The organism is Gilliamella sp. X-60, assembly GCF_057063585.1.
In genome coordinates this window covers 54,105-111,775 of the sequence record NZ_JBXSQJ010000005.1, presented here as the reverse complement: position 1 = coordinate 111,775, position 57,671 = coordinate 54,105, and the positions used below count along the sequence as shown (strand labels likewise).

The window sequence follows — 57,671 nt, the reverse complement described above, 5'->3', positions numbered from 1 at the left end:
AGATTGGAAAAAAGACGTCAGTGGGCTTAGTTTTTATAAAGCACAAGCGAATTTTAAAATCGATGAGTTATTGTGGCTGAAAGCAGGTTATATTCAACCTTCGGGACAAACGTTACTGGCACCACACTGGAGCTTATTACCGGGCACTTATCGTGGATTTGAATTGGGTTCCACACTTGATTTTGATACAGCCGGTGCATTATCAATGTCTTACATGTGGACAGATAAATATAAAGCGCCATGGTATAAAAGGCTCTATGAATTCAAACAATGGGGCGCGGGTAAAAAAATTGATTATTTACATTCTGCTGGCTTGAAGTATGACTTCAAAAATAATTTAGTACTAGAAAGTGCATTTGGCCAAGCGCACAATTATATGAACCAATTTTTTGGTAAAGTGTCTTATAAAATGAACGTGTTTGATAGCCCTCTAACCATGAGTTATCAATTTTATGGTGCTAAAGATCAGTCTCATAAAGGCAAAGATGTTTATGATGGTTTAGCATGGCTACAAGCAGCGACATTAGGTTATCAAGTTGGTCCTGTTGGTCTGCGACTTGAAGGGGTTTGTGTTAAAGCTGAAGGTGAGCAAGGATTCTTTTTACAACGTATGACACCTGATTATGCTTCATCAAATGGCCGTTTAGATGTATGGTGGAATTCACGTTCCGACTTTAATGCCAATGGTGAAAAAGCCCTGTTTGCTGAAATAACTTATGATTTAAGTAACCTATCTTACTCTTTAGCAGGTTGGAAAACAGGGGCTTCTTATGCTTATGGTTGGAACGCAAAACCAAGCACTAATCGACAATTCAATCAAAAACAACGTTTGATTGAATCAGCATATAACTTTGATTTAGGGTATACCGTGCAAGAAAGTTGGGCAAAAGATACGACTTTCCAATTGCACTACACCAAATATAACAATCACTCAAATAGTATACCAAGCTGGGGCGGTGGATATGGCAATATCTTTCAAGATGAGCGAGATATCAAATTCATTGTCACAATTCCATTCACTGTGTTTAGCGCTCAACCAAAATAGGTAAAAATGATGAAAAAGATAAAAACCGCAATATTAGCCACTTCAATTGCTTCTTTGTTAAGTATGGGAGCAAGCCAATCTGTTTTTGCTTCTCAACAAATTGTTGACTCAATGAGTTCACAACTCAATGTTAAATATGAGGTAATAGACAATCAAGCTGGGGAACATGGTGTAAATTGTTCAGCTTTAGGTGCTGATTGGGCTGCTTGTAATAAGGTGCAGATTTCGCTAAAGAATAATGGTCCAGCAATCAAGGATAAGGATTGGGTTATTTATTTTAATAATATCCGGATGATTTTAGCGGTAAATAATGAACAGTTCAAAATAACTCACATTACTGGTGATCTTCATAAAATCGAGCCAACAGAAAAATTTACTTCGATTCCAGCTAATGCCACAGTAAATATTCCGGTTATTGCTGAATATTGGATGGTAAGTGAAAGTGATTTAATGCCTCGTTGGTATATCACATCAAGTAATGCTAAACCCAAAATCATTGCTAATACTAACACGGGGACTGACAATTTATCGGCTTTTGTTGCACCGATTCAACAAAACTGGAAAAGGACAACCGATGATCACAATACACTAATGACACCTAATACTCGTTTCCAATATAATTCGGATATTAAGAAATTATCGGCAGAATCACTCCGCGGGCAAATTTTGCCAACACCTGCAAAAATGACATTAAAAAAAGAAGATATAACAATTGGTCAGCAAGGGGTGAATCTAATACTTAATGACTTAAATCAAGAAAGCTTAACAATTTTAAACACGGCGTTTAATGCGTTAAATATTCCCGTTACTCAAAATGGTTATAAAATAAAAGCGGCAATTGCTCCTGAACAATTCAAACAAGGACAATCAGGGGGATATCAATTAGATATTAAAAAAGATGAGGCTTTAATAACAGCTTACGACGAAAGCGGTATTTTTTATGCTGTACAATCCATTTTATCATTGATTCCCGTAAACGAACTTAAAACAATTCCAACACTAAATGTGTTTGATTCCCCACGTTTTGCTTATCGCGGTATTATGCTCGATATTGGTCGTAATTTTAAATCTAAAGCATCCATTATGCGCTTATTGGACCAAATGGCAAAATATAAACTAAATAAGTTTCATTTCCACTTAAGTGATGATGAAGGTTGGCGAATTGAAATTCCAGACTTACCTGAACTAACCGATATTGGCAGCAAACGTTGCCATGATCTTACTGAGCAACATTGTTTATTACCACAATTAGGTTCGGGTCCTGAAAGTGATACGAATGGATCAGGTTTTTTAACTCGTCGAGATTATATAGAAATTGTAAAATATGCGAAAGCACGCTTTATCGAGGTGATTCCTGAAATTGATATGCCCGCTCATGCCAGAGCCGCAATTGTGTCAATGGAAGCACGTTATAAACGTTTAATAGCAGATGGCAAAGAAGCACAAGCTAATGAGTTTCGACTAGTTGATCCAACCGATACATCTAATACCACAACAGTACAATTTTATAATCGTTTAAGTTATTTAAATCCTTGTCTTGATTCATCTAAACGTTTTGTCAATAAAATCATAGATGAAATAGCAAAAATGCATATTGAAGCTGGCCAACCACTTCACACTTGGCATTTTGGTGGTGATGAGGCTAAAAATATTCGTTTAGGTGCAGGTTATCAAGATCTACAAGCAAAAGATAAAACTGATGCTAAAGGAACGATAGATCAAAGCATAGAAGATCATTCATGGGCAAAATCTCAAGCTTGCCAAACCTTTGTGTCAAAAGGAAAGGTAAAAGATATTGAACATTTACCTAGTTATTTTGCACAACAAGTCAGTACGATAATAAAATCTCATGGCATTAACCATATGCAAGCATGGCAAGATGGCATGAAATATGCTGAGAATGCAAAATCTTTTGCGGTTGATAAAGTGACGGTTAACTTTTGGGATACATTATATTGGGGAGGATTTGATTCTGTAAATGAGTGGTCTAATAAAGGTTATCAAGTGATCATTTCTAATCCTGATTACGTCTATTTAGATATGCCATATGAAGTCAATCCAAAAGAGAGTGGTTATTATTGGGCAACGCGCTTTAATGATGAACGTAAAATATTTAGTTTCGCACCAAATAATTTGCCACAAAATGCAGAAACCTCAGTTGATCGCGATGGTAATCCATTTACGGCTAAGGGCACAATGAATTGGTCAGGCGCTTATGGCATATCTGCTCAGATTTGGACTGAAGATATTCGGACAGATAAAAAAATGGAATACATGACGTTTCCACGTTTGTTAGCAGTCGCCGAAAGAGCTTGGCATCAAGCCGATTGGGAAATTGACTACCAAAAAGATCGTCAATTTGCTCAGGGAACAACGCATTATGTTGATCAACAACAATTACTTAATGATTGGATTCGCTTTGCTAATTTAGTTGGGCAGCGTGAACTGCAAAAACTGGATTTAGCTAGTATAGATTATCGCTTGCCTGTTCCAGGTGCTAAAATTGAAAACGGTCAATTAGTAGCCAATATTGTATTTCCTGGTTTAACCATTGAATACTCAACCAATCAAGGTAAAAACTGGCATCGCTACACTGAACCAGTAGGCATTAGAAAAGGCGAAACAGTCTCTATTCGTAGCGTATCGCCAAATCACAAAAGAACGAGCCGTATAGAAGAATTGAAATAGATTAAATTAACCCAATATTCTTATCCGTTGTTTAACGGATAAGAATAGTCAATAACAAAATAGATTAATAACACATTAATGAAGTGTGTCCATAAGTTCACTATCATCGAAATCGTCATCACTTCCATCTTCAAAATAAGTGCCCCAACCGTCATAATTGACGCCAAATTGGGCGGTAAGAGTAATGATTTCGGCAATTTGCGCATTGATTAATTCAGCATTAAGCGGAATTTCGGCAATGATATCAAAACCGATAACAACGTTGCCCGCATCGTCAACATCTTCATCGGGATCGGTTGCTTCATAGCCTAACTTATAAGCTTCTACTGCTATTTTTTCTAGTTTATCAAAATCTTGCGATGAAACATGATGTTCAATAATATAAAGCGCATGAGGATCGCTACCATCGTCTAACAATTCTTGAATAATAGCGTTAGTATCTTGCTGAGCAAGAATAATTTGATCTTTCATAATATACCTTTTAGTGGTCATGCAAATTGTGTGGTATATTACACGTTTCAAAATAATTTTCGAGAAAAAAGTGATCGTTGATTTACATTCTCATACTACAGCATCAGATGGTGTTTTAACGCCCAGCGATCTTGTCAAAAGAGCGGTGGATAACCAAATCGATATTTTGGCTATTACCGATCATGACACCGTTAAAGGCTTACCTGAAGCTCAACAAACAATTGCTAATGAAAATTTGCCTGTTAAATTAGTTTGTGGTGTTGAAATATCAACGGCTTGGAAAAATAACGAAATCCATATTGTGGGACTCAATATTGATATTGAGCATCCTCAATTATTGACACTATTATCATCACAAGAGCAAGGACGAATTAATCGAGCGTTGGCAATAAGCCAAAAATTGGCAAAGGTTAGTATTGAAAATGCTTATCAGCAAGCACAACAATTTGCGAAAGGAGACATTGTTTCGCGCGCCCATTTTGCAAGATTTTTAGTCGCTAATGGCTATGTTAAGGACATCAAACGCGCATTTAAAAAGTACCTAGGTAAAGGTGGGTATGCTTATGTGCCTGCAACATGGTGCAGCATTGCTGATGCGGTTAATGCCATTCACATGGCCGGAGGGGAAGCGGTGCTTGCGCATCCAAGTCGTTATGATCTAACCTTAACAAAATTAAAATTATTACTGAGTGAATTTAAAGCTTGTGGTGGTGATGCCATTGAGGTTTCGCAAAGCAGGCAAACGCAAGATGATTTACATCGATTAGCTAAATTAGCCAATGAATTTGATATGTTAGCATCGCAAGGTTCGGATTTTCATGATTTAGTTAATTATTTAGACTTAGGCAAAACAATGCCATTGCCAGGTAGCGTTACGCCAATTTGGCATAATTGGCAATAGTAATTAAATCAGGATTAAATGGCTGTATATTTGCATTTGGTCAAAATATTGACGGAATTACGCTAAACATTGAAAAATAAACCAAAAAAATTGATATAGAAGAAAACTATGAGCCAAATTTTTTATATTCACCCAGATAATCCGCAAACTCGATTATTAGATCAAGTTGTTAAAATATTAAATGACGGTGGCGTTATCGCTTTTCCGACTGATTCAGGCTATTCATTGGGTTGCTTACTGGATAACAAACATGGCGTTGATCGCATCTGCCAAATTCGTCAGCTGGATAAACATCACAATTTTACTTTAATGTGCCGTGATCTTTCAGAGCTATCTTGCTATGCTTTTGTTGATAATACGACTTTTCGATTATTAAAAAATAATACGCCGGGCAAATATGTGTTTATTTTACAAGCGAGTAAAGAGGTGCCACGTCGATTAATGAACGAAAAACGTAAAACCATTGGATTACGTGTACCAGATAATAAAATTGATTTAGCGTTACTTGAATTATTAGGGCAACCATTAATGAGCGCAACGTTAATTTTACCTAATGATGATCAAGCGCAATCCGATCCCGACGAAATAGAAGATAAAATTGGTTATCAGCTTGATGCAATTGTGCACGGAGGCTATATAGGTGAGCAACCCACGACCGTGATTGATTTAACTAATAGCTATCCAGAAATTATTCGTCAAGGAAGTGGCGACACTAAACCTTTTGAATAAATGACCGTTTTTTATTGTCGATATTTAGGCAATAGAGTGAATAGTAAAAATGATACCTGAGAAGGTAACAGCGAGGATAATATGAAAAATAGCAAATCTGCATTCCCACAACGAGGCAAAAAGACAAATAGCGTTAAAGCTAAAGAAAGCCAATCTTATGAAAAAACGAAAGCGTCAAGTGCACCAACTGTGACACGAAAAACTTCGGTACATGATAATACTGAAAAACTGCAAAAAGTATTAGCCAATTTAGGTAACGGATCGCGCCGCGAAATTGAAGCCATGATTATAGCCGGTAAAATCAGTGTGGATGGTAAAATTGCCACTTTAGGTGATCGCGTTGATGTGAATGCAAACCCTAAAATACGTATCAACGGGCACTTGGTTCAGCTTCGAAGCAAAGAAAAAGAAATTTGTCGCGTGCTTGCTTATTACAAACCGGAAGGTGAAATTTGCTCACGTCATGATCCACAAGGTCGAGCCACTGTTTTTGAACGTTTGCCTAGGTTAAAAAATGCTCGCTGGATCAATATTGGTAGACTTGATATTAATACATCAGGTTTATTATTATTTACAACAGATGGTGAACTTGCAAATCGCTTAATGCATCCAAGGCACGAAATTGAGCGTGAATATGCTGTGCGTGTATTTGGTAATGTGACTGATCAGCAGATTAATCAACTTCGTAAAGGAATACAACTAGAAGATGGCCCAGCCTCATTTCAATCGATAAAAGCACAAGGTGGCGATGGGCTTAACCAATGGTTTAATGTCGTAATCACCGAAGGACGTAATCGCGAAGTGCGCCGTATGTGGGAAGCTATCGAGGTGCAAGTTAGCCGATTATTACGTATTCGTTATGGTAATATCACTTTACCTAAAGGATTATCGCGTGGAACTTGGATGGAACTGGGCATTGATTCAGTCAATTACTTACGTGAACTAGTCGGTTTAACACCAGAAGCCAAAAGCTTTACAACAAGTTCATCCTCTGACAAACGAATAGCAAGACCTAAGCGCGTAAAATTCAATCAACAGACTAAAACTACTCGTCAAAAAGTAGCCCAAAAAGCAACCCGAAAATAACCTTTATAGATAGGAAAACGCCGAGTGGTTTATACATCAAGATTAAAATAATTTGCTAAAAACTCATAAGGCGTTTTTACCCAAAATCGCTTTATGTGGTTTAATCTTATTATAAAAGTAAAAAAATTGCTTATACTTTTGTTGGCAAGCGGATTTTTTGAATGCTTAATTGATACGTTGTTTATTACACGTTTTAGCCTATAGTGGCTGCAAATTCTCAATTAATGACGAAACGGTATAGAATCCTGAATATTTTTTACAAAAATATAACCTAAAAGTGAACATTTAGCTTGCCGTCTTAATTTATCTTCAATCGAGCTTTTTAACAAAATATAAAGGATCGGACGATTGATTATAAAGCATTTAGCCAAATAGGTGACAGTGATTCTTCTTTATGATATCAATGTCATATCGCTTGTCTGTGATATGGCGTTAGTTTGTTTTAAAGATGATTAATTTGTGGCTCAACTTTAGCAAAAAAAGTTAATAAATTAGAGCAAATTTATAATAAACTCATCAACCAGCTTATTAATTAAGCTCAATTAAAACAGTTTTCATCATAATAAATAGATGAACGAGCACAAAAATAAAATAAATTGAAAGGAAAATTATGCGTATAATCATAGCTGTTTTTTTTATGTTTTTATTAACTGCTTGCCATACACGTACAGCAGAAGATGCTTATAAAGAAGGAAAATATTTAGAAAGTATCAACCTATTGGGTGATAGTATTGAGGACAAAGGTCCTGCAGAATTTGGAAAACAAGATATACAACGACTGCAAAATATAGTTAGTAATGTCATGCAACATTACGAAACAAGCCTTTTAAACACCAATAACTTGGATTATGCCACGCGAATAAAATGTTACGAAAACCTATTAGCTATGAAAATGCGATTAACTGATCGTTTTTATAGCCAAGAAATCAGCTTTTTCGATAACAAATATGACGTGACTCAATTACAACAGACTATTGCTAAAGAGTACTATAATTATGGCAATTCAATTACTGGCACCGATAGTGAAAGTTACAGAATAAGAGCCGATTTATATGGAAAAGGGCTTGAGCAATACAACTATAAAAATATCGAAAGTTTGTACAAAAATGCCAATACAAAATATATGCAACTTGCGGCTAAAGAGTATTATGACCAAGGAAAAATGTTAGAACGACAAGGTGATTTTAAAGCCGCTGCCGAGGCATTTAATAACGCATCGGCGGTATATCAACCGCTTGGTAAGTACAAAGATAGTGATAAACTTTCTATTGATAATGATAGAAAATACTCTACTCAACAAGCAGAGATTGCTTATGAACAAGCACAACAACTAGCAAAGACTGCAACGCATCGTTATCAATTTCGTGAAATTGCTAAATATTACGCCTCGGCTGCTGCTACTTATCGTCAATACGGAGCATTTCGCGATGCAGATTCACAAGCAAATAATTATACAAAAAAAGGGAAAATTAAAGTCTATTATAATTCTTTAGAATTAAAATCTTTTGTATTAGATATATTAAGTAAGGACTTTATAGAATTCATTGCTTATCAACCAAGTCAGGCAGATGTCACAATTCGCATTACGACAAACGTTGAATTTGCTGATCTTGGGCAATCAGTTAACAATGAAACTAAAACCGAACAAGTCTTTGATAAATTTGTTGAAGTGTCTGACGAAAACGGCAACAAAAAGCAAGTTAAAACCTACAAAGATCAGCAATTTAATTTAAAAACGGTGACGCATAGTAATAAATTAACCTTGACCACTGAAATTGAGGTTCATGGCGTCTATAGTTACAGTAAAAAATTTGACATTGTTCAAACATCGGCAAAACATGATTATATCTATTCTGGTAATGTGCCCTCTAATTTGCGTAACCACAGTGAAGGAGTGTTGAAAACTAAAGATAGCTTGCTTCAAGCAGCAAAAGAACAGCAATTAACCGAACTAAAATCACGGTTTGACGATATTATTAGAGATCTTTCATATTTATAACTAATTAAAGTTTATATTTAAATTTTTAGAGAAGATAATCTAATCACATCAGTGTGATACAAAGCAAAATAACATCCCACAAACAACATTATTTTGTTTGTGGGGTTTTTATTTAATAAAGATGATTAACTATTCAAGCCCAAGCACCATTCGTCCATTTTTGGTTGCTACATTAATTACATTATCTAAATCAGTATAACGACATCCGGTCACTAACAATTTAAGCTCTTCCCACATATTGCCAGTTGAGAATGGCAACATATAATCACTAACATTATCTGTACCAATGGCAACAGGAATACCAGCAGCAGCTAGTTCATCAACTGGGGTGAGTGAGTTACGAGTAGGGCCTTGTTCTTCACGGCGTGGGCTATCGATCCAAGCAAAAGGGCAGGCAATGACCATCATTTTGGCTTCTTTCATTTTTTTATAGAGTTTTTGGCGATATTCTAAACTGTGGGCTGTGATCGAAATACTATGAATGGCAACAACGCGACCATGCATACCATGTTCAAGGGTTTTATCGGTAAGTTGTTCCGTTTCGATCTCATCTTGAGAATTAAACTGATCAACATGTACGTGAACCATTTTGCCTAATGATTTACCCGTTTGCATTAGCACATCAAGATGTTTCAGTCCCATTCCTTCACCATGATCGCGCTCATCACGACGTGGTAAACCACCAATAATATCAACTAAATCAGCGCCTTTATCGAACCAATAACGAGCTTCTTTATCGATAACGCCTTTAAGTGTCTGATTGACTAATTTTATAGTGATGTCATTTTTATAGGTTTCGCGTGCTCTTAGCGCCCCTTTAATTGCCCGTTCTTGAGCGATAGGGTCAATATCAACAAACGATCCCATTGCACTTACGCCTTGCTCAATCATACGTTCAACCGCCATACTAAAATGACGATAGTAATCGTCTTCGCTCATTGATGCTTTGACTTTATCTAATGTATCCCATTTTTCAATTAAGGTCTGTTTTTGATAAACATCAAAACTATCAACCGAAATAGTAAAAGCACGATCGGCATGCATATGTGCATTAACCCATCCGCCATTTTGTTTAATTTTATTCATTAAATAGGCTTTTAAACTTTGGTCTCTTGTGGTTAACAACATATTTTTATGTTCAATCATAATGTGCCTCTACAATTTAATCATTTTAAATAAAGTGGATAAAACCGAGCAGAGTAGGCAAAAAAAATCCTCCAAAAAGGAGGATAAAAGAAATATCAATAATTTTATTGTTTAGGATTATTGATTTACAAGTGTTCATTGTGCTTACGTCTTATCGATTAAAAACTGCAAAAATTTTAACCAAAATATTTATAATAGCAAGCACTATAATTGATAAAATATATAAATAAATGAAATGGTTAAAGTATTATTTTTTAGATTTTCAACTGAAAAAAAAGTGTTCAATAAATACAAATTATCCATAAAATAAAAAATTAAATGGTAACCTATTATTTAATAATAATAATTAAATGTCACAAAAATGAGATTATTCATCTCATTATTCTGTTTTAGATTATTCGTAATACCAAGCGTATACTGTGCTAACCAATTATTTTTAAATATAAGGCAGTTAACATGAACCAATTAAATATTGTTGCCACAATCACCGTTAAACCAGAATTTTATGAGGCATTTCAAGCGATATTTAAACAATTAGTCACAGGTAGCAGGGCCGAAACAGGTTGTGTACGCTATGAACTTAATCAAAGCATTGATAACCCCAATATCTTTATTGTGATCGAAACATGGGCTTCACAGCAGGCAATTGATTTGCACAATGCAACGCCTCATTTTATCGAATTTGCCAATTTTGCTAAAGATCATGTTGATGGATTAGAGATTAATATTGTTAAACAAATCATGTAACTTAAAGGTTTAACATACTAAATATATTAGCAAAAATGCCACCTATGCATTCACAATAGGTGGCGGTTTAACTACATTTTATCAACCGTCTTAATACCTAACATATCAAGACCAATTTTCAGTGTTTTCGCTGTTAAACAAGCCAATTTCAAGCGGCTTTGTATTAAGCTTTCGCTATCGGCCGTTAAAATTGGGCAGTTTTCATAAAAACTTGAAAACAGCGTTGCAATGTCGTAAAGATAAGCACAAAGTACATGCGGCGTACCTTCCCTTGCTACTGTTGAAATTGTTTCGTCAAATTGAATTAAACGAGTTGCTAAGGCACGCTCTTTATCGGTTTCTAAACTAATATTACCTGTTAAGCTGTCTTCGGTAATATTTGATTTTTTAAATATTGATAACACACGGGTATAAGCATATTGTAAATAAGGTGCGGTATTGCCTTCAAATGACAACATATTATCCCAATCAAAAACATAATCGGTGGTACGATTTTTAGAAAGATCGGCATATTTAACTGCACCGATAGCCACTGCATCGACGATTTCGGCAAGCTCGCTTTCAGTTAAGTCAGGATTTTTGCTACGAATTAATGTTGTCGCACGTTCACAAGCCTCGTCTAGCAAATCATTTAATTTAACGGTATCGCCAGAACGTGTTTTAAACGGTTTACCGTCTTTACCTAGCATCATGCCAAACATATGGTGCTCAAGTTTTAATGATTCTGGCACATACTTGGCTTTATGAATAATTGTCCAAACTTGCTCCAAATGCTGATGTTGGCGAGAGTCAGTATAATAAAGAATACGATCAGCGTGTAACGTTTCGTAACGGTATTTTGCGCAAGCAATATCGGTTGTAGCGTAAAGATAGCCACCATCCCGTTTTTGGATGATAACACCCATCGGCTCGCCTTCTTTGTTTTTATACTCATCTAAAAACACAACAATCGCGCCTTCGCTTTCAACGGCTAGACCTTTTTGTTTTAAATCGGCAACAATACCCGGTAGCATACTGTTATAGATACTTTCGCCCATGGTGTCTTCAAGCGTTAACGTAACATTTAAACGTTTATAAGTGGCAATATTTTGCGTCATGGTAATATCAACCAATTTTCGCCACATCTCACGACAATATTTATCACCACCTTGTAGTTTTACTACATAATTACGGGCTTTTTCGGCAAACACTTCGTCTTCGTCATAGTATTTTTTGGCAGCGCGATAGAAAGATTCTAAATCTGAAAGATCCATATCATTGGCATGCTCATTTTGCATTTTTTCAAGATACGCAATTAACATACCAAATTGCGTTCCCCAATCACCAACATGGTTGGCACGAATAACGTTATGCCCTAAAAACGATAGAACGCGAACACTGGCATCACCAATAATGGTTGAACGCAAATGCCCGACATGCATCTCTTTGGCGACATTAGGCGCTGAATAGTCAACCACAATGGTTTGTGATTTTGCGGGCAAAGTAATATTAAGTTTATCACTGTTTAAAGCAATTTCATTTTGCTCAGCAATCCAGCTATTTTTTAAAAAGATATTGATAAAACCAGGACCGGCAATTTCAACTTTTTCGGCGATATCATTAATATCGAGATGTTGTAAAACCGCCTGAGCAAGATCCCGAGGGGGCATTCCGAGTTTTTTGGCAACAGCCATAATGCCATTCGCTTGGTAATCACCAAATTGTGCTTTAGCTGATTGCTTAATTAGAGCGTCGCAGTTTTTATCTGCACCCGCCATAATCATCGCTTGCGAAACACGTTGCGTTAATAATTGTTGAATATTCACACTAAACCTAATCGATTATAATAAAATGACCAATATCATACCGATAAAGTGACAAATTGTCACTGATCGCATAAAAGGGGGGAATGGTTTTTAATAAAAAAGAATGTAAAAAATTTGAAGTGAAATTGCGTCGCTAGCTCAATCTTTTTGCGGATGTTTTCTATTTTGTCCCAAAATCCATTTCAAATTAGCTACCTTTCAAGCGTGATAATCGGCGTAATAATAAAATCATCTAAACATAAAATGCTGAAACAAAAATAGCTTTCTAAAACAAAAAATAATTTTCATATTCAAACGCATAGTTATCTGAAATTTTTTGACAAGGTTTGCAAAACTTTTCACTAAGAGCTCAATGAAGATTACCATTAATTGCGTTTAACAAATCCTTACAAAATGTTCAGACCAAAGAGTAGTTCGAAATTTTTTAACGATACTGTACGCTTGCATCTTATGACCATAATTTCTTAATCGCAGGCGCTAATGGAATTATATTTTGATTTAGATATAGGCGGGGGTAGTTAGTTAATTTGGACGTCAGTCACTTACAAAGGTATAACGGTCATCAGTAGTTCTAGTATATGGGTTATTCTAACCGGTCTAAAAGCAACCGATGTTCAAAAGCAAACAAACAACATCTAGTCCAGTGAACAAACTGTGGTTACGTGTTTTTTAGGGATTTCGCATAGATTCTTCTCACTTGAAAATTATTACAATAGCTATTTTTTTTAACCAAAAGCCTAAAACGACTAAAACCTAAATAATTATTTTAATTAAATAAATCATCTTATGTGATCCACTCTCTGATAAAAACTGAATCGATAGCTCTTAATAAATCTTTACAAAAAAATTCCCTGAAAAAACTAACTAATCTTTTTTTTAACGGCTATAATTTCACCGATCAAAAATTACTTTATGGATTAGCCATGATGCATTATCATCGTTTTAGAGACCAGCAGTCTTATGTCTTAAAATTATTAAATAAACCTATTAGGCAAATTACTACACTCATCTTGTTAATATCTTCCAAATTATTATCGAAATTATTCCGAAAAGTCCCGTTGGCATTGGCTCTATTGTTGTTATTGCCGTATTCATTGAATTTACAGGCGTTAAGCAGTAAAAATGGTCGAGGGGGTAATCGTAGTGATTCAATAATGGTACCACCATCACCATTCATCAATTTCGTTAGGCCAAATCTGGTTTGGGGTACACATGAAAATGCTGGTCCTGTTGACATATGGAATCCAAAAAAAGGATTCTTTGTGAAATCAATCAATCCCTCATCATACGAGCTTAATTTTCCAACTACGGGCGCTAATGGATTATATTTTGATTTAGATATAGAGGGGGTTGATGCAAGGCAGTTGACTTGGGAACCCGTTACACATGAGGGCATAACTGCTACAGTGCAATGGAAGATAGGAGTATGGGATGGGTGGTTTGATGGTCCAGAAGATGTGCTGCGAGTTACCATAACAGGTCCTAGATTAGATGACAGTGAAGTTGATGAGAACGGTAATTATCTTGATATCGGTCAAAAACCAACTTACCCAGGTCTAATTTATAAGCCAAATTTACCGCAGACATTCGAATTAGTGGGTAAAGATAGCGAGGGTAATGGGGTTGTAACATATGGATTTGTATTACAAAAATGGTTTCTCGTTCGCGACATATGGGATATTGAGAGTGCTCCAACCCATGCTGAGTGGTGTGATGGTTTAGGTTATCGGCTTCCAAAAGTAAAAGATCTCACTAACGCAGTCTGCCGTGGTTATAACTCAAGCCAATGCAGAGGGGCAGGTGCCATTGGCGCCACGCCGTCATCGACAGGTAATCATTACCAGCGTCAAATAGGGGCAGGGCTCTTTTCTGAGTGGGGCAAAATGTATTATTACATCGGAGCAGAATTTGGTGGCGACGACTTCCCGACGACTGACTCTGCAAATGGCGTTCCATTTTTCACGGTGGCTTCATTCGACGGTCAAATAATGAAAGGTTATGAGAGCACCCCACTCCACCCGGTTATCTACGATGGCCTTTGTGTCACTCCTTAGCTTTTTTCTTGCGACTAAAGAAAATATACCCTGCGTAAAAGCAGGGCTCTGTTGAGGTTTTGTAGTGTGTTTGTTGTTGAAATTGCCTCTAGATGTGTTTTTTAAGTCTGTGTTATCGTAAATATGAGTTTATTGATAATTGAATTGGGTAGTTAAGGCGTCAATCCCGCTAATATTAGTTGACTGCAGTTGCACTTTGATGGCCAGATTGAAACGGTTATTTTTGCTTCTTTGATGATTAAAGAATTACCCTATTTATCCTATGTGTTGTAATGTGCCTTTTGGTCTTGCTATTGTAATCAGCTGTGGTATTAAGTAAAGGTTGATCACCCGTTTGCCTTCCTAATTCCGCCGATATTGAATTTGAATGGCAATTTTCTGGATAATTATTGATTGAATCGCCATGATTGCGATCTTGCTGACCATCAAGGCGACTTAATGCAAAATACCATTAAGGTCATCATCTTGATTAAGCCTTTATGATAACCTCTATCTGAAAAATTGCTTTTTTAGATGAACCCACTTCAGCCTTGATTTATATCACCCACAACAGATCTTAAGATTGTTAAAACAACTTGCTCATAAGCGGAAATTGGCGGTATATTGTGTATTGTATGATCTCAATTTAGCGGCATTATTATATGCCGTTAAAATTTTATTAATTCATCAGGGTAAAATTATTGAACAAAGCACATCCAAAGACGTTCTGACAATGGATAATATTTGTCGCTAGCTGGGGTTAAGTTGGGTATTTATCAGCACCCTGATAATTCTTGTGTCCTTCAAGTTTATTTAATGCCTTAAGCAAAATAAACACTAATTATTGACTCCATTTTAATCTAAATTCAGTATATAATTTGAAAAAACAATAATAAATGGTACTAGTAATGACGAACCAAGATAGTGAAAGTGTGATTTCTGTTTCTCATCTTTTAGATGCTCAACCTGCTTTTGTCTGTCAATTAGACGGTAAAGGCAAAGCAATGCCACTTAATGAACAAAGTAAGCCTTCCATTTCGCAGCCATTTTGGATCCATCTAGATTTTGCCAAGCAAGAAACTATTGATTGGATAAATGCTACAGATCTTGTGCCTGATTTGATCAAAAACGAATTGGTAAAACCAAACCAAATACCTAAAGAAATCCGTTTCGAATCGGGGGTTTTAGTCGTGTTAAAAGGCGTTAACTTTATTCCTAATGAACTGCCTGATCCTATTGTTACTTTTCGTTTTTTTATTACCGATAACATGATCATTTCAACTCGGCATCAAGAAATTGCAGCTATTGCTGAATTAAAAGATCGTTTAGAAAAAGGTATTGGACCGGTTGATGTGGCAGATTGGTTGATTCAAATGTCAGATTTAATTAGTGATCAAGTTAATTTATCTTTTGATAGTGTTCACAATAAAATCATTAAGTTAGAAGAATCTGTATTAAATCAACGTATTTTTTCTTATAAAGAAATAGGTCGAGTCCGTAAACAATTGATCGTCTTACGTCGATTATTATCGCCACAACGTGATATTTTTGTGAAGATTTCAACAGAACGAATATCATGGATTGACGATAACGATCGTCAGCGATTACATGATATTTCTTATCAACAAAACCATTATGTGTCTGATATTGATAGCTGTTTATTACGAATAGCCTCAATCATGGAGCAGATTAATAGTTTCTTGGCTGAATCGACCAATAAACGAATTTACTTAATGTCGCTATTTACTATTATCTTTACGCCGATTACTTTTTTAACCAGTTTGCTGGGGGTCAATTTAGCCGGTATTCCCTTTAGTCAACAAGAATGGTCTTTTACTGGGTTAATATTATTGCTTGTTGTCATTTGTATTGTTTCAGTCATTTGGCTTAAATATAAAAAGTGGTGGTAATTAGACTCATCTTTTTAGAAAAATAAACAATATCTTATACCTGTTGGAATTTTTAATGAACAATTATTGTTATGCAATCTAAACACTCTTATCGTTTATTTATCGCCGAAAAACCTAGCTTAGCTCGGGCTATTGCTGATGTCTTACCTAAACCTCATCAAAAAGGCAATGGCTTTATTAAAGCAAGTAATGGCGATGTTGTGAGCTGGTGTATTGGGCATCTATTAGAGCAAGCAACACCCGAAGTCTATGATCCTCGTTATAAAAAATGGGCGATTAACGATTTACCCATCGTGCCCCAGCAATGGATATTAATGCCAAAAGACAATACCAAAAAGCAATTTAATATTCTAGTGGATCTGATTAAATCAGCTGATCAAATTGTGCACGCAGGTGACCCAGATAGAGAAGGGCAGTTATTGGTTGATGAAGTCTTAAATTATTGTCAATTACCACCACATAAACGCAAAGCAATACAGCGGTGTTTAATCAGTGATTTGAATGCCAGCGCTGTTGAAAAATCCTTACAACAATTACGTAGTAATCAAGATTTTATCCCTTTATCCACTTCTGCATTAGCAAGAGCTCGAGCCGATTGGCTTTATGGTATTAATATGAGCCGGCTTTGTACTATTGTTGGGCAAAAAAACGGTTATCGAGGCGTATTATCAATAGGGCGAGTGCAAACGCCTATTTTAGGATTGGTGGTTAGACGAGATTTAGAGATAACGCAATTTGTACCTAAACCATTTTATGAAGTTTTTGCTGTGCTGCAAACCAAAGATAATGAAATATTCAAAGCGAAATGGCAACCCAGCGAAGCCTGTGCGCCTTATCAGGATGAAGAAGGGCGTGTATTAGTCAAAAAGTTAGCCGAAAATGTTTGTCAGCGCATTAATAATCAATCTGGAAAAATTGATAAAGTCAGTAATAAAAAGAAAGAACTAGCGCCACCCATGCCATTTAATTTATCGGCATTGCAAATTGAAATGGCCAAAAAAAATGGATTGAGCGCTCAAGATGTGCTCGACATTTGCCAATCGTTATATGAAAAACACAAATTAATCACCTATCCAAGGTCGGATTGTCGCTTTCTACCCGAAGAACATTTAAAACAAATTACAGGCATAAAGTCCGCCATTGAAAATAATTGCCCTGAACTACAAACCGCTATTAGTGATGCTAATTTTGCATTACGTTCCAAGGCTTGGAATGATAAAAAAGTTGAAGCACATCACGCTATTATTCCAACTTTGCGCAAAGCTAGAATGGAAAACTTAACTGATAACGAAAAAGCGGTGTATCAAGTTGTGGCAACGCAATATTTAGCTCAATTTTACCCAGCTTATAAATATGCAGAATTGCAAATTGATGTTGAAATTCAAGGGGGAAAATTTATTTCTAAAGCCAACCAGATGCTTGACGAAGGTTGGAAAGTTTTATTTAGAAGTAAAAACTACCAAGCTGACACCGAGACAAATGACAATGAAAGTAATGGTTTATTAACTAAATTAGTTAAAAAGGGCGAAACTGTGCAATGTATTGATACCGAGCTGGTTAGTAAAGAAACCCAACCGCCAAGACCTTTTACTGATGCAACATTATTGTCTGCTATGACAGGAATTGCCCGATTTGTTAAAGATCCTGAAATCAAAAAAATACTGCGTGAAACCGATGGTTTAGGTACCGAAGCAACAAGGGCCGGCATTATTGAATTGTTATTTAAACGCCAATTTTTAACTCGTCAAGGTAAAGCGATTCGCTCAACTGACGTGGGTAAAAATCTGATTTTATCTCTACCCGATATCATGTCGATGCCTGACATGACTGCACATTGGGAATTACAATTGGACGAAATTAGTAAGAAAGCCTTTACATACCAGCAGTTTATGCATCAGCTCAATACATCACTATTAGAGCTGGTTAATCAGTTAAAAAATACCAGACTCAATATTCGGGCTTGATTTGATATAAACGAAAAACAGGATAACATTTAACAAAAACGTTTCATCCTGTTTATTAAAATAGTCATATTGACTGACTATTTTAATCTCGTCGCTGAATTTGTTATTTTTCTTATTTAGTCATTTCTTCTAAATTACCTGAAATCGCATTATGTGGTTTAACCGTATTATAGCTTAACCTTTGATTTTTTTTCTTTTGAATGGCTAACTATTGTTGATCAGGTTACTGCTTGATAAATTTTCGTATCAGACTTTCGGCTTTGCTATTCGTTCGTGGGTAGGCAGGTTTAGTGAATTTTTGATTGATAGGATGGTTATCATACGTTTTAACGAACAGATACTGCAAAATCTCAATTAATCGCGAAACGGTATAGACTCCTGAATATTTTTTACAAAAAATATAACCGAAAACGAGAACACTTTTCTTCATTAAAATGCCTATTCCTTTCGGCTTTGCCATTCGTTCGTGGGTAGGCAGGTTTAGTGAATTTTTGATTGATAGGATGGTTATCACACGTTTTAACCAATAGATACTGCAAAGTCTCAATTAATCGCGAAACGGTATAGACTCCTGAATATTTTTTACAAAAAATATAACCGAAAACGAGAACACTTTTCTTCATTAAAATGCCTATTCCTTTCGGCTTTGCCATTCGTTTGTGGGTAGGCAGGTTTAGTGAATTTTTGATTGATAGGATGGTTATCACACGTTTTAACCAATAGATACTGCAAAGTCTCAATTAATCGTGAAACGGTATAGACTCCTGAATATTTTTTACAAAATCACAGCCTAAAAAGTGAATAGTTAAATAAATACCTCATAGTGAGTACGCAATTCATGTAGAAAATGATGCTGTCTGTTTTAGTGTTTTATATTTAATAAATGGCATATTATTTAATACTTCATGGGATCTTTCGGTGTTATAAATGCAATGTTCCAAATAAATTGAGATTAAATGTCGCTTATTACTTTATAAGAGATCGAATGACTGATCATAATATGTTGAGACAAATCCGTGACGGTTATTTTTTTATGATATAAGCGTCATATCGCTTGTTTGTGATATGGCGTTAGTTTTGTTATGTATATTTATTAACTGTAGTTTTTCAACTTACTGTAAACAACGCGAGTAACTCCTACATATGGAGTAATTTAGAAAGTTCCATTTAAAATATTCCTGTTAATTAATTGTAAAGTGATGGCATCTTATATTAGGTAATTTGGGTATAAATTCGATATAAAATGAAGATAAAAACGGCGATAAATGCTGTTTTCCAACAATTATCACTCTTTTAAGGCTGTATGGGTTGACTTTTGTTTCGGAAAGGCGTATAAAATGCCCGCCTTTAAAGCTTTTCTTCCTTTTTTAGCTATTATGGAAGTTAAAAATGAGGGTGAAGGGAAGTTGAAATACAAAGTGAAGAGTTCAATTTACAGGAGAAATATGGACACTCAATCGGGTCACCCCAAAATGTGGGGAGATAATTTTAAACACATCATTATCGGTTAATGAACCTGTCTAAATCACCATTTTTTCAGTTCACAAGCCGAAATTGATAAAACGGTAATGGTGAACGATATGCATTTTTTTACACGCTATCACACAAATTCAAAACATCAATGCGCACAAAGCTTAATGTTGCGTGTTTTACATCTTTCAGAAAAACATTTAGAACCACCGAGTTGTATCTAAATTCTTAATTAATTCTATTTGCTAATTAAATTTAATGCTCAGCACTAGCTATACAAAATAGCTTTATGGGCTAGTTTTGCTATGCACTAAAAATTTTAGCTCATCTCAAAATTTAATGACTTATCGTTACTTGGTAACAATGAGTTGGCATGCTTTTGCCAAAATTATGAATATAGGTACTCATGATGACAAAAAACACATCAAAAACCAAAACACAAAATAGTGTAGATATCAAGGCTATCAACGAAGCACAAAACAGCCTAGATAGCATTTTATCTAAATTTCAATCCAGCCTTTCAGGATTAACACAAGAAAGTGTCAAATCGAGAATTGAACAATATGGTAAAAACGAAGTCGCACGAGAAAAAGCGCCATCAGTGATAGTGCAACTATTAATGGCATTTAATAACCCATTTATATTTGTATTATTAGCATTAGCTAGTGTCAGTTTTGTGACCGATTTTTGGTTGCCTTTGCAAAATGGTGAAGAAACTGATTTAACAGGAATTATTATTATCCTAACCATGGTATCGCTCAGTGGGATATTGCGTTTTTGGCAAGAGTTTCGATCAAACAAAGCGGCCGAAGCGCTAAAATCAATGATTCGCACAACCGCAACTGTGCTAAGACGTGCCCATAAAGATATGACCCCAGAACGCATTGAAATTCCATTAAGTGAAATTGTTCCAGGAGATATTGTTTATTTATCAGCAGGTGACATGATCCCTGCTGATATCCGATTAATCGAATCTCGTGACTTATTTGTTAGTCAAGCTGTACTCACTGGCGAATCGATTCCGGTTGAAAAATACGACACATTAGGCGCGGTAACACAAAAAAATACCGATAATATCGAAGCATCAGATATTAATAAGAATAATTTACTTGATGTTAATAACATCTGTTTTATGGGCACTAATGTTGTTAGTGGCACCGCAACTGCCATTGTGGTTGCAACCGGTGCTGATACGCATTTTGGCTCATTAGCAAAATCAATTGTTGGATCGCGTGCTGAAACTTCATTTGATCGTGGTGTTAACAGTGTTAGTTGGTTGCTTATTCGCTTTATGCTAATCATGGTGCCAATTGTCTTTTTTATTAATGGCTTTTCAAAAAACGATTGGGGCGATGCGGCACTCTTTGCATTAGCCGTTGCGGTTGGTTTAACGCCTGAAATGTTACCAATGATCGTCAGTGCTAACCTAGCTAAAGGTGCAGTTGGTATGGCAAAACGTAAAGTTGTAGTTAAACGACTTAACGCTATCCAAAATTTTGGCGCGATGGACATTTTATGTACCGATAAAACAGGCACCTTAACGCAAGATAAAATCATTTTAGAACATCACCTTGATATAAAGGGGCAAGTTGACTCTTCTGTTTTAGAACTCGCTTGGCTTAACAGCTATTATCAAAGTGGTATGAAAAACTTAATGGATAAAGCGATCATCCGTTTCACCGAAGAAAAAACCAATATGAAAAAGGTGGGTGTTGGTTTATACAAAAAAATTGATGAGTTACCGTTTGATTTTGTCCGTCGTCGTTTATCGGTGGTTGTGCAAAATGGCAGTGATAACCATTTGATGATTTGCAAAGGCGCAGTTGAAGAAATGCTATCTATTGCTAGTCATGTTTATGAAAATGGAGAATACTTACCGCTCGACGATAAACGCAAACAAGCGTTAATTGCACTTGCACATGACTACAACAAAGATGGTTTTAGAGTATTAGCGGTTGGCATAAAAGACATTCCAGCTAGCGAAACAAAAGAACAATACACTGTACAAGACGAATCAGCGCTTGCTATTCGTGGCTTTTTAACCTTTTTAGATCCACCAAAAGAAAGCGCTTTCGAGGCAATTTCAGCATTGAATGAACATGGTGTCGGCGTTAAAGTCTTAACTGGTGATAACGAAATTATCACCATCAAAGTGTGTCGAGAAGTCGGTTTAGAGCCAGGTATTCCATTACTTGGTACTGAAATTGAAAAAATGGATGATGCTGAACTCAAAATACAAATCGAACAACGCACTATTTTTGCTAAATTAACACCGTTGCAAAAATCGCGAATTATCCGATTATTACAAGATAACGGTCATACTGTTGGTTTTTTAGGAGACGGTATAAACGATGCGCCGGCACTGCGCGATGCTGATGTAGGAATTTCGGTTGATACTGCAACGGATATTGCCAAAGAATCTGCCGATATTATTCTGCTTGAAAAAAGCCTAATGGTATTGGAAGAAGGTGTAATATGCGGTCGCGAAACTTTTGGTAATATTATGAAATATCTAAATATGACTGCAAGTTCGAATTTTGGTAATATTTTTTCAGTATTAGTGGCTAGTGCGTTTCTGCCATTTTTGCCTATGCTAGCAATCCATTTACTTATTCAAAACTTACTGTATGATATTTCTCAACTCTCATTACCATGGGACAAAATGGACGATGAGTTTTTACAAAAACCGCGCAAATGGGATGCGCTAAATATTAGACGCTTTATGATTTGGATTGGCCCAACATCGTCTATTTTTGATATCACAACCTATGCACTAATGTGGTTTGTATTTAGTGCAAACAGTGTTGAAGCGCAATCGCTGTTTCATTCAGGGTGGTTTATTGAGGGATTATTGTCACAAACTTTAGTTGTGCATATGCTTAGAACACAAAAAATTCCATTTGTGCAAAGCACCGCGGCATTTCCTGTTATTGTGATGACATTGTTAATTATGGCTGTAGGTATTTATATTCCGTTTTCTCCACTGGGTGGATTAATCGGTTTACAACCATTACCTTGGTCATACTTTCCATGGCTTTTAGCAACCCTATTTAGCTATTGCTGTGTTGCACAACTGATGAAACGCATTTATATCAAACGCTTTGGTCAATGGTTTTAATTGACCAATAACAGCTAAGCGATATTGACATCGCTTAGCTATCTTAAAATTTATATAGTAAAAAATTATTAAAAATTAATTTATTCGCCCTATAATTATAACTAAAAGGAAATAATCTATGAAAACACCACATAAAAATTTAATTATGTTAATCAAAAGCCGTAAACAAAAGAAAGCACAACAGCAATTAAAAGTAAAATGATTTGCTTTAATGAGTTAAGTTAATATAAAACAAAACCCTCAAATTATTGGGGGTTCATTTACCGCCCCACTTGCTATTTACTATTAACCGAACAAATCTATCTAGTACCAAGTTCTCGTCGCCTCACACGCAAGCCAGCCAAGCAGAAATAGGCATTTATCTATAATAGCCAACACAATACCTATACTTGACCGGGCAGACAACGCTAGCGCATAAAATCACTAGCCGAAAAAAAGGTTATCATCATAATCATTCTGAATCGATACGGTGTAAATAATATCCTTTATTATCACAATGTACCAAAGTCAAAACCACAAAAAAATTATTAGATGACATATCTGATAGACCGATAAAGGCAAAGCCAATTAAATTTGCTCAAGTACATAGAGTAAAAAAGTTATGCCAGATAAAAGAACCAATAAAACCACTCTTATTACGACAGTTTGGTCTACTATTTTTTTATAGGTTTAACAAAAATATTAATTAAAATTTGAGTGATAAATACGGGCATAAATTCCGAATGATATTAAGATTTGTCCGCAATCTGAAAGCCTTATCTAGAGATTTTTTTGTTATTTTTTTCAAAGTTTAATGCTTTCGACTATAAACTTAGTTTCTGACATGTTTAAGTCTAACTTGGTTTGTTTAATCATTGTGTTATTGTTTATATTTTATTTAAAAGTTTTGCTGTTGATACCTCATTTTTATTACTCGATTTGTTAATTTTGGATCGAGTTAATACCTTATAATCGCCTTGATTTATTAAATAATAGTTGTTATATTGGAAGGCATTGATAGGGCGTCACTCTCAACTTTGAACTATTTTAGAATGCTGGGGAGCTAATCAAAAGTAGCAGAATTAAAATGAATATTTTTAACTTCATGTTAATTCTTTTTAAACCTTTGTCTTAGTTCGGGGAATTACTTTATCAATTCTCTCATTTGATAGCTAACGTTGTAAGTTATCTTATATTAAAGATCAATGCTTTTTATATAAAAATATTAAAATTTTTATATGTTTTGGAGTTGTTTTTAAAAGGATTTATGAAAAAGCTATTCATCGCATTATTTATCTTCTCGTGCTGTAATCTTAGTTATGCCGATACTATGGGTGTTTATGTTGTAAATTCACACGATGGTTCAGTTTCATTGGTACAAGTCGAGCAACCAACCGTTAACAGCAAACAAAATTTTAATTGGGCAAAAAACCAGTTAGTTAAAATCTATAACGAAAACCCTAAACAAACGGAATTTTATTGCGGATGTGAATTCAGTTTTAACAATAAAAAAGGGACTGTTGACTTCACTAAATGCGGTTACACTCCAAGAAAAAATCAAACAAGAGCAGAACGCATTGAGTGGGAACACGTTATGCCAGCCGAAAATTTTGGACGTCACCTACAGTGCTGGCGCGATGGCGGACGTAAAGCGTGTAAAAAAGATGTTACGTTCAACTTGATGGAGGGGGATATACACAATCTACAACCCGCTATTGGTGAGGTAAATGGTGATAGGTCAAATTATCGCTATTCGCAATTCACTAAAGAATTTAATCAATATGGAAAATGCCAATCAGCCGTTGATTTTAAAGGAAGAAAATTTCAACCGCGCGACGAGATTCGAGGAACAATAGCACGAACCTATTTCTATATGTCGAATAAATACAATATAAATTTATCAGATTCTGAGTATAAATTAATGACCGAGTGGAATAAAATGTATCCTCCTAAACAATGGGAATGCAAGCGCAATCAACAAATTAAACAAATTCAGGGTAATGATAATAAACTTATTACCTCACAATGTAACTAACCAAATTAAGCCGACTCAAGTCGGTTTTTTATACAAAAATTTAAATAATTTTCTTAAACATTATCTCCATTTAGACGATCTTAAGCCTAGCAAAGCTGCTAGTTCTCAAATGCCTAGAGTTGGTATACGATCCTATAAAACGTCGAAAACCGAATGTGATGACATAAAGCGCTAGTCAGGGAAAACAACCAGAGAATTTATTTTCACTTCTTGGTTCCTCGTTTTGCTTATATAAATTCCAATGAATAACTAGCGTATGTCGGGGTAAGTTTGAATTAATCTATATAAAATTTAATTAAAATCAATATGCTATTTGAACGTTTTTTTATGAAAACAATAACGCTTTTAAAGCAATTGAAAACTATTGTTACGATTTATTTTATAGATATAAAAGGGCAAAACCAAATGAGTTTGGTTTTGTTCTTCTATGATTTTACTATTTTTTCGATTTTTTTACGTGTTATTTGTTGTTATTGAGAATAATTCGCATTTTTACACTAAAAATAATTTTGATTATTTTTTAAGATATGCATCTTTGATTTAATACGATTACTTTTATCAATACTATCGTTATTTTTAGGAAGCACAATGTCATCTTTAACCCTTAATCAGTTACCTTTAGGGCGCGAGGCGGTGATTACTCGATTATTACCTGAATCGTTACCCTTTCGTCGAAAGTTGCTTGCAATGGGCATTACGCCGGGTTGTAAGGTTTTGGCTGTGCGCGTTGCACCACTTGGCGATCCGATTGAAATTAAAATGCGTGGATTTGCACTTTGCTTGCGTCGTAAAGAAGCACAAGCCATTGAAGTAATGGAGGTAAGTGCGTGAAGATAGCATTAATTGGTAACCCTAATAGTGGTAAGACAACGTTATTTAATATACTAACGGGTTCAAAACAGCGAGTAGGGAACTGGCCGGGCGTAACTGTTGAACGTAAAACCGGTATGTTCACTTATCATCATACACAATATGAAGTTATCGATTTGCCTGGTACGTATTCAATTGAGCCTGATCTGCTTAGTGTTTCGCAAGATGAGCTTATTGCGCGCCAATTCGTGCTGTCCGAAAGTGAATGCGTGATTATTAATATTATTGATGCAACTAATTTGCAACGTAGTTTGTATTTAACTTGTCAGTTGATTGATTTACAAGTACCGATGATTGTTGTGTTAAATATGAGCGATGCAGTTAAAGCCATGGGCGAACAGATTAATGTTGATCTGTTGTCAACTTTGCTCGGTTGTCCTGTGGTGGCAATATCATCTCGTCAAAAAACGGGCTTGCAGGGCTTTTATCAACAAATCGAAAACATGGTAATGCATCCATATGCAGCACAGCCATCGATTGATTTGCTTGGCGAGGATCAGCAAGCGGTGATTCATGGTTATATTTGCGATCTGCCTGAAGATAGTGTTGTGCGCCAATTTAATCGCTGGCAATTGATAGATGCCTTATTAGATGATTCGCGCTATCACTTATCACAACGTGAAACCAAAATGTTAGCGGACTGCCGCTTGTCGCTTGCAAAGTGGTGTGATAATGAAATCGATGTGGCACTTGCTAGCGCCCGTTATGACACGATTGATGTAATTTGTAAAAAAGTCATTGAGAAACCGCGTGAGCTTAGCCGTCGGTTTTCTGATAGGTTAGATAATATTGCGTTAGGGCGTATTACTGGAATCCCGTTCTTTTTGTTAGCTATGTATGCCATGTTTATGGTGGCGATTAATTTTGGTGCGGTGTTTATTGATTTTTTTGATGTGCTTTGTGGCACTATTTTTGTTAATGGCACAACCGAGCTACTTCATGCCATCAATGCTCCAAATTGGATTACAGCTATTTTAGCCAATGGTATTGGTCGTGGCATTCAAACTGTTTCAACGTTTATTCCTGTTATTGGGGCGATGTTTTTTTGTTTGTCGTTTCTAGAGGATTCTGGTTATTTGGCACGCGCAGCAATGGTAATCGATCGGCTAATGCGCAGTATCGGGTTGCCGGGTAAAGCGTTTGTGCCAATGCTTGTGGGGTTTGGCTGCGGTGTGCCAGCCATTATGGGCACGCGAACGCTTGAAAGTACACGTGATCGCATTATGTCCATTTGTATGATCCCTTTTATGTCATGTGGAGCAAGGTTGCCGGTTTATGCATTATTTGCGGTGATATTCTTCCCTAAAAACTCCTCTATAGTGGTGTTTGCTTTATATTTGCTAGGCATTGCAGTGGCAATGGTGACGGGATTTGTGCTCAAATTCACTTTATTAAAAGGTTCGCTCACACCATTTATTATGGAAATGCCTGTGTATCGTATTCCGACTTTAAGTAGTCTAATTAGTTTGACTTGGCAGCGCTTAACGTCATTTATTTTTAGAGCAGGTAAAGCCATTGTGTTGATGGTAACGGTATTAAGTGTGCTTAACTCATGGGGGAGTGATGGTTCATTTAAGCAAGAAAGTTCACAAAACTCTATGCTTTCTGTTGTTAGTCAAAAAATCACTCCTGCATTTGCACCGATGGGGATTAAACACGATAATTGGCCAGCAACAGTTGGTATTTTTACTGGTATTTTTGCTAAAGAATCGGTAATTGCAACACTCAATTCACTTTATTCTATCGATGATGATAACGAGCAAGATGAACCATTTAGTTTGTCGCAAGGAATTTTAGAAGCGCTAGCAACCATTCCAAAAAATATGGCAAGTTTGTCGAATGCTGTTTTAGATCCGTTAGGCTTTAATACTGCTTCACAAGATATGGATTCACTACAGACTGATTTAGAGGTGGATTCGACAACAATTTCACAAATTAAAAATGGGTTTAGTTCACCTTCGGCTGCGATGAGTTATTTAATTTTTATTTTACTTTATACTCCTTGTGCTGCGGCGTTGGGTGCTGTTTATCGCGAAGCTGGTTTTAAGTGGATAGTGTTTGTGGCAATTTGGACTTTTACCGTTGCGTGGCTTACGGCAACCATTTATTATCAATTTACGTTGCTTGGGCATTCGCCTGTAGCCGTTTGGTGGCTGTTTGGGTGCAGTGCATTTATTATTATAGTGGTACTGTTTATGCGTACTTTAGGGCGATATTCGTCTTTTAATCAATCAACAGCGCCAAATTCATCCCACTGTAAAAAATCATCGTGCTGTCAGTAAATAAATGGCTGGCTAATTTGTAAAATATAAATAGAGGAAAAGTATGCTGGGATCACCCTGCCACTTTGGTTATGGCTATGTTAATAACATCAATTCGTGATTATGTACAATTAAAAGGTCGTGCACCATTGCAAGATATTGCCAGACACTTTCATCTACCTGAAAGCGCAACTGAGCAGATGTTACGGTTTTGGATCAAAAAAGGCGTGATAAAATTGCTAGCGCAAGATCAGCCATTGGCTTGCCAAGCTAACCAGTGTCGTTCTTGTACAAGTTGTGGTTTAACTAGTCAACTTGAATATGTTTGGGTTTAATCAGTTAAATCATGGTTTAGCGAATTTTTAAATCTGCAAATTTTTTTGTTAAGTATTTTGTCGATTTAAAGAGCGATTAATGCAAATTAACCCTAATTTGATTTTGTGATTTAATTCACATAATTGAATTTATTTATACGATAAAAATAGCAGGCATGACTAATATTAATAAGTAATAATGTTACGGTAAAGCCTGATTCTGCCTTTTTTATTTGCATTTTACAGCGCTTTTTTGCCCACAGCCAAGATCAATCATCATCCAGTGACAAAGTCGTTTTATTATTGAATAAATGTTATTATACTTTCATTATAATAACACGCTGTATGAGGATAAAAAGTATGAGTCAATTAGATGAGTTTAAAAAATTAACTGTGGTGGTAGCTGATACGGGGGATATCGATTCAATTAAGCAGTTTTCCCCCGAAGATGCAACAACGAATCCCTCTCTTGTTTTGAAAGCAGCGCAACTCCCTCAATATCGCAATTTAATTGATTCTGCAGTGCAAACCGCTAAAAAATTAGGTGGTAGTAAAGAACAGCAGTTAGTTAATGCGTGTGATCAAGTTGCGGTGAATATTGGTGCCGAGATTTTAAAAACCGTTCCAGGGCGAATTTCGACCGAAGTTGATGCGCGTTTGTCCTTTGATAAACAAGGTTGTATTGAAAAAGCGCGTAAAATCATTGCACTTTATCAGGAAAAGGGCATTGATAAGTCTCGTATTTTAATTAAAATTGCGTCAACGTGGGAAGGCATTAAAGCGGCTGAAGTGCTTGAAAAAGAAGGTATTAACTGTAATTTAACGTTATTATTTTCGTTCGCGCAAGCGCGTGCCTGTGCTGAAGTCAATGCCTTTTTAATTTCGCCATTTGTAGGGCGTATTTATGATTGGTATCAAGCTAAAAAACCAATCAATCCTTATGTGGCTGATGAAGATCCGGGCGTTGTTTCTGTGCGTAATATTTTTAATTATTATAAACAACATGGTTATAAAACTATTGTCATGGGTGCAAGCTTCCGTAAAGTCGATCAAATCTTGGCGTTAGCTGGTTGTGATAGGTTAACGATTTCGCCCAATTTACTTGCCGAAATGCAACAATCAAATGTGCCTGTTGTGCAAAAACTTAATCCAAATCAATCTGTGGTTGAGCGCCCTGCGCCAATGACCGAAGCTGAATTTAGATGGCAACATAATAGTGATGCTATGGCAGTTGAAAAATTAGCCGAAGGCATTCGCGCATTTGCCGTTGATCAAGGAAAATTAGAAGATATGATTGGCGCACTGCTATAATCATTTACACATGATAGGGGAGTTAGCTCCCCATTTTTATACTAATTTTTGTTAATTTAACTAACTATTTTGCAAGTGATATCAACCTTGCAGGCATTAACAAATTTTCACTCAAAAAATTTTTTTGGAGATTATAATATGAATGCAACCACACTATCTCACCGCGATCTGGCGAATGCGATAAGGGCATTGAGCATGGATGGCGTACAGAAAGCAAAATCAGGGCACCCTGGTGCGCCTATGGGTATGGCGGATATGGCTGAAGTGCTTTGGCGTGGCTTTTTAAAACATAATCCAAATAACCCAAAATGGGCTGATCGCGACCGTTTTATTTTATCAAATGGTCATGCTTCTATGTTGATCTATAGTTTATTACATTTAACCGGTTATGACGTGACCATTGATGATCTAAAAAACTTTCGTCAGTTGCATTCAAAAACCGCAGGACACCCTGAATATGGTTATGTGCCGGGTGTTGAAACAACAACCGGACCACTAGGTCAAGGTATTGCTAATGCCGTTGGTATGGCTATTGCCGAAAGAACGTTAGCTGCACAATTTAATAAACCTGATCATACTATTGTTGATCACCATACTTATGTGTTTATGGGTGATGGTTGTATGATGGAGGGGATTTCGCACGAAGTGTGTTCCTTAGCTGGTACTCTTAAATTAGGTAAACTTATTGCGTTTTATGATGATAATGGTATTTCAATCGATGGTGAAGTCGAAGGTTGGTTTACTGATGATACCGCAAAACGTTTTGAAGCTTACGGCTGGCATGTTATCCGTAGTATTGATGGTCATGATGCTAAAGCGTTAAAAGAAGCCATCGAGCAAGCGCAGGCGGTAACCGATAAACCATCATTATTAATGTGTAAAACGGTGATTGGTTTTGGATCGCCAAATAAAGCCGGTAGCCATGAAAGCCATGGTGCACCATTAGGCGATGCCGAAATTGAAGCAACACGTAAGGCTCTTGGTTGGAATTATCCTGCTTTTGAAATTCCTAAAGATTACTATGATGCTTGGAATGCTAAAACTAAAGGTGAGCAGATCGAAGATGAATGGAATGTTCGTTTTGATGCTTATGCTAAGGCTTATCCTGAATTAGCCAAAGAATTTAAGCGTCGTGTTAATGGTGATTTGCCGGAAAATTGGTCACAAATTGCTAACGATGTGGTGAATAAACTCCAAGCAAATCCAGCAGCAATTGCTACCCGTAAAGCATCACAAAATGCTATTGAAGCTTTTGCTCCAGCTTTACCAGAGTTTTTAGGTGGTTCGGCTGATTTAGCGCCAAGTAATTTAACCATGTGGTCAGGATCTAAAGAGATATTAGCTAATGCGGATGGTAATTATATCCATTATGGTGTGCGTGAGTTTGGTATGTCCGCTATTATGAATGGTATTGCGTTACATGGTGGATTTATTCCTTATGGTGCGACATTTTTAATGTTTATGGAATATGCACGTAATGCCATTCGAATGGCGGCATTAATGAAAATTCGTGCTTTATTTGTCTATACTCATGATTCAATTGGCTTGGGTGAAGATGGACCAACGCATCAACCTGTTGAACAAATGGCAAGCTTACGTGTTACGCCAAATGTGAGTACTTGGCGACCGTGCGATCAAGTCGAATCAGCTATTGCGTGGCAATATGCGATAGAACGTAAAGACGGTCCAACAGCGTTGATTTTTTCACGACAAAATCTTAAACAACAAGACCGCACTGCTCATCAATTAGCTGATGTGTATCGCGGTGGTTATATCTTAAATGATTGCATAGGTACACCTGATTTAATTATTATTGCGACGGGTTCAGAAGTTGAGCTTGCTGTTGAAGCTTATCAACAATTGACTCAAGCAGGTAAAAAAGTGCGGGTGGTGTCAATGCCATCAACCGATGCGTTTGATAAACAAGATCAGGGGTATAAAGAGTCAGTATTGCCATCGTCAGTAACAGCTCGCCTTGCCATTGAAGCAGGTATTAGCGATTATTGGTATAAATATGTTGGCCTTAACGGCAAAGTGATTGGTATGACAAGCTTCGGCGAATCAGGTCCAGCGGATCAATTGTTTAAAGAGTTTGGTTTTACTGTTGAAAATGTGCTTGCGCAAGCAAATAGCTTGTTGAAATAGTTAATTTATTACATTAAAAAAACGCCATCAGCAAAAGTGTTGATGGCGTTTTTTGTTATTTAAATAATGGGTATTAATTAAAAGGATTTGGGTCATTTTTTAATTTATTAAATTGATATAATTTATTGTTATCCCAATCTTTTACTTTGATATTCTGTTGTTCGGGTATCTGAGCAAGCTCATTTTGCATATAATCATGTTTCACATCTAGTTTAACCCCCATCCAGTTGCTTAACAAATAAACTAGTTGGAATCCCGATATCTGTTTATTAATTTTTTGTTGGGAGGATTTATCTGAATCAAAAAAGATAAAAGGAACTCGATAGCTATCTTGGTAGTTTGGATTGTGTCTTAAATCATTGTATTGATCTGCATGTGCAAGTCCATGATCGGCAAAGTAAACGACTGAATAATCTTGCTTGTATTTTTCTAACTTATTGATTGTTTCTGCAATAAGATCGTCTGTTTCTTTAATGCTACTAACATAACATGATATGTTTTTGTTATTCAGATCAAACTGCACTTTAAATTCTAATCGCCTACAAAAGTGGGGATGAGAGCCAATTAGATGCATAACAATAAGTTTTGGTTTACTATCTTCTGTCGATAAAATATTGTCTAATTCAGGTAATAATAAGGTATCATGTTTTCCTCTTGATGATTTGCCATTATATTCGCCTTTTTTGGTATAAAAAGAATGCTTTGCATAAGCGGCAATACGGGGTACGGTAATTTCAATTGCGCCTAATTTGCCTTGATTTGAAAGCCAATAGGTTTCAAATCCAGCATCATTAGCAATGCTTACAATATTATTATTGAGTTGAGCATTCACCTTTTTGTCGACTGAAAAGATCGATTGGCTAATGAGGTGTGGAATTGATGCTTGAGTATTTGGGGCTGGTGCAATCAATCCATCCCAAATAACACTGGCATGAGTGCGGGTAAATGGTGTATTGTCATATTTAAAACCATAAGCACTCATATAGTCTTTTCGAACGCTTTCACCAATGATAATAACATAGGTTTTATGCTTTGGGTTAACCGATACAATTGGTATGTTATTGGTTTGTTCAATCTGTTTAAGTTGTTGTTCTTTTTCAGTTAAATATAGTTTACTACTTTCATAAAATCCAATACAGAACTCTAAAATAGGATATTTGATATTACTAAAAAAAGAATAAGCTATTGAACTGAAAGTGTCTGGATGATGTCGAAGAATAGTTTTTATTGGTTTATAAAAAGTTAATCCTAATACAAAAATAATTAAATAGCGGTTGTTTATTTTAGGGAACGGAAACTTTTTAAATAAGATAATAAAAGATACCGCCAAGAATAGCGGAACAAAATAGAAATAACTAGGCAGTTGTGAACAAAACTCTGTCATTTCATCAATATCTGTTTCAGCAATAGAACTAATCACGGCAACATTGGGTGAACCATAATAAAATCCTACCGGTAAATAGAGTGCTGCTATGACAAACCATATGCCAAAAAAGATTCGGAAAAAAGTAAATCGCGCCAAAAAGATAAGAGAAAAGTAAGTTAGAAATATGCGATCAAATCTTTGAGGGAAACCTAATAAATAAACCAACAGAATAGAAAGACAAATATACACGCCGTGTAAAAATAGATTTTCTTTTTTTATCATTATAGTAACTATATTAATTATATCAAATTTAGGTTTCAAAGATTATAAATTTATTCAAATTTTAAGCAATGTTTTTTTATTTAATTAAATATTTAATTTAAGTATTAATTAATGATCATTTAATAGAAGTATTATTACACAAGGCGATGCTTATTTTAGTGATAAAACTGATTGGGTATAGATAACGACGACGAGAAAACGAAGAAGTTTCTTTATTAGTGGGCTGCTAGAATAGCAGATAAAACCGCGACTTGTCCATAATCATTCAAGGATTAACCCATTTTTCAGCTTGATTATTCAAGATTCCATACTGGACTATGAATCAAAATATGGTTAACCCTTTTTATAGTATTGAAGGTCTTATATAAATAATGTTATTTTGATGCCTGTTCTAAAATAACCTCCACGGGTTGTTTTTGGATGTAGATCATCCTAGCTATCAATAGTAAAGCGGCAACAGCAAGTCCTGATATAATGCCTATCCAAAAACCAGCTGCACCAATTGGCTCAATGATTAGATTGGTTAATCCTAAAACATAGCCAACAGGCAGTCCAACTATCCAATAAGAAAGTAGGGTGATAAAAAAGATGCTTTGGGTATCTTTGTAACCTCGTAGTACGTTACTTGCTACTACTTGTAAATAATCTGACGCTTGATAAATAGCCAATAATATAATGAGCTGCATACAGATAGTCATGACGGCTGTTTCTTTGGTGAATAGAGCCACAATCGGTGTTTTAAAAATAACTAAGATTAGCGCAATAATAATCGCGATGGCTAAGGATATGGCTAAACTAATATAAGCGGTTTGTTTGGCTAAAGCTGGTTTTTTTTTGCCCAGTAAATAACCAACACGAATACTGGTTGCAACACCAAGAGATAATGGAATAGCAAAGGTTAAACTGCTGATAGTGAATATAATTTGATGTGCAGCAACGGTTATTTGACCTAATGGGGCAATTAATAATGCAATCACAGCAAATAAGCTCATTTCAAAAAAGTAAGCGAGCGCAAGAGGAGTGCCAAGCACAACAATTTTTTTGATTATGCCAAAATCAACTAGTTTGGTGATTGGCGTTTGACGAATATCGCGTTGGCTTGCACTAGTGAGTGTGTATAAGCGTATTAATATAAACATGAGCCAAAAAATAATTGTCGCTGTAATGCCACAGCCGACTCCACCAAAAGCAGGTAAACCTAATTTTCCATAGATTAAAACGTAGTTAATTGGAATGTTAGCAAGAAGGGCAATGAATATGATCACCATCGCTGGTTTGGTATTTGATAGTCCTTCACATTGATTTCGGTAGACCAAAAAGAGTAAAAAAGCAGGTACACCCCACATTATGGCGCGTAAAAATGAGACTGCAACCTCAACCATTTCGGGATCGATAGGGTGATCAGCTGAGCTTCTTAAGTTAATGACTTTGTCAGAATGGTATAGAAACAACATCATTAATATTGATAATATGAGCGCTATTACTACACCTTGACGGGTTTGATCAGCAACTTGATCACGTTTAGCTGCACCATTTAAGTTTGAAATAATTGGTGTTAATACCGTTAACAAACCTTGTCCAAATAAAATCGTGGGCAACCAAATTGACACTGCAATAGCCACACCAGATAGGGCTGTTTTGCTATAATTCCCTGCCATAATGGTATCGACAAATGTAATTGCTGTTTGTGATATTTGTGCAATAAGTACAGGAACCGCTAATTTAACGAGATTTTTTATTTCGTGTTTATAATGTTGTTTCATTGTTTTTATTACCTTTTAACTGTTCCCCATAGGTCGTATTCATCGGAATGTTCAATGTTAACTTGAACAATATCACCTATATTGACTTGGTTTTCTTCGTTTAAATAAACAACACCGTCGATTTCAGGGGCATCGGCCATGCTGCGACCTATTGCGCCTTCATCATCAATTTCGTCAATAATGACAGCTAGTGTTTTGCCTATTTTGGCTTGTAATTTTTGTGTTGAGATTCTTTGCTGTAATTGCATAAAACGATCAAAACGTTCTTGTTTGATTGTTTCTGGAATTTGGTTTGCCAGTTCATTCGCAACAGCTCCCTCTACTGGGCTGTATGGGAAACAACCAACTCGATCTAATTGTGCTTGTGACAAAAAATCAAGCAGTAGTTCAAAATCCTGATCGGTTTCGCCAGGATATCCAACTATAAACGTTGAACGTAATGTAATATCTGGGCAGATTTCGCGCCATTTGTGAATACGTTCTAAGGTTCTTTCAATTGAACCGGGGCGTTTCATTGATTTTAAAATAGTTGGGCTTGCGTGTTGTAATGGCACATCTAAATAAGGCAAAATTTTGCCATCAGCCATTAATGGAATTAGATTATCAACACTTGGATAAGGATACATATAATGCAATCTGACCCAAATTCCTAAATTTGATAGTTGTTCACACAGTGTTTGGATATCAGTTTTTAATGGCATTCCATTCCAGAAATTGGTGCGATTTTTGATGTCGATACCGTAAGCCGAAGTATCTTGGGCAATGACTAATAACTCTTTAACGCCACTATCTGCTAAGCGTTTTGCTTCATCTAAAACATTACCAATTGGTCGGCTAACCATATCTCCACGCAAAGAAGGAATAATACAGAATGTGCAGCGGTGATTGCAGCCTTCAGAAATTTTAAGATAAGCGTAATGTTTTGGCGTTAATTTAACGCCCTGACTCGGGATTAAACTGGTAAAAGGGTTGTACTCAGGTTTAGGGGCATATTTATTCACATGACTTAAAACCGCTTCGTAGCTATGCGGGCCAGATATTTCAAGTACTTTGGGGTGTATCGTTCTAATTTGATCTTCTTTGGCTCCAAGGCAGCCAGTTACAATGACTTTTCCATTTTCGTTTAGTGCTTCGCCGATTGCTTCAAGCGATTCTTGAACTGCACTGTCAATAAATCCACAAGTGTTAACAATGACTAAATCAGCATTGTCATAGCTAGGTACGACTTGATAACCTTGTGTGCGTAGTTCAGTTAAAATTCGCTCAGAGTCAACTAAATTTTTAGGACAACCAAGGCTTACAAATCCAATTGTAGGGGGTGACATATTCATAGTATTTATAATAGTGTTTTATATTTAAAGAGGTATTGTTTGAGAATTAATAAACTATATTTGTTAATTATCATTTGCAAATAAAAATAACTTCGGCATTTTATCATATTTCATCATAGTTAATACACTGATTTTCTAATTTGAAATTTCTATCAACAATGCTTCGGATATCTATTATTTATCACTCGGAACGTAATCTGTTTGCTTGAATAAGAAAGCTTATTGGTTGAGTGCTATAGAACAATAAAATAAAGCCTTTATTTTTAATAAAGGCTTTTAAAAAATAGGAAGTTAAACTTGCTAATTAAACATTATTATTTTAGTGCATTAATCACTTCGTCAATTTGACGATTTATGCTTTCTGCGCCACCACCCGACAAATACCAAAGATCAGGGGTTAAATAGACAACTTGTGTTTTATTTTTGTTTAGAACGTGTTGCGAAAAATAGTGTTCAGCCATACCTTGTTTGCCGATTGCTTTACTACGATCAACAACAAAGATAATATCCGGCTTCACCGATTTAATATAATTATCATCAACAAAAATTGGTTTTGGCTTGCCTATGGCGTTATTTGTAGGCATAACGGTGAGTGATACCGCTCGTTTAACGTTTAGTACGTCATGAATCAGTGCCGCACTTGAACTTAAATTGATAAGAATCATCTTTCCATCATTATGAATAGCAACGATAGCCTTTTTAGCACTGGCTTGGGCTAAAGTTTGGGCATCTTGAATTTTTTTATCTAATGACTGGATAATATTCTCCGCTTTGTTTTCAGTGCCTGTGATATTTGCCAATACTTGGATATGATTTTTGGTCGATTCAACGTAATTTTTGGCGTCAACACTTAAATTAATGACAGGGGCAATTTTAGATAAATCTTCGGCTTTACTTGCCTGACGTCCATCAATAACAATCAAATCAGGCTTAACCTGCTTGATAGTTTCAATATTGGGTTCTTTCATATTGCCCGTATCGGTAATCGAGGAGTTATTATATTGTTGCAAGTAAGATGGGATAACTGACAGTGGGGTGGCTGCAACTATTGAGCCTTTACCTAATGCATCTAATGTATCTAATGCGCCGTAGTTCATTACCACTACTTTTTTAGGCGCTTTAGGGACGACCACCGTTTGGCTATCAGTGGTGACACTCATTGTTGATGATGATTGGCAGCCGGTTAAACCTAATACAATCGCCGCAATACTACTTAAAAGTAACTTTTTTTTCTTGTTCATATCAATTTTTCCACATTATTGTAAATGATAATAATTATTATTCAATAAATAGAAATTGTCTAGATCTAAATAATTTTTTATAAAGATATTGATAATCATTCTCATATGGTGTAGTGTTTTATAAAATATAAACTATAAATATCATTATAAATAATGGGGTTATAAGAAATGAGCGCAAAAAAGAAGTTTAAATTGGCAAAACATGTCATCAATACGGGAATTTTGTTGTCATTATCAAGCACTGCGATAGCTGCTAGCAATGCAGATACCGACACTATGGTTGTTACTGCATCAGGGTTTTCTCAGCAAGTAAAAGAAGCTCCAGCAACCATTTCGGTTATTACACCTAAAGAGATCGAAAATAAACCTTATCGCGATGTTACTGATGCGCTAAAAGATATTCCAGGTGTAAATATCACAGGGGGTGGGGATTCTACTGATATTAGTATTCGCGGTATGGATGCTAAATATACCTTAATATTAGTGGATGGTAAAAAAATTAGCACTCGTGAAACCAGACCAAACAGTGATAATTCCGGATTTGAGCAAGGTTGGTTACCACCATTAACAGCAATTGAACGTATTGAGGTTGTGCGTGGTCCTATGTCCTCATTGTATGGTTCTGATGCAATGGGGGGCGTTATTAATATTATTACCAAAAAAGTGTCAAATAAATGGCAAAGTGGTTTGCGTCTAGAGTCGGTTATTCCTTATCGTTCAAAAGAAAAAGATACCTACACGGGTAGCTTTTCAACCATAGGACCGATTATTGATGATATTTTAGGTATTCAACTGTACGGACAGTATTCAAAACGTCATGAAGATGAATTTCTTAGCGGTCATGCTGGGCAAAAATTGCGCAGTTTAAATGGTAAATTATCGTTAAATGCCATAGATACACAAAAATTTGATCTCGATTTTGGACGAGCTTTACAAAATAGTAACGCAACGGCTGGCAAAACAAGAGATAGATCTAGAACTAACTTTAATCGAGATAATCAGCGCAACACATTTGCTTTAACGCATAATGGCTTAATTGGTGATGTGTCAACGACCTCATTTGTCGCTTATGAAGGTAATAATAATCCTGAAAGAAAAATGAAGATTCGAAATACGGATGTAGATACGCGTGTTACTATTCCTTTTAGTATTAATATGCTGACTTTAGGTGGGAAATATACTTATCAAGAGCTGCACGATAAAGGAAATCAATTAAAAACTACATTATCTAAAATTGATCGTTGGAATTATGCGCTATTTGGTGAAGATGAATTACGTATTTTAGAAAATTGGAGTTTAACGTTAGGATTACGTTACAACAAAGACGAAAATTATGGTAGCAACTGGAACCCTAGGGTTTACAGTGTTTGGAATATTGATGATAACTTTACTTTAAAAGGTGGTTATTCAACGGGTTATGCGACTCCACAATTACGTCAAGTTGTTGATGATTGGGGGCAAGTAACTTGTGGAGGTAGGTGTAAAGGAGTAATTTTAGGTAATACAAATTTAAAACCTGAGAAATCAAATAATCTCGAAATTGGAATTGGTTATACCAATGATTATGGTATTGATACGTCAGCTACTGTATTTTATACAAAATATAAAGATAAAATTCAATCGAATACTATTTGTGAAGGGGCTCCACATAAAGAAGAATGTAGCATATTGGGTTATAAAGAAAAATTTGACCTTGTCAAAAAGTTAGAAAATGTTGATAAAGCAGATTTGAGAGGATTTGAATTTTCATTTAAAACACCTTTATTTACTGATTTCTTATTAAGTTCTAACTATTCTTGGACAAAAACAGAACAAAAAAGTGGTCAATATAAAGGACGAGCTTTAAATAGAACGCCTAAACAAAAATTCAACACCCAACTCGATTGGTATGCTACACAGCAATGGGATTTATGGGCTAAGATGGCCTATTATGGTATGGAATCATCAAATAATCGTAATGGCACAAAAGTTGACTATCCAGGCTATACTTTCTGGGATATAGGGGCATCTTATCAAGTACATAAACAAGCTAAGGTTTATGCTGGTGTTTATAACTTATTTGATAAAGATGTTTCTAATGAAGATTTTGGTAAAACCTTAGAAGGTAGACGCTATTTTGTTGGTACCGAAATTAATTTTTAATTAGCTAATCAACCTTTAAGTTTTGTTGATCATTTTTTATGGCAGCTTTAATATAGCTGCCTTTTTTATAAACAACCTACTAGCTCGTGCTGCTTCTTGTCAAAAACCCCTCAGAAAAGTCATTGATTTTATTGGATTTTTTGATATTAAAACTTGTTTATTTTAAAGCTGTTAGCATTTAAATGGCTATTTGATGGTATCGTTTTACTCTACTAAAAAACCTGAATTTAAGGTAATCACTTTAAAGGCTTTTTAGATAAGGCTTTAGGATGGTACGCCCGGGTGGACTCGAACCACTGACCCCCACCATGTCAAGGTGATGCTCTAACCAACTGAGCTACGGGCGTATATTTGAAACACGCAAATATTAGCTGGCAAATTGATTTGTAGCAAGTAAAAAAATAAAAAAATAGCTGTTTTTTTAATCTTTCGAACTGAATAGGTTGTAAAATAAACATTATTTGTTTGCGATTTAAATAAAATCATCATATTTGAATCAAAAAATCTTTTCTAAAAAATTTTTTATTATTGGGATGAATTGTAAATTTATATAAATTCGTGGTGGTCTGTTTAAATTAATTTAGCTATACTCGCTACTTCAAGTTAGGGGCAACATGTTTAGGTTTGTATGTCGATAAAAGATCAGATTGAAGATGTTTTGCAAAATGTTTTTGGTTACAAGTCATTTAGAAATCAACAAAGAGAAATTATTGAATCTATTATCGATGGGCGTGATACTTTAATAATTATTCCTACAGGTGGCGGTAAATCTTTGTGTTATCAAATTCCCTCAGTATTATTGCCGGGAACCGCAATTATTGTCTCTCCTTTAATTTCTTTAATGAAAGATCAGGTTGATCAGTTATTAGCCAATGGTATTTCTGCCGCCTATCTTAATGCCTCACTATCATCGACCGAGCAACAAGAAGTTATCAAAAAATATTTGGATCACTCCATAAAACTGTTATATGTTTCTCCTGAACGATTAGCATTACAGGCTTTTTCTACATTAATTGATGAATATCCACCTTCTTTAATTGCTATTGATGAGGCGCATTGTATTTCACAATGGGGACATGATTTTAGACCTGATTATCGTCAATTAGGTCAACTTTCAACTCGTTTTCCTAAAGTACCCATTGTTGCATTAACCGCAACTGCCGATAAAATGACGCAGACTGATATTATTCATCAATTAAATTTGGTTGATCCATTAGTAATAGTGCGAAGTTTTGATCGGCCAAATATTCGTTATACGGTGGTCGAAAAATTTAATCAAACTGAGCAGGTTGTTTCGTTTATTGAAACACAAAAAGGCAATAGTGGCATTATTTATTGTTCAAGTCGTTCAAGAGTGGAAGATATGACCACTAGACTTGCTGCACGAGGGTTTTCCGTTAAAGCTTATCATGCTGGGCTGTCTAATAATGAGCGCCAACAAGCACAGGAAGATTTTTTAAAAGACAATGTACAAATTATTGTAGCAACGGTTGCATTTGGTATGGGGATTAATAAACCCAATGTGCGTTTTGTTGTTCATGCAGACTGCCCTCAAACGATTGAAGCTTATTATCAAGAAACGGGGCGAGCAGGGCGTGATGGCTTACCTGCTGAAGCGATGCTACTGTTTAATAGTAAAGATCTTAATTGGTATCAGCAACAAGTTATTGAAAAAAGAGAAGGGCAACATAAACAGGTTGAATTGCAAAAGATTGATGCAATGGAAGCTTTTGGGCAAAGTTTGACTTGTCGGCGCATTGTGTTGCTTAATTATTTTGGTGAACAGCGGGAAGAACCTTGTAATAACTGTGATGTTTGTTTGTATCCTCCTGAACTTTATGATGGCTTAATTGATGCACAAAAAGTTTTATCCTGTGTTTATCGCGTTGAACAACGTTATGGAGCGCAATATATTGTCGATGTTTTACGTGGCTCTGGGCGCTCTCAAATTAAAGATAATGGTCATGATAAATTATCTGTTTATGGCATTGGTAAGCAAAATTCATCTGGCTATTGGCTCAGCGTTATTAGACAGCTGGTTTATTTGGGATATTTAAATCAAAATATATCAACTTATACCACTCTGCAATTAACACAAAAAGCACGTTTAATTCTTCGGGGAGAAACATCATTATCATTGGCCAAACCTCGTTTAGAAATTGTTAAGAAAAGCCGTATAAATCGTTACGCTAGAGCAATTAATTTAACAACTATTCTAGCTTACGAAGAACGAATTTTATTTAATAATCTTAAACGATTGCGTAAAGATATTGCCGATGCCGAAGATATTCCTCCCTATATTGTTTTTAGTGATGCGACATTGCTTGAAATGGTTCAAACTAAACCAGAAAGTAAAAAGCAGCTCATTAATATTACTGGTGTAGGTAAAATCAAATTGGAAAAATATGGTAATTTGTTCTTAGATGAAATAAATCAATTTATGATAAAAAATATGTAATTCATAGGAATAGCTTTTATAGTTGTTTGATTGATAAGATGGTTATTTCCCGTTTTAACCAATAGTGTTGTGCGTTCTCAATTAATCGCCAAATGGTATAGAATCCTGAATATTTTTTACAAAAATATAACTTAAAAAGCGAACATCATATCTTTATTAAAGTCCCTATCACTTTCGGTGTGCTTATTCATTTGTTAACTGGCAGGTTTTATAACTATTTGATTGATAATACGTTTATCTTCTATTTTAATCAATGGATGTTGTGAATTATCAATTAATTGCCAAACGGTATAGAATCCTGAATATTTTTTACAAAAAATATAACCTAAAAAGTGAATGTTTAGCTTAATTTATCTTCAGTAGATTTTAGATGGTTAATATCATAACAGATAGTTTTATAACGTTATTTGTTAGTGGTTAAAGGGACAAATAGCTTCAATTAGAATTTCTTTAGCTTTTTATAAATGGCCGGATGACTGACCATAAAACGATTTAGCTAAATCGATAGTGGTCATTTTTGCTTATAATATAAACGCCCTGCATCTTGTGGGGGATGGGGCGTTAACTTTGCTTTTTTATAATATTCATTACGTAGATTCTTAAATTACTGTAAAAAAACGCGAGTAATTTCTACATATAAGTTTGTAAAAGTATATATTTTCCTAATAACTCACTAAAAAACAAATGTGTATTATTATCAATGACAACGCAAGGCATTACAATAGCATTTCTTTTAGATAAAAATTTATTTTTATTTTGTCGTAATATTTCTAAAGCTGTTTGTTCGTTAATTAAACTATCGATATCAGAGCTGTTCAAACTTTCTTCATTAGTAATTTCGATTTTATTTAAGTTTTTATTATAAAAACAATTAAGCCTAGGTCTGTTAAACAACCACTCTTTAATTTCTTCATAAATAAAACACATCTTTTTTCCAACTTCAATTGGTTTTGGTAATTGAAGTGTTTCATCTTTAAGCCACATATATATCGTCGACTCATTACAACCTAAAGCTGTTGCTAGTTGTTCAATACTAATTGTTTGCGGTGTTTCTGTAAAACTTGATAATATTTTACTCATATAAATGCTCCAAAAACAAAAAATAATGGATTTTAATGATATTACAATATAATACTATAAAACTGAAATATAACTTACATTTTCCATATAATCCCCCTACTGTAACTATCCCATAGTTAGTACACAACTCATGTAGAATACTGCCTATTTTCGTGTTTTATGTTCAATGGATGGTATATTATTTAATGCTTCATGATTTTTTTGGTGTTATATTTTCTTAAATTACCATAAATAGTGCGAGTAATTCCTACACTTTATCACTATTAAAAATGATAATTTTCCATTCAGCCCCCATATGTTATCAGTCTCTAATTTGATTGAATATTAAGCTGGTTGAGCTATAATGCGACAATTATTTAATAATTTATAGTTACAATGATTATCGGTTTTATTGGTGCGGGTAAAGTAGGTTGCACCTTAGCTAAGTATTTTTCTTTATGTGGAATGCGGATTGCTGGGTTTTATAGCCGATCTTATAAACATGCAAAAGAGGCAAGTGATTTTATTCATAGTCAAGCTTATGCATCGTTAGCTGATTTAGTTAATGATTGTGATTGTTTATTGGTTACTGTATCAGATAGCCAAATAGCCACTGTTTGGCAAGAACTTTGCCAATTACCTATTACTAATAAATGGATCGGTCATTGCAGTGGGCTGTTGACGTCACATATATTTAGCCAACATAAAATTGTTCATCCATTTGCGTTTTCATTGCATCCTTTATATGCCATTTATGATAGATTTGAATGCTATACCGCTATGTCAGGTGTTTCTTTTACGCTTGAGGCAAATGAAAGCATTATTCCTCAATTAAAAAACTTTTTTGTTTCACTAAAAAATCCTTTAGCCATTTTACCTGCGAATAAAAAGCCACTTTATCATGCGGCTTGTGTTATGTTGAGTAATCAAGTTATTGCATTGGTACAACTTGGTATTGATTTACTTGACCAATGCGAGTTAGATTCTGAGTTTAGTGAACAAGCGTGGCATCTATTATTCTTAGAAAATGCTAAAAATATATGTGAAGTAGGCGTCATTGATGCCCTAACTGGACCTGTCGAGCGAGGCGATATTGAAACGATCAAACAACATATAATGGCTATGCCGGTCAAACTAAAACCTATTTACCAGCAGTTATCTGCTATTTTACTTAATATCAGTCGAACAAAACATCCAAGCAAGGACTATCGACAATTAGAATTGGAGTTGTTACCTTGAAAAACACGATTGCCACTTTAAAAGAACGTAAACAAAACCGACAAAAAATTACTATGCTAACCGCTTATGATTACACTACAGCTAAATTAATGGATGAAAGTGGTATAGATTGTTTATTAGTGGGGGATTCTTTAGGTATGGTGATGCTGGGTTACGATAGCACCGTATCGGTTACTATGGAAGATATGATCCATCACTCCAAAGCGGTTGCAAGAGCAGCTAAGTCCGCATTTGTTGTCACTGATTTACCTTTTATGTCTTATCAAACATCTGTGTATGATGCAGTTTTAAATGCCGGTCGCCTAATTAAAGAAGGTCAGGCTCAAGCGGTTAAACTTGAAGGAGGGCAAGCATTTAGTGAACACATCAAAATGATTACGCAAGCATCTATTCCGGTTGTTGCGCATATTGGACTCATGCCCCAATCTGTTCTTGCATTAGGGGGATACAAAGTGCAAGGTAAAGATTATCAAGATGCTAAAAATATTGTTCTTGATGCATTAGCGGTTGAACAAGCGGGGGCGATTGCGATTGTACTTGAATGTGTACCTGCTGATTTAGCAAAATTGATCTCACAATTAGTGAGTATTCCAACTATTGGTATTGGCGCGGGTGTAAATTGTGATGGGCAGGTACTTGTTTATCAAGATATGCTGTCTATGTATGATGGTGTTTCTTCAAAATTTGTCAAATCTTTTGCCCCAATTGGTCATCATATGAAACAAGCGTTTACTGACTATTGCCAACAGGTAAAACAACAACAATTTCCTACTTCAATCCATGAATTTGCGATTGATGGTGAGGTAATAAACAAACTTAAATCTGAGTTTCAATTATAAGGGATAACTAAATGAATGTTGTAACGACAATTGGACAAGTACGAGAACAAGTTAAAGCTTGGCGTCAAGCTGGCTATAGTATCGGACTTGTTCCAACCATGGGTTATTTGCATGAAGGTCATCAAAGCTTAATGGCTGCGGCTAAAAGGGATAACCAAAAAGTTATTGTGACGATTTTTGTTAATCCTATACAATTTGGACCTTCAGAAGATCTTGCTAGTTATCCTCGTGATTTAGAGCGAGATAAAATTGTTTGTGAGAAGATGGGCGTAGATTTGATTTTTTGTCCAACTGCCAGTGAAATGTATGATGCTAATTTTAACAGCTATGTTGATGTTAATGGTTTAACAGATGCTTTATGTGGAAAAAGGCGCCCAGGGCATTTCAAAGGTGTTTGCACTGTTGTCACAAAATTATTCAATATTACACAACCTGATCGTGCTTATTTTGGACAGAAAGATGCACAGCAGTTAGCGGTAATTAAACGAATGGTCAGTGATCTGAATTTCGACATTGAAATTATTGGTTGCCCTATTGTGCGTGAAGCAGATGGACTAGCTAAAAGTTCACGTAATAGCTATTTGTCTGAACGTGAACGATCCGCAGCCGTGTGCCTTTATCAAGCAATTGAATGTGCCAATGCAATGATAAAGCAAGGGGAAACGTCGGTAACAGTTATAACAAAAGCTATGCACGATCTTATTGTCAACCAACCTTTAGCCAAGATTGACTATATTGAATTTGTCGATCTAGCATCATTAACATCGGTTGATAGGCTTGAACAAGATAGTTTGTGTGCGCTAGCGGTTTATATTGGTAAAACACGATTAATTGATAATTTTATTTATCAACATCACTAATTACCAATTATATTTACAATGATAGATATAAAAAAACCGCTTAATACAAGGCGGTTTTTTTTATGCTATTTATCGTATTATAAAAATTTTTACAATTCGATTAAATCGATGAGTTTATTGTTCTGCTAATTTATTGTTTGGCTATTTTACTGTAGAATAGCAACCATTTTATGCCTTAAATCAGGATTTATGCATTAATTATGAAAAACACGACTTATAATCCACAAGAAATTGAACAACCTCTTTATAAGCATTGGGAACAAAGTGGTTATTTCAAACCCAATGGTGATAAATCGCAACCAAGTTATTGTATTGCCATTCCACCGCCGAATGTGACAGGTAGTTTACATATGGGGCATGCTTTTCAGCAAACCATTATGGATGCCTTGATTCGTTATCATCGTATGCAAGGTCATAATACCCTTTGGCAATCAGGAACCGATCACGCTGGTATTGCAACGCAAATGGTGGTAGAGCGCAAAATTGCGGCTGAAGAAAATAAAACACGCCATGATTACGGGCGTGATGCTTTTATTGACAAGATTTGGCAATGGAAAGCCGAATCAGGCGGTAGCATTACTAAGCAAATGCGTCGCTTAGGGGATTCAGTTGATTGGGATCGTGAACGTTTCACCATGGACGAAGGTCTATCAAATGCAGTGAAAGAAGTCTTCGTGAGATTATATCAAGAAAATCTCATCTATCGTGGTAAACGCTTAGTCAATTGGGATCCAAAATTACGTACAGCTATTTCCGATCTTGAAGTTGAAAACCGCGAAGTTAAAGGTTCAATGTGGCATTTACGTTATCCGTTAGCTGATGGTGCCAAAACAGCCGACGGAAAAGATTATTTAGTGGTGGCAACTACTCGTCCTGAAACCTTATTTGGGGATACAGGGGTTGCGGTGAATCCTGAAGATCCTCGCTATAAAGATCTGATTGGACAATTTGTCATATTACCATTTGTTAACCGCCGTATTCCAATTGTGGGTGATGAACATGCCGATATGACCAAAGGTACAGGGTGCGTAAAAATTACCCCTGCGCATGATTTTAATGACTATGAAGTTGGGCGACGTCATCAATTACCGATGATCAACATTTTAACGTTTGATGGTGATATTCGTCAGCAAGCTGAAGTATTTGATACCAATGGTGAACCAAGCGATGCTTATGATCCAGTTATTCCTGCTCAGTTCCAAACATTGGAACGCTTTGCTGCTCGTAAAGCAGTCGTTGCAGAATGTGAATCATTGGGTATTTTAGAAAAAATCGAACCGCATGATTTGACCGTTCCATATGGTGATCGTGGTGGCGTTGTGATCGAACCTATGCTAACCGATCAATGGTATGTGCGAGCAAAAGTGCTTGCCGAGCCTGCTATTGATGCAGTAAAAAATGGTGATATCCAATTTGTACCAAAACAGTATGAAAATATGTATTTTTCTTGGATGAATGATATTCAAGATTGGTGTATTTCACGTCAATTATGGTGGGGACATCGTATTCCGGCTTGGTATGATAAACAAGGTAATGTTTATGTTGGCCGTGATGAAGCAGAAGTGCGACGCGAGAATAATCTGTCGAATGATATTGAATTATCGCAAGATGAAGATGTGCTGGATACTTGGTTTTCGTCTGCGCTTTGGACATTTTCAACGTTAGGTTGGCCGAATAATACTGATGATTTAGCCACCTTCCATCCAACCAATGTGCTCGTAACTGGTTTTGATATCATTTTCTTCTGGGTAGCTAGAATGATCATGATGACCATGCACTTTATTAAAGATGAACATGGTAAACCACAAGTTCCTTTTAAAACAGTGTATGTCACAGGTTTAATTCGTGATGAAGAAGGGCAGAAAATGTCTAAATCTAAAGGAAACGTTATCGATCCTTTAGATATGATTGACGGTATCTCACTGCCAGCTTTATTAGAAAAACGGACAGGCAATATGATGCAGCCTCAATTAGCTGAAAAAATTGCTAAACGCACCCAAAAACAGTTCCCTAATGGCATTGAGGCGCACGGTACTGATGCGCTACGCTTTACTTTAGCAGCGTTAGCCTCAACTGGGCGTGATATTAATTGGGATTTAAAACGCTTAGAAGGTTATCGTAATTTCTGTAATAAACTTTGGAACGCTAGCCGCTATGTGCTGATGAATACAGAAGGGCATGATTGTGGCTTTAAAGGCGGGGGTTTAGATTATTCTTTAGCAGATAAATGGATTTTAGCCGAATTTAATCAAACCATTAAAGCTTATCGAGACGCATTTGATACTTATCGTTTTGATTTAGCAGCTAATATTTTATATGAGTTCACATGGAATCAATTCTGTGACTGGTATTTAGAACTAACCAAATCCATTTTAGCCAATGGCGAACCGTCACAGCAACGCGCAGCTCGCCATACGTTAATTACGGTATTAGAAGCTCTATTACGTCTTGCGCACCCGATTATTCCATTTATAACCGAAGCAATTTGGCAAAATGTAAAAGGCTTAATGAATATAACCGCTGACACCATCATGTTACAGCCAATGCCTGCTTTTGATGAACAGCATTCAAATGATCAAGCAGTAGCTGATATTAATTGGATAAAAGATGTCGTGATTGCCGTACGAAACATACGTGCCGAAATGAATATTGCGCCAAGTAAACCACTACAATTATTGATTCGAAAAGGCTCTCCAACGGTACATCGAATCATCGCTGATAACATCAATTTTATTGAATCATTAGCAAGATTGTCTGAAATTGTTTTACTTGATGATGGTGAAACTGGACCATTATCGGTCACAAAACTGGTTGATGGCGCCGAGTTATTAATCCCAATGGCAGGATTAATCAATAAAGAAAACGAACTTGCGCGTTTAGAAAAAGAAATTGAACGCATCAATGGCGAAATTTCTCGTATTGAAAATAAACTGTCTAATGCCAGCTTTGTCGATAAAGCACCAGCAGCAGTAGTTGCGAAAGAAAAAGAAAAACAAAAAGGTTATATTGATGATAAAGCCAAACTGCAAGAGCAGTATGTTGCCATAAAAAATCTTTAATCTTTGTAATAAAAAACCTCTCGTTTGAGAGGTTTTTTATGTTTGTTCCTTTAAAATTTATAACCTACACCAATCATTGCAACCCATGGATCAAGCTTATAATTAGCGGTAACTTTAGTATTACCTAAATGGGTTGTTGCTTTAGTTTCTATATCAATATAACGGATTTGAGCATTCAAAAGCCAATTGTCATTTAAAGAATAATCAGCACCGACTTGTGCTGCCCAGCCCCAAGAACTGTCAAGATCTAAACCATGAAATCCCGCTTTTTTGGCTTCACCACTAAGTTTTTCATCAAAAAAGAAGGTATAGTTAATACCCATTCCAACATAGGGTTGTAGCTCATATTGTGAATCAAGTGGATACCAAACAGCACTTAATGTTGGTGGTAGATGTTTAATTTTCCCTAAATGAGCACCAGAAAGCCCCGTTGAATTGCCCCCGCCTAGCTTAACTTGATGGCTAAAAGGTGTTGCAGCTAACAGTTCGACACCAATATTATCGGTCACCATATATTGGAAATTTAATCCAAGTTGTGTATCGTTATCGGCTTTTGCTTTTAGATCGCTTTTGGCTCCGCCTACTTTAACATGATCACTTTTATCTTTAGGGTGAACATAAACAGGTCCACCACGGACGATAATTTCATTTGCAGTATGCGCATAAGCTACTGCGCTGGATAATCCCATTGTGATAAGCATAGTCACTGAGGATATTTTCATTTTTTACCTCCTGATTTATCTATAATTCATGATAGAACATTTAATTTTGTTGAAATACTCACTACAGTAGAACATAGAATTATTTAATGATATAGCAATATTGAAATTTACTTGTTAAATTTAATTTTTATTGATTCATAATAAATTAAACTTAAGTCGCATAATGATAAAATTCTAATGATTTTAGAATTTTAAATTTAATTTTTGGCTATTTATCTCAAAATTTTAGTAATTAAAAATCAGATTAGTGATTTGCATTATTGCTTAAAACTATATATAATATAGACGAATATTTCGGTGGGTTGTTAGCTCAGTCGGTAGAGCAGTTGACTCTTAATCAATTGGTCGCGGGTTCGATCCCCTCACAACCCACCACTTATATTATTAAAAATCAATAATTTATTTGACAAATTTCACCTTGAGAAATTCTATAAAAGTAGCAAGTGGCGGTAAAATGGCGGTTTGTTTCGTGTAGTTGCTTTACTTCATATTTATCTTGCATTTAAAAAAAATAAATGCAAAATGAAATTAATTTTATTTACCTGGTATTAAATATGAAATTATATAGAGTTGAGGCGGTTCACCAAGATTATGATGCATACGAAGAAATCTATGCTTTCGCAAACGATGAAAAACAAGCTCATGAGTTAGCAATTGAGTACACTAAACAAAAGGATGAAAACGGTTATTATAAAAATAGTAGTTGTTATCTACCGGTCGGAGATGATTATGTTAGCAATTTCGTTGAGGTAAAAATAACCGAAATTAAAACACCACAAAAACCCGAAGTGCTGACGGGACTGTTTGTGCATGGTTAACGCGCACTGTTTTTTATTTCGTTTTTTATTTTCTTTAACTATCTGATTATTAATAATTATAAAATTAAATAAAAGGATAATATTCGCAATAAAGAAACACCTAAAATAAAAATATTGTTATTATTCGTTACGTTAGCTATTAGCCACGATCTTTTTTATAAGTTAAAAACTGAAAAATATTGAAAAGTATTTCATTTATTTCAGTTTTATACGATCCTTTAAGATCCTTTTTTCAATAAGCATTTGAGCTTTGTTTTGTAATAAAATCCAACTGAAAAAAAATTCACGTACAAACCTCGTAGGTGGGTGCGGTGTAGCACGCTTTGGGTCACCCGATCGATTTTGTCCCCGATTATTTATATTTAAAATTCAGATATGAAAATAGCCAATGGCTCAGGTGGGTTATTGATTTATTTTAATTTTGTTTAAAATATAGTTAGAAAAGTGTTGACTTTTTAGGTAGGTATTACTATAATAATAACCATCAAGTGAGGGACTTGATGAGGTAAACCCCCAGCCTAAGATGGGGGCTTAAGGGAGAAAAAGAATGTACCGATTCTTAATTCTCTTGGTTATAGTACTGGTATCATTTCCAGTCTATTAACCAATCAAAGGCGGGGGTGCGACCCCGCCGATGACCTTAATATATCAATTGATTAATTAAAAATCAAGGTGACGAAATGGCATTATCAAGAGCTGAAATTCAAAAACGAAGTGATGACAAGCGAGGCGTAAAACCAAAAAGCTACAAGCTACCGCTTGAAACGATAGATACAATAATAGCGTTAAGCAACGGGACGGGTAAATCACAAAGCAAAATTATCGAAGAAGCAATAAAGTTATATAAAGATTCATTATAAAAAAGCCCACAGCTGTGGGCGAGGGCACAACGTATTATTTTGCTATGACGGGAGAGTATTTATTATCGAGTTTAATCGCATCTGTTTTGACACCCGTGATTGCGCCTGAGTTTGTTGGCGTGCTAGTGTTCGGGTGTGTATGCTGCGCTGTCAAATCGGCTAGCCGCTCAATCAGTTCTAGCGTGTCTAACATCAATTGCGATACATTTATCTCACCGCTGCCGATCCAAACTTGAGGGGCGATAATTTCTTGCTTTGCCCCTGCAATACTCTGGCGAATTGTTTCAATCTGTTCTTTGATTTCGTTTGCTGTGATATCAATTTTATTTGCTGTAATATCAATTTTATTTTTTACTGATATTGTTTGATTGTTGTTTATTGTTAATGAGTAATCAATATCGACAAACTGCACAAAATTCGAATTAGTCCCGACTGTATAATCTTTTAGTGCAAGCTGCGTTATAGTGTTCGCAGATAATTTATAATTACTGTACGTGTTGATAGTATAATTAGCGTTAACTGTTGTTATTTTTGTTGTTGTTTTTTCAGTTGATGAATCGCTATTTAAACAATAATCACGGGCGTTATCTGTCACAGTCTGATCGCTTTCACGTATCATATTGCCGACGTTGTCAATCTTTGTAAAAACTTCGGCACGTTGTTGCAATAAATGCTCATCCTTTTTGATATTTGGCATTGTCTTATTGTTTGGGTAGATATTGCGTATAACCGGCTGATCAGGCTTACCGTTAATAAACCCTATTTCTACCTCTGCACCTTCCTCTGGGTAGTGATATGAGCCACCCTCAGATCCGATGTTGGTTACTGGTAAAGGCACAGCTTTATAAACAGGCGTCTTCGATTCTTTGCCGTTTTCATCTAATAACTGCACATTAACGGCGTACTTGGGGCGGAATGGTGTAGATATATCACCTAGATTGGTCTCGTCCGAAATTGCCACCACTTTCGCCATTTTTGACAGATGATAGCCGTCGGCAAGTTCGGGGAATTCTTTTTCAATTTGTCGCCGTGCAGCCGATTTTTTCCCTGCTTTGTCTTCAAAGGTTATTGTCATGTTATCGTTAATCAAATTGACAATAGATACTTTTCTGCCGTTAATTTTAACGCCCGGACGCAGTTTTGGCACTAGCGGAATTTCGACAATGTTAGATCCGGCGGTTGATGATGCGATTTTATTTAAATTATCGCCCAAATTGATATCTTTATCATTAAAATAGCTATCGTTATAGCTACCGCAATAGATTTTGCCGGTTGGTGTTTGAAAAAATGTATATTCGGGAATGTTGAAAGCTCTACCGATTTCTTGCAATAAGTGATAGCCAGTTCCTGCATGTTTAAAATGCGGGATTTTTGTATTAACATAATCAGCGTCCGGCAAATTAAACTGCAACCCGTTTTTTGATGTTAAATACTCAGTAACAGCTTTTAACGTCGGATGTTGAAACGAACAATTAATTGTTTGTTGATAACAACCAATTAATTCGCGTATAAATAGCTTTTTAGTATTATTTGCCGCAGTTTGTTCGCTTTCGATATAACCAGTAAAAAATCGTTGCAAATTATTGCTATAGCCAACGTTTATTATCAATGTTTTGTTTTTAAATGAATCGCAATTACAATTAGCCGGAACTGTAATAAAGCCCCGTCCGCACGCATTTAATTCTAGTACAATATTACAATCAATAATTTGAACGCGTTCATTGTCAATAATTGCATGTTTATTTATTTTCATTTACTAGCCCATTACGTCGTTAGCTTTAGCTAAAATATTTTCTTCAAACCAAGAAAGTCCGTTTTTTTCTTCCTGCTCATCAGGCACTTCTTCAATTATTGCGCCCACGTTTTCGTCACCGCTTTCAACTGCTCGCTGTTGTGCTCTCGCTTCTCTTTTCTCAGGCACTGATTTACGTTCTGATAGCGTAAAACTAACTTGCCATGCTAATAGCGTGGAATGGGGAGAAACCGAAACTTTTCCACTAAAAACCGCTTCACGTAAATTTATAACGTTAGCAGTTGCGTTGGCTACACGATACAGCTTTTTAGCGCCGCCTTTTTCGGTTTGATATGACAATTCAATCAATCGACTTAAGCGATCCGGTGTTGAATATTCAATTAACCCGTTAATATTCAGCTTTTTGGGCTTGATACCTTTTTCACTGCTGTTTGTTGATGACGATTGCCCGCTTTGGTCTTCTTCCGGCAAATCATACTCTGCAGAAATTGACGGGTTTTTTAATATAATGGACTCACCATCCAACGCTAATACAATATTATCAACGCTTCCCGCAGATCCCATGCTATTGTTAATCGATGAGTTTTCTATCATGTACTAAATCCAAAATAGGGGTTAAGTCGTTATCTGAAAATGCCAGTAAAAAAGTGAAAATATGCTCTTTATTTGGTAACTCTTTATAGAGATCACACGGAAAACCATGAAAAAATGTTATATCAATACTACCGCCAGTTAATGAAGCTGTTTTACTGGCAACTTTGTTTAAAACAGCTTCTTTTTGCTGTGCAAACTGCTGTAATTCACTCATTACGCTATCAATTGATGCTTTAGCGGGCTTTTGTGCTGCTTTTAATGTTTGAGCATTAACAATTGCACGTGTATTGCTTGATGATAGCTGTTTTACCACCTTACGATCTGCCGGGTTCGGTATAACCATTTTTGTGACATCCAAGTCCTGTACTGTTTTAGCTGTTCTCAGTGCACGCTTAATTTCGGGCAAATCCCAGCATTGGCTCAATGCTGTCAATTGACCAATAAAACCGGCTTCTGTTACAGATGATATCAATATAACAGCAACTGGCGTTATGCTGTCGATTTTGGCTAATAACGCCCTGACTGCCTCTTCTGGTGATAAAAATTTGCTGTTAGTAATCTTGTACGGCTCAATTGCTACAACCTCAAAATTCATCTGTTGATATTTTGCTAATGAAAATGTTTTATCACACCACATGGATTACTCCGGTTTTTCCGGCCATTCAATTGCAGGCGCAGCATCGACATCAATACGATTTAGTAAAGCACGATATTTTTTCCATGCTGCGTATAACGTTTTTTCTTCGTCTGTAGCTATTTCTGTATCAATTGCATCTTGTAGATAATCAATTTGAGCAGTCGCCTCGTTTAATAGCTGTTTTTTCTGTGCTGTTGCTACAGCTACATAGTGCTGATGCTGTTTATTTTCATCTAATACCCACGCCTCACCGTCCCACGTGTCAAATTCGCTAGACGGCTTTAACAGCGTGTAATCTGTGGGAATGTCGCCGATTTCGGTTACTGTTGATTCTGCACCATTTTCTATTGAGTAGATTTTTTTACCTCGGTGGTTTGCGGGGTATGTCCACTTGTCGCCGACTCTAACAATTGCTTTACCGTCTTTAACTGGCTTCGGCGCATCTAAATACGAGTTAGCCGGTACACCAACACCAATCGGTAAATACTGATATGTAGCACCCGAATACTCTCCCTTAAAATCAACATTATAAATCACTGCCCAACCTGCTGTTGTTGTTATACCGTTACTGTCTAAGATTGCCGTTTCTGGTTGTAATTGATATTTCATTATATAAATCTCCTAATTATTCTGATTTAACTATATACATAAATGCGACGTTGCGGGGGTGGTTGTCATGAGATATAGGTGATGCTATAGACGGATCAAAAATAATCTCTTCACACCCCCAAGTTGGTCCACCTTGATTTGGTAGTGCCTGCTTCTTTCCAACTCCATTAACTCTAAAAGTTCCGCTCGTTGAAACAACATCACCAATAAAACCGTGAGCGGGGTCGTTAGTTCCAAAAATACTTCCCCAAATATTTCTGATTGCGTCTTCTTGCCAACTAAATATTCCGCGCCCAGGATCTGCTCCACGACCGTTATCCCAGCCACGAATAAACTCACCCCGCAAATCAGGTAATCGCCCCCAATGATAAACACTACCCAGTCGTGGAAATTGATTTACATCGAATTGAGCTCCGTTACACTCAAACCAACCTGCCGGTGGTCGATCATGAGGCCACGGCAAAGGAATACCGGGTGGTAATGTAAAATTTCTAATATATTGTTCTAGATTTAAAACCCTGTCAGCCGGAACATAACCCTCACCAAGCACACCATCTTCGGTAAATCCCCACGGTAAATTTTTTCTTACAGTGTTATACATTCCCACCATGCCGTCGTCACGCACCAGCAAGTAAAAACGCTTATCGTTAGAGTACACTCGTGACTCAACGCCTCCTGATGTGAATTTATCAATTAATCCCGCTAACTCTCTATTTGCAGTTGTGTAGAATTCAACCCACGGCTCCCACGTTTTTGTGCCGCCTCTGTAATTTCTGATAAATTGTCTAGCATTTCTATAAGCAGTGTAGATTTGACAGCATCCTGCCCCATCAGCACCATTTTTTAAGACTTGTAATGTTCCCGCCTCATTAATCGGATAGTTGTTTTCAGTAGTCGCTTGAACGTTTCTACCTTGAAAATAAATACCTGCTTCTGTACCTGTTAACTCATTTAATGATTTATTAACTAAATTTCCCTTAAATTCATACGCAAAATCTTTAATATTTGCAGTTGTGATTGCTTCGTGCCATTTTTGTTTACCTTCTTTTGTATCGCAACGATAATAAACTCTCGGCTCTTTTGAGTTAACTACTGATAGCTGTTCAACTTTCCAAGTCGTACTGTTGCTCGGATATGCTAATAATGTCGCAGTGCTATTGCCAGAAAGCTGTAGATCAGAAAAGTCCGTCGTTCTACATTGATAAAACCCACCCACCAAATGATCATCAAAATTTTCAGCTATAGCACCGACGGATGAGCCGATACCGTAATCTCCTTTCTTTAATGCGTTTGATGCTAAATCATAGGCTTTTTTTACTGCTAGTGACGTAGCTGCCTTATTTTCTGCCGTTGAGTCTGTCGCAGAACTCAGATCGAAAGTTGTAATAAATGACCTTGGCTTAACAACAACTAGCTTACCGCTTGCATCTATCGATGCAACACGTTCAACATAGTGCTTAAATCCATTTTTTTCGTAATCACGTAAATTAGTGCCAGCAATCAAATTATAGTTTACTGACCACTCACCAGTTACAGTGCCTGCAAGCCATGCGTCAATATATAACGATTGATTACTTTCGACTTTTATCGATGTTTGCGCTGTGTGCTCAACTCGCAACCCCGCAACATAAGCAAGCCCCACCGAAACTGTTAATTGATTATTATTCTTGGTTATTGTAAAACCGTTCTGAATTGCTAATCGATTATATAAATCATAATTAGTTAATCGAATGCGCTCATCTTCGCCAGCTAATCGTTTTGAATAATCAATCTGCCACGTCTGAGCATTGACAGTAATACCCGTCGACTCAGATGCGTTATCAATTTCTAACCAGATTGACTCGGTTATCGTATTTCCTTGGCGTTGTCCTGCAGTTTTAATTTTTTTTGTTAAATCAGTATGCATTACCATGCATAGCGTGTTAGTTTCAGAGTTCACCAAACCAATATAATTGAAAGAAAAATCACCAATACTAGTGTCCAGAATAACAGAATAAACAACTGTTTTATCA

The 57,671-nt window shown here is 36.0% G+C and carries 40 protein-coding genes and 2 tRNA genes (2 of these 42 cut by a window edge); 27 read left to right on the top strand and 15 right to left on the bottom strand.

Annotated elements, in window-relative coordinates; all coding sequences use genetic code 11:
• Both ACYIAM_RS04535 and ACYIAM_RS04530 read left to right on the top strand, forming a co-directional pair.
• Positions 1-1,045, top strand: partial view of an OprD family outer membrane porin gene (locus ACYIAM_RS04535; RefSeq protein ID WP_483747430.1) — the 3' portion only. The gene continues 374 nt to the left of window position 1, outside the view; only the last 1,045 of its 1,419 coding nucleotides appear in the window; the start codon falls outside the window, past its left edge; it ends in the stop codon at positions 1,043-1,045.
• Between the two features lie 9 nt (positions 1,046-1,054).
• Complete coding sequence (locus tag ACYIAM_RS04530) at positions 1,055-3,733, top strand: beta-N-acetylhexosaminidase (protein ID WP_483747429.1); 2,679 nt, start codon at positions 1,055-1,057, stop codon at positions 3,731-3,733.
• A gap of 75 nt (positions 3,734-3,808) precedes the next feature.
• On the opposite strand, the gene rraB is transcribed toward ACYIAM_RS04530, so the two are convergent.
• On the bottom strand, positions 3,809-4,204 hold the full coding sequence (rraB, locus tag ACYIAM_RS04525; RefSeq protein ID WP_483747428.1) for a ribonuclease E inhibitor RraB: 396 nt from the start codon (positions 4,202-4,204) through the stop codon (positions 3,809-3,811).
• A gap of 19 nt (positions 4,205-4,223) precedes the next feature.
• On the opposite strand from rraB, the gene rnm reads away from it, so the two are divergent.
• From rnm to ACYIAM_RS04505, 4 genes are all read left to right on the top strand, one after another.
• The gene (rnm, locus tag ACYIAM_RS04520) at positions 4,224-5,105 is read left to right on the top strand and encodes an RNase RNM (RefSeq protein ID WP_483747427.1); all 882 of its coding nucleotides are present in this window, start codon (positions 4,224-4,226) and stop codon (positions 5,103-5,105) included.
• 108 nt (positions 5,106-5,213) lie between these two features.
• Complete coding sequence (locus tag ACYIAM_RS04515) at positions 5,214-5,834, top strand: L-threonylcarbamoyladenylate synthase (protein ID WP_483747426.1); 621 nt, start codon at positions 5,214-5,216, stop codon at positions 5,832-5,834.
• An 81-nt stretch (positions 5,835-5,915) separates the two neighbouring features.
• Entirely contained in the window at positions 5,916-6,920 is a 1,005-nt protein-coding gene (gene rluB, locus ACYIAM_RS04510) for a 23S rRNA pseudouridine(2605) synthase RluB (protein WP_483747425.1), read from the top strand.
• Positions 6,921-7,530: 610 nt separating this feature from the next.
• A complete protein-coding gene (locus ACYIAM_RS04505) occupies positions 7,531-8,919 on the top strand; it encodes a hypothetical protein (RefSeq protein WP_483747424.1) in 1,389 nt (462 codons plus the stop codon).
• 129 nt (positions 8,920-9,048) lie between these two features.
• Here the strand turns inward: ACYIAM_RS04505 and ACYIAM_RS04500 are convergent, their stop codons facing one another.
• Positions 9,049-10,065 (bottom strand): amidohydrolase family protein, encoded by a 1,017-nt coding sequence (locus ACYIAM_RS04500; protein ID WP_483747423.1) that lies wholly within the window; start codon positions 10,063-10,065, stop codon positions 9,049-9,051.
• Between the two features lie 456 nt (positions 10,066-10,521).
• Here ACYIAM_RS04500 and ACYIAM_RS04495 point away from each other — a divergent pair, with 456 nt between their 5' ends.
• Positions 10,522-10,812 (top strand): putative quinol monooxygenase, encoded by a 291-nt coding sequence (locus tag ACYIAM_RS04495; RefSeq protein ID WP_483747422.1) that lies wholly within the window; start codon positions 10,522-10,524, stop codon positions 10,810-10,812.
• 71 nt (positions 10,813-10,883) lie between these two features.
• Here ACYIAM_RS04495 and argS read toward each other — a convergent pair whose 3' ends face one another.
• Positions 10,884-12,617, bottom strand: a complete 1,734-nt coding sequence (argS, locus tag ACYIAM_RS04490; protein WP_483747421.1) for an arginine--tRNA ligase — start codon at positions 12,615-12,617, stop codon at positions 10,884-10,886.
• A gap of 923 nt (positions 12,618-13,540) precedes the next feature.
• On the opposite strand from argS, the gene ACYIAM_RS04485 reads away from it, so the two are divergent.
• The 11 genes from ACYIAM_RS04485 (at position 13,541) to tkt (ending at position 32,027) form a co-directional block, all read left to right on the top strand.
• Positions 13,541-14,671 (top strand): hypothetical protein, encoded by a 1,131-nt coding sequence (locus tag ACYIAM_RS04485; protein ID WP_483747420.1) that lies wholly within the window; start codon positions 13,541-13,543, stop codon positions 14,669-14,671.
• Positions 14,672-15,558: 887 nt separating this feature from the next.
• Positions 15,559-16,560, top strand: coding sequence for a zinc transporter ZntB (zntB, locus tag ACYIAM_RS04480; protein WP_483747419.1), 1,002 nt, complete (start codon positions 15,559-15,561; stop codon positions 16,558-16,560).
• Between the two features lie 71 nt (positions 16,561-16,631).
• The gene (locus ACYIAM_RS04475) at positions 16,632-18,524 is read left to right on the top strand and encodes a DNA topoisomerase III (RefSeq protein WP_483747418.1); all 1,893 of its coding nucleotides are present in this window, start codon (positions 16,632-16,634) and stop codon (positions 18,522-18,524) included.
• Positions 18,525-19,861: 1,337 nt separating this feature from the next.
• Positions 19,862-20,035, top strand: coding sequence for a hypothetical protein (locus ACYIAM_RS04470; RefSeq protein ID WP_160431542.1), 174 nt, complete (start codon positions 19,862-19,864; stop codon positions 20,033-20,035).
• Positions 20,036-20,403: 368 nt separating this feature from the next.
• On the top strand, positions 20,404-23,112 hold the full coding sequence (gene mgtA, locus ACYIAM_RS04465; protein WP_483747417.1) for a magnesium-translocating P-type ATPase: 2,709 nt from the start codon (positions 20,404-20,406) through the stop codon (positions 23,110-23,112).
• A gap of 1,246 nt (positions 23,113-24,358) precedes the next feature.
• On the top strand, positions 24,359-25,126 hold the full coding sequence (locus ACYIAM_RS04460; RefSeq protein WP_202984976.1) for an endonuclease: 768 nt from the start codon (positions 24,359-24,361) through the stop codon (positions 25,124-25,126).
• A gap of 588 nt (positions 25,127-25,714) precedes the next feature.
• Positions 25,715-25,957, top strand: coding sequence for a FeoA family protein (locus tag ACYIAM_RS04455; RefSeq protein WP_174797217.1), 243 nt, complete (start codon positions 25,715-25,717; stop codon positions 25,955-25,957).
• Entirely contained in the window at positions 25,954-28,278 is a 2,325-nt protein-coding gene (gene feoB / locus ACYIAM_RS04450; RefSeq protein WP_483747416.1) for a Fe(2+) transporter permease subunit FeoB, read from the top strand. The genes ACYIAM_RS04455 and feoB overlap by 4 nt, the downstream gene beginning before the upstream one ends.
• 77 nt (positions 28,279-28,355) lie before the next feature.
• Complete coding sequence (locus tag ACYIAM_RS04445) at positions 28,356-28,592, top strand: FeoC-like transcriptional regulator (RefSeq protein WP_174797215.1); 237 nt, start codon at positions 28,356-28,358, stop codon at positions 28,590-28,592.
• A 339-nt stretch (positions 28,593-28,931) separates the two neighbouring features.
• On the top strand, positions 28,932-29,882 hold the full coding sequence (tal, locus tag ACYIAM_RS04440; protein WP_174797214.1) for a transaldolase: 951 nt from the start codon (positions 28,932-28,934) through the stop codon (positions 29,880-29,882).
• Between the two features lie 138 nt (positions 29,883-30,020).
• Positions 30,021-32,027 (top strand): transketolase, encoded by a 2,007-nt coding sequence (tkt, locus tag ACYIAM_RS04435; protein WP_483747415.1) that lies wholly within the window; start codon positions 30,021-30,023, stop codon positions 32,025-32,027.
• A gap of 73 nt (positions 32,028-32,100) precedes the next feature.
• On the opposite strand, the gene ACYIAM_RS04430 is transcribed toward tkt, so the two are convergent.
• The 4 genes from ACYIAM_RS04430 to ACYIAM_RS04415 all read right to left on the bottom strand — a co-directional run bounded on the left by ACYIAM_RS04430 (position 32,101) and on the right by ACYIAM_RS04415 (position 38,010).
• The gene (locus tag ACYIAM_RS04430) at positions 32,101-33,675 is read right to left on the bottom strand and encodes a phosphoethanolamine transferase (RefSeq protein ID WP_483747414.1); all 1,575 of its coding nucleotides are present in this window, start codon (positions 33,673-33,675) and stop codon (positions 32,101-32,103) included.
• A 374-nt stretch (positions 33,676-34,049) separates the two neighbouring features.
• Positions 34,050-35,438 carry an MATE family efflux transporter gene (locus ACYIAM_RS04425; RefSeq protein ID WP_483747413.1) on the bottom strand — a complete coding sequence of 463 codons (1,389 nt, stop codon included), beginning with the start codon at positions 35,436-35,438 and terminating at the stop codon, positions 34,050-34,052.
• 8 nt (positions 35,439-35,446) lie between these two features.
• The gene (gene rimO, locus ACYIAM_RS04420; RefSeq protein WP_483747412.1) at positions 35,447-36,763 is read right to left on the bottom strand and encodes a 30S ribosomal protein S12 methylthiotransferase RimO; all 1,317 of its coding nucleotides are present in this window, start codon (positions 36,761-36,763) and stop codon (positions 35,447-35,449) included.
• 320 nt (positions 36,764-37,083) lie between these two features.
• Positions 37,084-38,010, bottom strand: a complete 927-nt coding sequence (locus ACYIAM_RS04415; protein ID WP_483747411.1) for a siderophore ABC transporter substrate-binding protein — start codon at positions 38,008-38,010, stop codon at positions 37,084-37,086.
• Between the two features lie 168 nt (positions 38,011-38,178).
• On the opposite strand from ACYIAM_RS04415, the gene ACYIAM_RS04410 reads away from it, so the two are divergent.
• Positions 38,179-40,152 carry a TonB-dependent receptor domain-containing protein gene (locus ACYIAM_RS04410; RefSeq protein WP_483747410.1) on the top strand — a complete coding sequence of 658 codons (1,974 nt, stop codon included), beginning with the start codon at positions 38,179-38,181 and terminating at the stop codon, positions 40,150-40,152.
• Between the two features lie 270 nt (positions 40,153-40,422).
• On the opposite strand, the gene ACYIAM_RS04405 is transcribed toward ACYIAM_RS04410, so the two are convergent.
• Positions 40,423-40,499: transfer RNA gene (locus tag ACYIAM_RS04405), tRNA-Val, on the bottom strand.
• Positions 40,500-40,780: 281 nt separating this feature from the next.
• On the opposite strand from ACYIAM_RS04405, the gene recQ reads away from it, so the two are divergent.
• Positions 40,781-42,610, top strand: coding sequence for a DNA helicase RecQ (gene recQ / locus ACYIAM_RS04400; RefSeq protein WP_483747409.1), 1,830 nt, complete (start codon positions 40,781-40,783; stop codon positions 42,608-42,610).
• 630 nt (positions 42,611-43,240) lie between these two features.
• On the opposite strand, the gene ACYIAM_RS04395 is transcribed toward recQ, so the two are convergent.
• A complete protein-coding gene (locus tag ACYIAM_RS04395; protein WP_483747408.1) occupies positions 43,241-43,690 on the bottom strand; it encodes a helix-turn-helix transcriptional regulator in 450 nt (149 codons plus the stop codon).
• Positions 43,691-44,065: 375 nt separating this feature from the next.
• On the opposite strand from ACYIAM_RS04395, the gene ACYIAM_RS04390 reads away from it, so the two are divergent.
• The 4 genes from ACYIAM_RS04390 (at position 44,066) to ACYIAM_RS04375 (ending at position 49,666) form a co-directional block, all read left to right on the top strand.
• Positions 44,066-44,908 carry a Rossmann-like and DUF2520 domain-containing protein gene (locus ACYIAM_RS04390; RefSeq protein ID WP_174797202.1) on the top strand — a complete coding sequence of 281 codons (843 nt, stop codon included), beginning with the start codon at positions 44,066-44,068 and terminating at the stop codon, positions 44,906-44,908.
• Positions 44,905-45,747, top strand: a complete 843-nt coding sequence (gene panB, locus ACYIAM_RS04385) for a 3-methyl-2-oxobutanoate hydroxymethyltransferase (RefSeq protein ID WP_174797201.1) — start codon at positions 44,905-44,907, stop codon at positions 45,745-45,747. The genes ACYIAM_RS04390 and panB overlap by 4 nt, the downstream gene beginning before the upstream one ends.
• 11 nt (positions 45,748-45,758) lie before the next feature.
• Complete coding sequence (panC, locus tag ACYIAM_RS04380) at positions 45,759-46,607, top strand: pantoate--beta-alanine ligase (RefSeq protein ID WP_483747407.1); 849 nt, start codon at positions 45,759-45,761, stop codon at positions 46,605-46,607.
• Between the two features lie 200 nt (positions 46,608-46,807).
• A complete protein-coding gene (locus tag ACYIAM_RS04375; protein ID WP_483747406.1) occupies positions 46,808-49,666 on the top strand; it encodes a valine--tRNA ligase in 2,859 nt (952 codons plus the stop codon).
• 50 nt (positions 49,667-49,716) lie between these two features.
• Here ACYIAM_RS04375 and ACYIAM_RS04370 read toward each other — a convergent pair whose 3' ends face one another.
• A complete protein-coding gene (locus ACYIAM_RS04370) occupies positions 49,717-50,388 on the bottom strand; it encodes an OmpW family outer membrane protein (RefSeq protein WP_483747405.1) in 672 nt (223 codons plus the stop codon).
• A 299-nt stretch (positions 50,389-50,687) separates the two neighbouring features.
• On the opposite strand from ACYIAM_RS04370, the gene ACYIAM_RS04365 reads away from it, so the two are divergent.
• The 3 genes from ACYIAM_RS04365 (at position 50,688) to ACYIAM_RS04355 (ending at position 52,066) form a co-directional block, all read left to right on the top strand.
• Positions 50,688-50,763, top strand: a tRNA-Lys gene (locus ACYIAM_RS04365).
• A gap of 179 nt (positions 50,764-50,942) precedes the next feature.
• Complete coding sequence (locus tag ACYIAM_RS04360; protein WP_483747404.1) at positions 50,943-51,206, top strand: hypothetical protein; 264 nt, start codon at positions 50,943-50,945, stop codon at positions 51,204-51,206.
• Positions 51,207-51,886: 680 nt separating this feature from the next.
• Positions 51,887-52,066, top strand: a complete 180-nt coding sequence (locus tag ACYIAM_RS04355) for a ribbon-helix-helix protein, CopG family (RefSeq protein WP_091125311.1) — start codon at positions 51,887-51,889, stop codon at positions 52,064-52,066.
• Between the two features lie 34 nt (positions 52,067-52,100).
• Here the strand turns inward: ACYIAM_RS04355 and ACYIAM_RS04350 are convergent, their stop codons facing one another.
• The 5 genes in view from ACYIAM_RS04350 to ACYIAM_RS04330 are tightly spaced (at most 16 nt apart) and all read right to left on the bottom strand, a layout consistent with a single transcriptional unit that may run on beyond the window.
• Complete coding sequence (locus tag ACYIAM_RS04350) at positions 52,101-53,819, bottom strand: hypothetical protein (protein ID WP_483747403.1); 1,719 nt, start codon at positions 53,817-53,819, stop codon at positions 52,101-52,103.
• A gap of 3 nt (positions 53,820-53,822) precedes the next feature.
• A complete protein-coding gene (locus ACYIAM_RS04345) occupies positions 53,823-54,413 on the bottom strand; it encodes a baseplate complex protein (RefSeq protein WP_483747402.1) in 591 nt (196 codons plus the stop codon).
• Entirely contained in the window at positions 54,391-55,050 is a 660-nt protein-coding gene (locus tag ACYIAM_RS04340) for a hypothetical protein (protein WP_483747401.1), read from the bottom strand. Before ACYIAM_RS04340 ends, ACYIAM_RS04345 begins: the two co-directional genes overlap by 23 nt.
• Before the next feature lie 3 nt (positions 55,051-55,053).
• Positions 55,054-55,659: a tail fiber assembly protein gene (locus ACYIAM_RS04335; protein WP_483747400.1), complete on the bottom strand. Its 606-nt coding sequence runs from the start codon at positions 55,657-55,659 to the stop codon at positions 55,054-55,056.
• Positions 55,660-55,675: 16 nt separating this feature from the next.
• On the bottom strand, positions 55,676-57,671 hold the 3' portion of the coding sequence (locus tag ACYIAM_RS04330) for a phage tail-collar fiber domain-containing protein (protein WP_483747399.1). The gene runs 203 nt beyond the window's last position; only the last 1,996 of its 2,199 coding nucleotides appear in the window; its start codon lies off the right edge, out of view — the gene reads right to left on this strand; the stop codon is at positions 55,676-55,678.

Coding starts and splice junctions, on each gene's coding strand:
- ACYIAM_RS04530 (WP_483747429.1), top strand. CDS start 1,055: ATGAAAAAGATAAAAACCGCAATATTAGCCACTTCAATTGCTTCTTTG.
- rraB (WP_483747428.1), bottom strand. CDS start 4,204: ATGAAAGATCAAATTATTCTTGCTCAGCAAGATACTAACGCTATTATT.
- rnm (WP_483747427.1), top strand. CDS start 4,224: ATGCAAATTGTGTGGTATATTACACGTTTCAAAATAATTTTCGAGAAA.
- ACYIAM_RS04515 (WP_483747426.1), top strand. CDS start 5,214: ATGAGCCAAATTTTTTATATTCACCCAGATAATCCGCAAACTCGATTA.
- rluB (WP_483747425.1), top strand. CDS start 5,916: ATGAAAAATAGCAAATCTGCATTCCCACAACGAGGCAAAAAGACAAAT.
- ACYIAM_RS04505 (WP_483747424.1), top strand. CDS start 7,531: ATGCGTATAATCATAGCTGTTTTTTTTATGTTTTTATTAACTGCTTGC.
- ACYIAM_RS04500 (WP_483747423.1), bottom strand. CDS start 10,065: ATGATTGAACATAAAAATATGTTGTTAACCACAAGAGACCAAAGTTTA.
- ACYIAM_RS04495 (WP_483747422.1), top strand. CDS start 10,522: ATGAACCAATTAAATATTGTTGCCACAATCACCGTTAAACCAGAATTT.
- ACYIAM_RS04485 (WP_483747420.1), top strand. CDS start 13,541: ATGATGCATTATCATCGTTTTAGAGACCAGCAGTCTTATGTCTTAAAA.
- zntB (WP_483747419.1), top strand. CDS start 15,559: ATGACGAACCAAGATAGTGAAAGTGTGATTTCTGTTTCTCATCTTTTA.
- ACYIAM_RS04475 (WP_483747418.1), top strand. CDS start 16,632: ATGCAATCTAAACACTCTTATCGTTTATTTATCGCCGAAAAACCTAGC.
- ACYIAM_RS04470 (WP_160431542.1), top strand. CDS start 19,862: ATGCCCGCCTTTAAAGCTTTTCTTCCTTTTTTAGCTATTATGGAAGTT.
- mgtA (WP_483747417.1), top strand. CDS start 20,404: ATGACAAAAAACACATCAAAAACCAAAACACAAAATAGTGTAGATATC.
- ACYIAM_RS04460 (WP_202984976.1), top strand. CDS start 24,359: ATGAAAAAGCTATTCATCGCATTATTTATCTTCTCGTGCTGTAATCTT.
- ACYIAM_RS04455 (WP_174797217.1), top strand. CDS start 25,715: ATGTCATCTTTAACCCTTAATCAGTTACCTTTAGGGCGCGAGGCGGTG.
- ACYIAM_RS04445 (WP_174797215.1), top strand. CDS start 28,356: ATGTTAATAACATCAATTCGTGATTATGTACAATTAAAAGGTCGTGCA.
- tal (WP_174797214.1), top strand. CDS start 28,932: ATGAGTCAATTAGATGAGTTTAAAAAATTAACTGTGGTGGTAGCTGAT.
- tkt (WP_483747415.1), top strand. CDS start 30,021: ATGAATGCAACCACACTATCTCACCGCGATCTGGCGAATGCGATAAGG.
- ACYIAM_RS04430 (WP_483747414.1), bottom strand. CDS start 33,675: ATGATAAAAAAAGAAAATCTATTTTTACACGGCGTGTATATTTGTCTT.
- ACYIAM_RS04425 (WP_483747413.1), bottom strand. CDS start 35,438: ATGAAACAACATTATAAACACGAAATAAAAAATCTCGTTAAATTAGCG.
- rimO (WP_483747412.1), bottom strand. CDS start 36,763: ATGTCACCCCCTACAATTGGATTTGTAAGCCTTGGTTGTCCTAAAAAT.
- ACYIAM_RS04415 (WP_483747411.1), bottom strand. CDS start 38,010: ATGAACAAGAAAAAAAAGTTACTTTTAAGTAGTATTGCGGCGATTGTA.
- ACYIAM_RS04410 (WP_483747410.1), top strand. CDS start 38,179: ATGAGCGCAAAAAAGAAGTTTAAATTGGCAAAACATGTCATCAATACG.
- recQ (WP_483747409.1), top strand. CDS start 40,781: ATGTCGATAAAAGATCAGATTGAAGATGTTTTGCAAAATGTTTTTGGT.
- ACYIAM_RS04395 (WP_483747408.1), bottom strand. CDS start 43,690: ATGAGTAAAATATTATCAAGTTTTACAGAAACACCGCAAACAATTAGT.
- ACYIAM_RS04390 (WP_174797202.1), top strand. CDS start 44,066: ATGATTATCGGTTTTATTGGTGCGGGTAAAGTAGGTTGCACCTTAGCT.
- panC (WP_483747407.1), top strand. CDS start 45,759: ATGAATGTTGTAACGACAATTGGACAAGTACGAGAACAAGTTAAAGCT.
- ACYIAM_RS04375 (WP_483747406.1), top strand. CDS start 46,808: ATGAAAAACACGACTTATAATCCACAAGAAATTGAACAACCTCTTTAT.
- ACYIAM_RS04370 (WP_483747405.1), bottom strand. CDS start 50,388: ATGAAAATATCCTCAGTGACTATGCTTATCACAATGGGATTATCCAGC.
- ACYIAM_RS04360 (WP_483747404.1), top strand. CDS start 50,943: ATGAAATTATATAGAGTTGAGGCGGTTCACCAAGATTATGATGCATAC.
- ACYIAM_RS04355 (WP_091125311.1), top strand. CDS start 51,887: ATGGCATTATCAAGAGCTGAAATTCAAAAACGAAGTGATGACAAGCGA.
- ACYIAM_RS04350 (WP_483747403.1), bottom strand. CDS start 53,819: ATGAAAATAAATAAACATGCAATTATTGACAATGAACGCGTTCAAATT.
- ACYIAM_RS04345 (WP_483747402.1), bottom strand. CDS start 54,413: ATGATAGAAAACTCATCGATTAACAATAGCATGGGATCTGCGGGAAGC.
- ACYIAM_RS04340 (WP_483747401.1), bottom strand. CDS start 55,050: ATGTGGTGTGATAAAACATTTTCATTAGCAAAATATCAACAGATGAAT.
- ACYIAM_RS04335 (WP_483747400.1), bottom strand. CDS start 55,659: ATGAAATATCAATTACAACCAGAAACGGCAATCTTAGACAGTAACGGT.